The organism is Salinirubellus litoreus, assembly GCF_037335815.1.
GTDB classification, from domain to species: domain Archaea; phylum Halobacteriota; class Halobacteria; order Halobacteriales; family Haloarculaceae; genus Salinirubellus; species Salinirubellus litoreus.
On record NZ_CP147841.1, the window covers coordinates 3244694 to 3301460 of the forward strand.

At 69.1% G+C, this 56767-nt stretch carries 51 protein-coding genes and 1 pseudogene (2 of these 52 cut by a window edge); 32 read left to right on the forward strand and 20 right to left on the reverse strand.

Translation table 11 applies throughout. The features are described from left to right. On the forward strand, positions 1–96 hold the 3' portion of the coding sequence (locus WDJ58_RS16185) for a Gfo/Idh/MocA family protein (RefSeq protein WP_338914316.1). Its footprint begins 1014 nt before the window's first position; only the last 96 of its 1110 coding nucleotides appear in the window; its start codon lies off the left edge, out of view; its stop codon occupies positions 94–96. A gap of 9 nt (positions 97–105) precedes the next feature. Here WDJ58_RS16185 and WDJ58_RS16190 read toward each other — a convergent pair whose 3' ends face one another. After that, the gene (locus tag WDJ58_RS16190) at positions 106–1698 is read right to left on the reverse strand and encodes a TCP-1/cpn60 chaperonin family protein (RefSeq protein WP_338914317.1); all 1593 of its coding nucleotides are present in this window, start codon (positions 1696–1698) and stop codon (positions 106–108) included. A gap of 110 nt (positions 1699–1808) precedes the next feature. Between WDJ58_RS16190 and WDJ58_RS16195 the strand changes: the two genes are divergently transcribed. Beyond that, positions 1809–2996 (forward strand): mandelate racemase/muconate lactonizing enzyme family protein, encoded by a 1188-nt coding sequence (locus WDJ58_RS16195; protein ID WP_338914318.1) that lies wholly within the window; start codon positions 1809–1811, stop codon positions 2994–2996. Between the two features lie 205 nt (positions 2997–3201). Here WDJ58_RS16195 and WDJ58_RS16200 read toward each other — a convergent pair whose 3' ends face one another. After that, positions 3202–4377, reverse strand: a complete 1176-nt coding sequence (locus tag WDJ58_RS16200) for an MFS transporter (RefSeq protein ID WP_338914319.1) — start codon at positions 4375–4377, stop codon at positions 3202–3204. Between the two features lie 176 nt (positions 4378–4553). Here WDJ58_RS16200 and WDJ58_RS16205 point away from each other — a divergent pair, with 176 nt between their 5' ends. Next, the gene (locus tag WDJ58_RS16205; RefSeq protein WP_338914320.1) at positions 4554–4928 is read left to right on the forward strand and encodes a cupin domain-containing protein; all 375 of its coding nucleotides are present in this window, start codon (positions 4554–4556) and stop codon (positions 4926–4928) included. 16 nt (positions 4929–4944) lie between these two features. Here WDJ58_RS16205 and ilvC read toward each other — a convergent pair whose 3' ends face one another. After that, positions 4945–5979, reverse strand: coding sequence for a ketol-acid reductoisomerase (ilvC, locus tag WDJ58_RS16210; protein WP_338914321.1), 1035 nt, complete (start codon positions 5977–5979; stop codon positions 4945–4947). A 317-nt stretch (positions 5980–6296) separates the two neighbouring features. Between ilvC and WDJ58_RS16215 the strand changes: the two are divergent. Further along, positions 6297–6785: pseudogene (locus WDJ58_RS16215) on the forward strand (RNA-guided endonuclease TnpB family protein); the annotation flags it as partial. Between the two features lie 257 nt (positions 6786–7042). Here WDJ58_RS16215 and WDJ58_RS16220 read toward each other — a convergent pair. Next, on the reverse strand, positions 7043–8137 hold the full coding sequence (locus WDJ58_RS16220) for a mandelate racemase/muconate lactonizing enzyme family protein (RefSeq protein WP_338914323.1): 1095 nt from the start codon (positions 8135–8137) through the stop codon (positions 7043–7045). Positions 8138–8328: 191 nt separating this feature from the next. Between WDJ58_RS16220 and WDJ58_RS16225 the strand changes: the two genes are divergently transcribed. Together WDJ58_RS16225 and WDJ58_RS16230 are read left to right on the forward strand one after the other, a co-directional pair. Then, positions 8329–8838 carry a hypothetical protein gene (locus WDJ58_RS16225; protein WP_338914324.1) on the forward strand — a complete coding sequence of 170 codons (510 nt, stop codon included), beginning with the start codon at positions 8329–8331 and terminating at the stop codon, positions 8836–8838. A gap of 206 nt (positions 8839–9044) precedes the next feature. After that, on the forward strand, positions 9045–9818 hold the full coding sequence (locus WDJ58_RS16230; RefSeq protein WP_338914325.1) for an SDR family NAD(P)-dependent oxidoreductase: 774 nt from the start codon (positions 9045–9047) through the stop codon (positions 9816–9818). Between the two features lie 15 nt (positions 9819–9833). On the opposite strand, the gene WDJ58_RS16235 is transcribed toward WDJ58_RS16230, so the two are convergent. The 3 genes from WDJ58_RS16235 to WDJ58_RS16245 form a co-directional block, all read right to left on the reverse strand. Continuing rightward, the gene (locus WDJ58_RS16235; RefSeq protein ID WP_338914326.1) at positions 9834–11003 is read right to left on the reverse strand and encodes a mandelate racemase/muconate lactonizing enzyme family protein; all 1170 of its coding nucleotides are present in this window, start codon (positions 11001–11003) and stop codon (positions 9834–9836) included. A 45-nt stretch (positions 11004–11048) separates the two neighbouring features. Further along, positions 11049–11708 (reverse strand): RraA family protein, encoded by a 660-nt coding sequence (locus WDJ58_RS16240; RefSeq protein ID WP_338914327.1) that lies wholly within the window; start codon positions 11706–11708, stop codon positions 11049–11051. A gap of 75 nt (positions 11709–11783) precedes the next feature. Further along, a complete protein-coding gene (locus WDJ58_RS16245) occupies positions 11784–12128 on the reverse strand; it encodes a cupin domain-containing protein (protein ID WP_338914328.1) in 345 nt (114 codons plus the stop codon). Positions 12129–12238: 110 nt separating this feature from the next. On the opposite strand from WDJ58_RS16245, the gene WDJ58_RS16250 reads away from it, so the two are divergent. Beyond that, the gene (locus WDJ58_RS16250; RefSeq protein WP_380661630.1) at positions 12239–13006 is read left to right on the forward strand and encodes an SDR family NAD(P)-dependent oxidoreductase; all 768 of its coding nucleotides are present in this window, start codon (positions 12239–12241) and stop codon (positions 13004–13006) included. A gap of 39 nt (positions 13007–13045) precedes the next feature. Here WDJ58_RS16250 and WDJ58_RS16255 read toward each other — a convergent pair whose 3' ends face one another. Further along, positions 13046–14338, reverse strand: coding sequence for an aspartate aminotransferase family protein (locus tag WDJ58_RS16255; RefSeq protein ID WP_338914330.1), 1293 nt, complete (start codon positions 14336–14338; stop codon positions 13046–13048). Between the two features lie 203 nt (positions 14339–14541). Here WDJ58_RS16255 and WDJ58_RS16260 point away from each other — a divergent pair, with 203 nt between their 5' ends. The 9 genes from WDJ58_RS16260 to WDJ58_RS16300 all read left to right on the forward strand — a co-directional run bounded on the left by WDJ58_RS16260 (position 14542) and on the right by WDJ58_RS16300 (position 25135). Next, on the forward strand, positions 14542–15681 hold the full coding sequence (locus WDJ58_RS16260; RefSeq protein WP_338914332.1) for a mandelate racemase/muconate lactonizing enzyme family protein: 1140 nt from the start codon (positions 14542–14544) through the stop codon (positions 15679–15681). 73 nt (positions 15682–15754) lie between these two features. Next, positions 15755–16828, forward strand: a complete 1074-nt coding sequence (locus tag WDJ58_RS16265) for a mandelate racemase/muconate lactonizing enzyme family protein (protein WP_338914333.1) — start codon at positions 15755–15757, stop codon at positions 16826–16828. A 384-nt stretch (positions 16829–17212) separates the two neighbouring features. Further along, the gene (locus WDJ58_RS16270) at positions 17213–18826 is read left to right on the forward strand and encodes an ABC transporter substrate-binding protein (RefSeq protein WP_338914334.1); all 1614 of its coding nucleotides are present in this window, start codon (positions 17213–17215) and stop codon (positions 18824–18826) included. Between the two features lie 30 nt (positions 18827–18856). Beyond that, positions 18857–19801 carry a carbohydrate ABC transporter permease gene (locus WDJ58_RS16275; protein ID WP_338914335.1) on the forward strand — a complete coding sequence of 315 codons (945 nt, stop codon included), beginning with the start codon at positions 18857–18859 and terminating at the stop codon, positions 19799–19801. A gap of 43 nt (positions 19802–19844) precedes the next feature. Further along, positions 19845–20729 carry a carbohydrate ABC transporter permease gene (locus WDJ58_RS16280; protein ID WP_338914336.1) on the forward strand — a complete coding sequence of 295 codons (885 nt, stop codon included), beginning with the start codon at positions 19845–19847 and terminating at the stop codon, positions 20727–20729. 89 nt (positions 20730–20818) lie between these two features. After that, positions 20819–22051 (forward strand): ABC transporter ATP-binding protein, encoded by a 1233-nt coding sequence (locus WDJ58_RS16285; protein ID WP_380661055.1) that lies wholly within the window; start codon positions 20819–20821, stop codon positions 22049–22051. 256 nt (positions 22052–22307) lie between these two features. Next, positions 22308–23711, forward strand: a complete 1404-nt coding sequence (locus WDJ58_RS16290) for a dihydrolipoyl dehydrogenase family protein (protein WP_338914337.1) — start codon at positions 22308–22310, stop codon at positions 23709–23711. Positions 23712–23970: 259 nt separating this feature from the next. Beyond that, the gene (locus tag WDJ58_RS16295) at positions 23971–24162 is read left to right on the forward strand and encodes a hypothetical protein (protein WP_338914338.1); all 192 of its coding nucleotides are present in this window, start codon (positions 23971–23973) and stop codon (positions 24160–24162) included. Between the two features lie 115 nt (positions 24163–24277). Beyond that, positions 24278–25135: a fumarylacetoacetate hydrolase family protein gene (locus WDJ58_RS16300; RefSeq protein ID WP_338914339.1), complete on the forward strand. Its 858-nt coding sequence runs from the start codon at positions 24278–24280 to the stop codon at positions 25133–25135. A gap of 13 nt (positions 25136–25148) precedes the next feature. On the opposite strand, the gene WDJ58_RS16305 is transcribed toward WDJ58_RS16300, so the two are convergent. Then, entirely contained in the window at positions 25149–26600 is a 1452-nt protein-coding gene (locus WDJ58_RS16305) for an aldehyde dehydrogenase family protein (RefSeq protein ID WP_338914340.1), read from the reverse strand. A gap of 161 nt (positions 26601–26761) precedes the next feature. On the opposite strand from WDJ58_RS16305, the gene WDJ58_RS16310 reads away from it, so the two are divergent. Then, entirely contained in the window at positions 26762–28315 is a 1554-nt protein-coding gene (locus tag WDJ58_RS16310) for a sulfatase-like hydrolase/transferase (RefSeq protein ID WP_338914342.1), read from the forward strand. A gap of 31 nt (positions 28316–28346) precedes the next feature. Here the strand turns inward: WDJ58_RS16310 and WDJ58_RS16315 are convergent, their stop codons facing one another. The 3 genes from WDJ58_RS16315 to WDJ58_RS16325 are packed head-to-tail and all read right to left on the reverse strand — an operon-like array spanning position 28347 to position 30987. After that, on the reverse strand, positions 28347–29483 hold the full coding sequence (locus tag WDJ58_RS16315; RefSeq protein WP_338914343.1) for a UxaA family hydrolase: 1137 nt from the start codon (positions 29481–29483) through the stop codon (positions 28347–28349). After that, positions 29480–29794, reverse strand: coding sequence for a UxaA family hydrolase (locus tag WDJ58_RS16320; RefSeq protein ID WP_338914344.1), 315 nt, complete (start codon positions 29792–29794; stop codon positions 29480–29482). Before WDJ58_RS16320 ends, WDJ58_RS16315 begins: the two co-directional genes overlap by 4 nt. Beyond that, positions 29791–30987: a UxaA family hydrolase gene (locus WDJ58_RS16325; RefSeq protein ID WP_338914345.1), complete on the reverse strand. Its 1197-nt coding sequence runs from the start codon at positions 30985–30987 to the stop codon at positions 29791–29793. Before WDJ58_RS16325 ends, WDJ58_RS16320 begins: the two co-directional genes overlap by 4 nt. 143 nt (positions 30988–31130) lie before the next feature. On the opposite strand from WDJ58_RS16325, the gene WDJ58_RS16330 reads away from it, so the two are divergent. From WDJ58_RS16330 to WDJ58_RS16350, 5 genes are all read left to right on the forward strand, one after another. Further along, positions 31131–32426 (forward strand): four-carbon acid sugar kinase family protein, encoded by a 1296-nt coding sequence (locus WDJ58_RS16330; RefSeq protein ID WP_338914346.1) that lies wholly within the window; start codon positions 31131–31133, stop codon positions 32424–32426. Next, positions 32416–33414, forward strand: a complete 999-nt coding sequence (gene pdxA, locus WDJ58_RS16335; protein ID WP_338914347.1) for a 4-hydroxythreonine-4-phosphate dehydrogenase PdxA — start codon at positions 32416–32418, stop codon at positions 33412–33414. The genes WDJ58_RS16330 and pdxA overlap by 11 nt, the downstream gene beginning before the upstream one ends. 206 nt (positions 33415–33620) lie before the next feature. Continuing rightward, positions 33621–34385 (forward strand): IclR family transcriptional regulator, encoded by a 765-nt coding sequence (locus tag WDJ58_RS16340; protein WP_338914348.1) that lies wholly within the window; start codon positions 33621–33623, stop codon positions 34383–34385. Between the two features lie 152 nt (positions 34386–34537). Further along, positions 34538–35158, forward strand: a complete 621-nt coding sequence (rdfA, locus tag WDJ58_RS16345; protein WP_338914350.1) for a rod-determining factor RdfA — start codon at positions 34538–34540, stop codon at positions 35156–35158. A 210-nt stretch (positions 35159–35368) separates the two neighbouring features. Next, positions 35369–37303, forward strand: a complete 1935-nt coding sequence (locus WDJ58_RS16350; RefSeq protein WP_338914351.1) for an archaea-specific SMC-related protein — start codon at positions 35369–35371, stop codon at positions 37301–37303. A gap of 119 nt (positions 37304–37422) precedes the next feature. Here WDJ58_RS16350 and WDJ58_RS16355 read toward each other — a convergent pair whose 3' ends face one another. Beyond that, entirely contained in the window at positions 37423–38616 is a 1194-nt protein-coding gene (locus WDJ58_RS16355; protein ID WP_338914352.1) for a M20 family metallopeptidase, read from the reverse strand. Positions 38617–39550: 934 nt separating this feature from the next. Here WDJ58_RS16355 and WDJ58_RS16360 point away from each other — a divergent pair. Next, positions 39551–40165 (forward strand): winged helix-turn-helix transcriptional regulator, encoded by a 615-nt coding sequence (locus tag WDJ58_RS16360; protein ID WP_338914353.1) that lies wholly within the window; start codon positions 39551–39553, stop codon positions 40163–40165. A 69-nt stretch (positions 40166–40234) separates the two neighbouring features. Further along, complete coding sequence (locus WDJ58_RS16365) at positions 40235–41344, forward strand: CapA family protein (protein WP_338914354.1); 1110 nt, start codon at positions 40235–40237, stop codon at positions 41342–41344. Between the two features lie 65 nt (positions 41345–41409). On the opposite strand, the gene WDJ58_RS16370 is transcribed toward WDJ58_RS16365, so the two are convergent. Next, a complete protein-coding gene (locus tag WDJ58_RS16370; protein WP_338914356.1) occupies positions 41410–42237 on the reverse strand; it encodes a ZIP family metal transporter in 828 nt (275 codons plus the stop codon). A gap of 184 nt (positions 42238–42421) precedes the next feature. Next, on the reverse strand, positions 42422–43612 hold the full coding sequence (locus WDJ58_RS16375; protein ID WP_338914357.1) for a pyridoxal-phosphate dependent enzyme: 1191 nt from the start codon (positions 43610–43612) through the stop codon (positions 42422–42424). Positions 43613–43747: 135 nt separating this feature from the next. Between WDJ58_RS16375 and WDJ58_RS16380 the strand changes: the two genes are divergently transcribed. Continuing rightward, positions 43748–44923, forward strand: coding sequence for a pyridoxal phosphate-dependent aminotransferase (locus tag WDJ58_RS16380; protein WP_338914358.1), 1176 nt, complete (start codon positions 43748–43750; stop codon positions 44921–44923). A 37-nt stretch (positions 44924–44960) separates the two neighbouring features. On the opposite strand, the gene WDJ58_RS16385 is transcribed toward WDJ58_RS16380, so the two are convergent. Together WDJ58_RS16385 and WDJ58_RS16390 are read right to left on the reverse strand one after the other, a co-directional pair. After that, a complete protein-coding gene (locus WDJ58_RS16385) occupies positions 44961–45944 on the reverse strand; it encodes a helix-turn-helix domain-containing protein (RefSeq protein WP_338914359.1) in 984 nt (327 codons plus the stop codon). 135 nt (positions 45945–46079) lie between these two features. Then, complete coding sequence (locus WDJ58_RS16390) at positions 46080–46808, reverse strand: SDR family NAD(P)-dependent oxidoreductase (protein WP_338914360.1); 729 nt, start codon at positions 46806–46808, stop codon at positions 46080–46082. A 154-nt stretch (positions 46809–46962) separates the two neighbouring features. On the opposite strand from WDJ58_RS16390, the gene WDJ58_RS16395 reads away from it, so the two are divergent. Both WDJ58_RS16395 and WDJ58_RS16400 read left to right on the forward strand, forming a co-directional pair. Beyond that, positions 46963–48087, forward strand: coding sequence for an NAD(P)/FAD-dependent oxidoreductase (locus tag WDJ58_RS16395; RefSeq protein WP_338914361.1), 1125 nt, complete (start codon positions 46963–46965; stop codon positions 48085–48087). A gap of 123 nt (positions 48088–48210) precedes the next feature. Continuing rightward, the gene (locus tag WDJ58_RS16400; RefSeq protein WP_338914362.1) at positions 48211–49812 is read left to right on the forward strand and encodes a Na+/H+ antiporter NhaC family protein; all 1602 of its coding nucleotides are present in this window, start codon (positions 48211–48213) and stop codon (positions 49810–49812) included. A gap of 448 nt (positions 49813–50260) precedes the next feature. Here WDJ58_RS16400 and WDJ58_RS16405 read toward each other — a convergent pair whose 3' ends face one another. Then, a complete protein-coding gene (locus WDJ58_RS16405; RefSeq protein WP_338914363.1) occupies positions 50261–50437 on the reverse strand; it encodes a hypothetical protein in 177 nt (58 codons plus the stop codon). Between the two features lie 747 nt (positions 50438–51184). On the opposite strand from WDJ58_RS16405, the gene WDJ58_RS16410 reads away from it, so the two are divergent. From WDJ58_RS16410 to WDJ58_RS16430, 5 genes are all read left to right on the forward strand, one after another. Then, positions 51185–51454 (forward strand): hypothetical protein, encoded by a 270-nt coding sequence (locus tag WDJ58_RS16410; protein ID WP_338914364.1) that lies wholly within the window; start codon positions 51185–51187, stop codon positions 51452–51454. Positions 51455–51672: 218 nt separating this feature from the next. Continuing rightward, positions 51673–52560, forward strand: a complete 888-nt coding sequence (locus WDJ58_RS16415) for a bifunctional 5,10-methylenetetrahydrofolate dehydrogenase/5,10-methenyltetrahydrofolate cyclohydrolase (RefSeq protein WP_338914365.1) — start codon at positions 51673–51675, stop codon at positions 52558–52560. A gap of 322 nt (positions 52561–52882) precedes the next feature. Continuing rightward, the gene (locus WDJ58_RS16420) at positions 52883–53878 is read left to right on the forward strand and encodes a hypothetical protein (protein WP_338914366.1); all 996 of its coding nucleotides are present in this window, start codon (positions 52883–52885) and stop codon (positions 53876–53878) included. Between the two features lie 142 nt (positions 53879–54020). Further along, entirely contained in the window at positions 54021–54707 is a 687-nt protein-coding gene (locus WDJ58_RS16425) for a helix-turn-helix domain-containing protein (protein ID WP_338914368.1), read from the forward strand. Positions 54708–54970: 263 nt separating this feature from the next. Further along, positions 54971–55624, forward strand: a complete 654-nt coding sequence (locus WDJ58_RS16430) for a helix-turn-helix domain-containing protein (protein WP_338914369.1) — start codon at positions 54971–54973, stop codon at positions 55622–55624. A gap of 54 nt (positions 55625–55678) precedes the next feature. On the opposite strand, the gene WDJ58_RS16435 is transcribed toward WDJ58_RS16430, so the two are convergent. Beyond that, positions 55679–56539 (reverse strand): methylenetetrahydrofolate reductase, encoded by an 861-nt coding sequence (locus tag WDJ58_RS16435; RefSeq protein WP_338914370.1) that lies wholly within the window; start codon positions 56537–56539, stop codon positions 55679–55681. A 125-nt stretch (positions 56540–56664) separates the two neighbouring features. Next, on the reverse strand, positions 56665–56767 hold the end of the coding sequence (locus WDJ58_RS16440; protein ID WP_338914371.1) for an aminomethyl transferase family protein. The gene runs 1286 nt beyond the window's last position; only the last 103 of its 1389 coding nucleotides appear in the window; its start codon lies off the right edge, out of view; its stop codon occupies positions 56665–56667.

Sequence of the window (56767 nt, forward strand, 5' to 3'; positions counted from 1 at the left end):
GACGACCACCCGCTGGTGTCGCTCATCGAGGCCGGCGAGATCGAGCCCACGGAACCGGACGACCGGCCGCCCCACCCCTCCGAAGCCGACGAGTGAGGACGGGATTTACTGCCACTCGGGGGGCTCGCGCTCGGCGCGGGCCTCCGCGACGTCGGGGTCCTGGCGTTCGAGGTCGTCCGCGGCGAGCTGCTCGTCGATGCGGAGCAGGTAGCAGGCGAGCTCGGTCGCCGCGGTCCACACCTCCCGCTTGAGGTCGACGGGGTCGACGATCCCCTCCTCGACGACGTCGACGAGTTCGCCCGAGAGGCAGTCGACGCCGGTGGCGTCCCGTCCCTCGTGGTGGGCGACGCGCAGCCTGACGAGCGAGAGCCCGCCGTCGAGCCCCGCGTTCCGCGCCAGCGTCCGGGGGACGGCGGTGAGCGCGTCGCCGAACGCCTCGACGGCCAGCGCCTCGCGGCCCGACACGGACCGGGCGTGCTCGCGGACGTCGCCGGCAGCGGCCGTCTCGATCGCCCCCCCACCGGGGACGACCGTGTCGGTCCGGCGCGCGCTCGTGACCGCCGCGAGGGCGTGCTCGACCGAGCGCTCGAACGACTCGACCGCCCGCTCGTCGGGCGCTCGACAGAACAGGGTGTAGACGGGTGCGTCGCCCTCGGCCTCGACGACGGTCATGTCCCGGCCGGCGCGCCGGACCACGCGTGCGGTGCCGTGTCCCAGCGTTCCCTCGTTCACCTGCCCCAGCCCGGGGACGACCGTCGCGCCGGTGGCGCGTGCGAGCCGCGCGACGTCCTCCTCGTCGACCTGGTGGATCGCGAGCACGCCGTGGTTCGCGAGGGTCCGCTGTACCCGTTCGTTGATCCCCATCTCCGAGAGCAGTACCCGGAGTCCGGCGTCGTGGGCGTCCTGGAGCTGTTCCTGGAAGCGCTCGCGCTCCTGATCGCCGATCGCGGCGCGGTCCTCGAACGATTCGGGGGAGAAGCGGAAGGTGAGCGACCGGTCGTTCGTCGGCCCGCCGATCGAGGGCACGTCGACCGTCTCGGAGACGACCGCAATGCCGACGTCCCGGAGGGTCCGGGGCATCGCCTCCGCGACCGGATCGCGGCCCAGCACGACCCCGTGGACGAGTTCGGTCTCGCCCTCCGCGCCCCCGAGTCGCGCGACGACCTTCACCATGTCCGGGTCGAACTCACCGGTCTCCGCGGTGATCGCCTCGACCGCCTCGGCCAGGTACGATCCGAGCCGTTCGCGGACGTGCGGGTTTCGCGTCCCCGTCAGGGCGCTTCGGGCGACGGCCGCGGGGCCGAGACCGGGCTCGCCCAGCGGTCGCGCCCGGCGGTCGAGCGATCCGACGGCGCTCGACAGCCCCTCCCGGTAGCCGCGTTCGATGGCCGTCGGATGGAGCCCCATCCCGGCGAGCCGGTCGGCCTCGTCGAGGAGGCCGCCGACGAGCGTGACGAGCGTCGTCGCCCCGTCGCCGTAGCTGCGCTCGAACACCGTCGCCGCCCGCCGGAACGTCTTCACGGCGGGGTTGTCCACGTCGAGTTCTTCGAGCACGATGGACCCGGAATCGGTCGCGGTCACGTTGCCGTGCTCGTCGACGACGAGCTTCGTCGCCCCGAACGGCCCGAGCGTGGAGCGAACGATACCGCACACGGTGCTCGCGTCGCCGACGAGGGCGGGCAGGGCGTCGTCTGTCATGACTCCCCGGAGTGGATGGTGGCTATTATCGGTGTTGGAATCGGGGAGCGGCGGGCCGTCGTCGCGGATGTCCGTAGAGTTAAGCCCTATCTGGGAGAAGGCCCGAATCTATGAGCGAATCGGATCTGCGGATAACCGACGTAGAGACCTACGTCGTGGCGAACCCGTGGAAACCCTGGGTCTTCGTTCGCGTTGACACCAACCGGGGCTACCACGGCATCGCCGAGGCGACGACGCACAGCAAACCGCTGACGGTCGCGGCCGCGATCGAGGAGATGTCGCGGTACTTCGTCGGGGAGGACCCGTTCGACACCGAGCGACTCTGGCTCGAGATGTACCGCGACGAGTGGTACTCCCGGAACGTGATCAACACGACCGTCGTCAGCGCCATCGACACCGCCTGCTGGGACATCAAGGGGAAGGTGCTCGACCGGCCGCTGTACGAACTGCTCGGCGGGGCGGTCAACGGCACGAACCTGCGGGCGTACGCGAACGGGTGGTACACCGACGCCGGGGGCGAGCCGGAGGGGTTCGCCCGGGCCGCCGAGCGCGTGGTCGACGACGGCTACGACGCGATGAAGTTCGACCCGTTCGGGGCCGCCTGGCAGCGGATGGACCGGGGCGAACTCAACCACGCCGTCGACATCGTCGGCGCGGTACGGGAGGCGGTCGGCCCGGACGTCGACCTGCTCATCGAGGGCCACGGCCGGTTCACGCCGGGGATGGCCGTCGAGGTGTCCGACAAGCTGGCGCAGTTCAGCCCCACCTGGTTCGAGGAGCCCTGCCCGCCGGACAACGTCGACGGGCTGCGGAAGGTCGCCGAGAAGTCCCGCGTCCCGATCGCCACCGGCGAGCGCGGCGTCACGAAGCACGCCTTCCGCGACCTCGTGACCGACACCGACGTCGACATCATCCAGCCGGATCTGGCGAACGCGGGCGGGGTGACGGAGGCGAAGAAGATCGCCGCAATCGCCGAGGCCGAGCACGTCAGCTTCGCCCCGCACAACCCGCAGGGACCGGTCGCGACAGCCATCTCCGCACACGTCGACGCGAGCGTCCCGAACTTCATGATCCAGGAGGTGTTCGAGGACTACGACGTCGACTGGAAGGGCGACCTGCTGGACGAGCCCATTCGGATCGAGAACGGCCGACTGCACGTCCCCGAGGGGCCGGGGCTCGGCGTCGACCTGAACATGGACGCCGTCGAGGAGTACGAGTACGAGGGCGAGATGGACACCCACATCAACCTGTTCGAGAAGGGCTGGGAGGGTCGGGCACTTCCCAGTCGCGACGACTGATACGGATTGTTGTAGACTTTTTCCGGTGATCACGGACCTCGTTCGAGTGATCGCCGGTAAATCGTTACAACAATCCGTATGAGGGGATCGGAGCCCGCAAGATCGGTTCCCTCCGCGTTTCTCCCCTCCTCTTCGCCGCTCCTCTCCGTCTCACGGTCGCGAGTCACCCGGCAGTCACTTCCCGGCGTGACCGATCCCGTCCCGGTTACGACGCGACCTGCGAGACGGCTCGCCGGCCGAGGATCGAGAGGAGGCCGGCGACGAGCAGCGCCACGACGAACCCGTACGCGACCTGCCAGCCGGACGTGTCGGCGAGCGTGCCGACGACGACGCTCCCGAGCGAGCCGAACAGCATGTAGACGGTGCGGACGAGGCCGAACCCGCTCGCCCGGTCGTCGGCCGGGAGGTTGTCCATGAACAGCGAGTGGAGCACCCCGCCCCAGCCGAACCCGACCCCCGCGAGGCAGACGCCGGCGACGATCGGCCCGAGTCCGCCGTCGAGGAGGAACAGCGTGATCCCGGTCCCGCCGACCGCCAGCGCGCCGGCCAGCGTCAGGTCCCGCGGGAGGCGGTCCGAGAGCCGGCCGAGCAGGGGGAGGCTCACGACGGAGATGATCATCACCGCGCCGAAGACGACGCTTGCACGCCCGGTCGAGAACGACTGGTACTCCACGAGGAACGTCGGGAAGAACGACGTGAACGCCTGCCAGGTGAACGAGGCGACCACCCCCAGGAACGTGGTGTGGAGGAGCACCGGGTCCGAGAGCGGGCCGAGCGCCCGTCGGGGGTCGAGCCGTTCCCGGAGTTCCGTCTCCGGGCGCATCGGATCGGTCCGTCGGACGTAGAGCGCGAACAGCACGAACGCCGGGAGGAGCATCACCAGGCCCAGCAGTATCGCCGGCCGCCAGCCGAACCGGACGGAGACGGCGGCGGCCGCGACGGGCGCGAGGAGGCCGGCGAACGCACCGCCGGCCGTGTGGAACCCGAGCGCCTGACCGGTCCGCTCGTGGAGCCGGGTCAGCAACGAGGAGGACGCCGGGTAGTAGAGCCCGGAACCCGCCCCCAGCAGGACGACGAACGCCCCGAACATGAGGAACGACGGCGAGGCCGCGAGCAGCACCGTCGCGACGGCCGCGGCACCGAGCGAGACGAGGACGACGCGGCGCTCGCCGAAGCGATCCCCGAGGATCCCGCTCGGGTACTGGAACAGCGCGTAGGCGGCCCACATGCCCGTGAGCGCCAGCCCGACCAGGCTCTTCGAGACGTCGAACGCGACCAGCACGACCGGGACGATCGGGCTGATGAGCAGCCGCGCCCAGAGCTGACTGAAGTTCGCGAACACCGCGAGGGACAACACCCGCTCCTGGTACCGCCACTGCACGGGACGGCGGACTCCGGGCACCTATTTCTACCCACCGGTCCCGACGGTTCCTGACGCGAGGGCGAGACGGGGGACACGAGGGTGGGACCGGGGGCGCGGATCCGTGCGCGTGAAATCAGCCCGAGAGCCGCCCCCGACCCCGCTATTTATCCCTCGTGGTGTGGACTACCGGACGTATGTCAGAAGGGTACAGCAGCGTACGCGTACACGACGTCGAGCAGCAGGAGTCCGCGAAGTCGGGTACCAGACACATCGACCTGGTCTCGGAACTCGGGTGTACCGAGATGCGCCCGAAGGTCTGGTACCTCTCGCCGGGCGACGCGATGAGCTACCACCGACAGACCGAACAGGAGGAGTTCTACTACGTCCTGGAGGGGCCGGGACGGATGAAGATCGACGACGAGCTGATGGACGTCCCCGAGGGAACCGCCGTTCGGATCCCCCCCGAGACGCCCCGGCAGGTGCTCAACGACACGGAGGGCGAGCATGTCTGGCTGATCGTCGGCGCGCCGCCAGCCGAGGACGACGGCCGATCGGCGACCGACGAGTAGAGCGGCAGAGCCGGGGCTACTCCGCTTCGGACTCCGGCTCCGCCGCGGCGCTGAGGTTCAGCCGCTCCATCGTCCGCCGTTCGGCCTCGAAGAACTCGCTGTCCTCGTATTTCCCGTAGAGCCGCTTCAGCCCCGGTCGGTCGAGGGACTGCTCGGCCGACCACTCGCGGGCGAACCCGCCGGTGTCGACGTGCCGTAACTGCTCCTCGAACCACTCGACGAGGGGGGTCTCGTCGAACCGGTCCATCCGGCTGAGCTGGCCGTACTGGCTCGTCGGCGAGTGGAAGGGGAGCTGACCCAGATAGCCGTGGCGGGCCATCTCCTCGAAGATCTCGGCGAATTCGTGTGAGAGGTAGAGCTCGCTCATCACGATCTCGGGCGGGATGCCGTAGGCGACCTCGACCCGGAACTTCGCGAGCATCGCGTTCGCGATGACGGGAAAGAGCGCCTGCTCGGTCAGCAGGTCGGTGATGGTCTCCATGTCGGCGGTCCCCTCGACGACGCCCGCTCCCGTCGAACCGATCGCCTTCGCCATCGCCAGAACCGTCTCCAGTGCGTCCCCGGTGTGATCCTGCTCGACCGCGAGGATCGAGGGGAACCCCTGTCCGGACTCGTAGAGCGTTCTGACTGCCGGGCCGCCCATCCGCGGGGCGACCATCACCACGTCCACCCACTCGGGGTGGCCGAGGAGGTCGTAGGTGAGGTTGTAGCCGTGCGAGACGTACAGCGTGTCCCCCTCTTCGAGGTTCGGCTCCACGTGTGATTCGAACACCTCGGGGGCCACCTCGTCGGGGACGAGCAGGCAGATCACGTCTCCCTGCGCTGTGGCCTCCGCGATCGAGAGTGGTTCGAACCCGTCCTCGCGAATCCGCTCGCGGTAGCCGTCCTCGCGGTTCCCCACGACGACGTCGACGCCCGAGTCGCGGGCGTTCAGCGCCTGCGAGCGGCCCTGGTTCCCGTAGCCGACGAACGCGACCGTCCGGTCCTCGAGCGCGGAGAGGTCGGCGTCCTCGTCGTAGTAGATGGTCGTCTCCGACTCTGTCTCTGCCATCGAGTATGGGTCCGACGGGGGGTATTATGGGTGTACCGGCACCGCGGGCTACGCGAGATTCGGCGTACACCGGCTGATCGGACGGAGTTCCAGAGAGCCGGAACGGCAAGGACGTGATAAAGTGCGCCCGATCCCGCTGCTGCGACCCCCATGTCGACCTTCGCTTTTCAGCTAATGCAAGGTGGAGCCTCCGGCTTCAAGAAGCGAACGCAGTGAGCGAGTAGGCCGGAGAGGAAACCGACATGACCCGCCACTACCCATGCCCGATAGCCGTCTGATCCTCGAATATTTAAGTACCCCCCAATACTGTCTGAAGTATGGTAGTTCGCCGCACGGCTGTCGTGAAACTCGATGTTTCCGACGACCAGCGGGACGCACTCCATCGGACTGCCGAGCAGTACCTGCACTGCGCGAACCAAACCGTCGCGTTCTGCTGGAACGACGACTCGTTTACCAAGTGTAAGACCAACAAGCGGCAGGTCCGAGACGCCCTGTACGCCGATCTCCGCGAGGAGACTGAGCTACAGGCACAGCTCGTCCAGGCCGCGATCAAACGTGCCGTCGAAGCCGTCAAGGCGTGTGTCGAACGCTGGAAGAAGGGACAGCGTGTGTCCCGACCGACGTTCACCTCTGAGACGATGGACTACGACGCTCGGAGCGCCACGTTCTTTCGGCGGCAGGTCTCGCTGGCAACGGTCGATGGCCGGGTCGAACCGGCGTTCGTGTTACCATCGGACAGCCCGACGCCGTACGAGCGGTACGTGCTCTCCGAGGACTACGAATTCTGTGAGAGCACCCTCCGGTACGCTCGGCAGCGACGACATAGACTCCGTTCCTCGCCCACGTCGGGGAGCGGAGACGCACCAGTAGACGTGCGTGTGAATGGTGGGATGTTGAACGGCGACGGGTTCCAGCGAATTGCTGGAGCGTGATCGCCGGGAGTCCACATCAAAGCCACCGAAAGGCAGAGCCTTTCGAGGCCTCGGCGGAGCAAAGCTCCGCCGGTGGCCCAACCCTCAAGGACCGAGGCGCGTCAGCGTCGAGGGAGTAGGGTGGGGGTAGTTTACTCGAACGTCACCAGGTGCTCGGCCTTCACGTCGGGGTCGATACGGTAGCCGTGGCCCGGTTCGTCCGGCAGGTGGACGCGGCCGTCCTCGACGACCGGGGTCGGATCGAGCAGCGGGCCGACGTCGTACTCGGGGATGTACTCGACGATCCACCCGGTCGGCGCGGCGCTGACGACGTGCGCGCTCACGACGTAGTAGAAGTGCGTCGCCAGCGGCACCCCGTGCGTCGCGGCGAGCCGAGCGACCGCGGTCTGTCCGGTGACCCCGCCCGCCCGGATGAGGTCCGGCTGGGCGACCTCCATCCCGCCGCGCTCGAGCAACCAGTCGAACTGCTCGGGCCGGTTGACCATCTCGCCGGTCGCGAGCGGCGGCTCGATGGCCGACGCCACGCGCTCGTGACCCGCGTGATCGAACTCGGAGATGGGCTCCTCGACCCACCCGATCCCGTGGGGTTCGAGCTCTCTCACAGTGCGGATGGCCTCCTTGACCGTCCAGGCCTGGTTGGCGTCGACGAATATCTCCGCGTCGTCACCGACGGCCTCGCGTATCTCGGCGACCCGGTCGGCCTCCTCGACCGCGGGTTTGTCTCCCACCTTCGTCTTGAACGCCGTGAACCCCTCCTCGGCGAACCCGCCGTGGAGGTCGGCGAGTTCGTCGAGATCGTGGTGGGAGTCCATGCTCGACGCGTAGGCCTGCACGGAGTCGTCCTCGCCGCCGAGGAGTTTGTAGAGCGGCTGACCCGCCGCCTGAGCCTTGATGTCCCAGAGCGCCACGTCGATGGCGCTCCGGGGCCACGCGCTCATGCCGAGTTCCCCGTAGTAGATGGTCTGCGTGCGGAGCCGCTCGCGGATCGCCTCGGTCGCGAACGGGTCTTCCCCGACGAGGAGGTCGGCGAACTGCGAGTCGACGAACCGTTCGAGGAGGTCGGGGGCGAACCCGAGCGAGTTCATCCAGCCCGTCCCGGTGTACCCCTCGTCGGTCCCGACCTCGACGACGACGCAGTAGAGGTCGTCGATGGCGAGCCGGGAGTCGCCGACCGTCCGGTCGATGGGGAGGTGGAGGGTGTAGGTCTCGACGTCGGTTATCTCCATACCTCTTGGGTCGTGCGACGGACGGATATAAAGCTACGCGGCCCCCGGCCTCGCCGACCGGACGTCCGTGTCGGTTGACGTGGACGACGGCACGGCGGTACCCGGTGTCGCCCGGGCGAATATTTGATATATCCATAACTCCCCGAGCTTCCTTATATACACACGAAGCTATGGAGTGTGAGTGATAAAACGTGAGTACTGAAACCCAGGAGTCGACTGCAATGTCGTGGACCCCTACCCGGCTGTGGGGTAGCGCGATCGCGGGCGGGCTCGTCGCCGGCGTCGGTATGGGCCTGATCATGCACTTCGTGATGGGGGCGATGCCCCTGATCGGGGCGCTCGTCGGACAGCCGACGGTCCTGGCCGGCTGGATCCTCCACATGCTGATCAGCGTGGTCTTTGCCCTGACCTTCGCCGCGATCGTCGCGAGGACGTCGTTCCGCGAGTACGGCCTCGTCGGGATGATCGGCCTCGGTGCCGCCTACGGTATCGTCCTCGAGATCGTCGCGGCGGGTTTCGTCCTGCCGCTCTGGGCGAACGCCGTGGGCGCGGGGCCGCTCCCGGTCCCGTTCCTGGTCCCGATGGGGTTCCTCACCCACATCGTGTTCGGCGTGCTCCTCGGAGCCGTCTTCGGGTACGCGGTGACCCGCGATCGGACGGCGTCGATGGCCGAGAAACGGACCGAACGGCCCGCCGCGTAACGGCGACCGTTCGTTCCTCGAGACGTCGGCGGTCGTCCGCTCGCCGTGATCGAGAACGTCGCTTTTCGTACTCGGACTGGACCGAGACCCATCCCCCGGTGAGCGGATCGATAGGCCCGTTCCGTCGACCCAGTTCTGGTGATCGGTAAACCAGGTCCCTCCAGCCGCGCGAAAAGAGCTATCACGTCCCTGCATGAGTCCCTGTCATGGTGAATTACGAGCACACGCCGGTCTCGGTCGAGGGGAAACGGGCGGTCGTGATCGGCGGGACGAGCGGCATCGGTCGGGCCATCGCGATGGGGTTCGCGGCGGACGGTGCCGAGGCGGTCGTGGCGACGAGCCGGACACCCGAACGCGTCGAGGAGGCCGCCGAGGGAGTCCGCGAGCGCGGCGCGGAGTCGCTGGAACTGACGTGTGACGTATCCGACCGCGAGTCGCTCGCGGAACTCGCCGACGGGACCCTCGAGGAGTTCGGCGGCGTCGACGTGCTCGTCAACTCGCCGAGCTCCATCGCCCGGAAGTCCGTCACCGACGTGAGCGAGGAGGAATGGCGGGACGTCCTCGACGTCCAGCTCGACGGGGTGTATCGCGCGATACAGGTGTTCGCCGAACGGATGGATGGGGGGAGCGTCGTCAACATCGCGTCGCTGGCCTCGGTGCTCGCACTGCCGGAGCTGAGCGCGTACTCGGCCGCGAAGGGGGGTGTCGACGCGCTCACCCGCGCCGCCGCGAAGGACCTCGCGCCCGAGGTCAGGGTGAACGCCATCCGCCCGGGCTTCTTCATCACCGAACAGACGGAGGAGGCCTACGCGGAGGGGACCGAACGCTACCGCGAGGTCACCGGCCGGTCGATGCTCCCGCGGTTCGGCGACCCCGCCGAACTCGCGGGCGCGGCCATCTACCTCGCCAGCGACGCCGCCAGCTACACCACCGGCGAGGTCCTCACCGTCGACGGCGGGTTCCGGACGAGCACGTTCTGAGTCGCGGTACCGGGATCAGGCCTCGGTCACCCTGCGCTCCGCGCCCTCGGCTTCCAGCACCGTCTCGGAGAGTTCGGTCCCGAGTCCCGGCCCGTCGGGCAGGAGGAGCCGGCCGTCCTCGGCCTCCGCCGGGGTAGTGACCAGATCACGGTGCCAGCCGTTGTATCTCCCTCGCACCGACTCCATCACCATCAGGTTCGGGACCGCCGCGCCGAGGTGGAGGTTGGCGAAGTGCAGCACCGGCCCGCCGCAGTTGTGCGGTGCGATCGGGACCTGACTGGCTTCGGCCATCGTCGCGACCTTCCGGGCCTCGGTCAGCCCGCCCACCCACTCGATGTCGAGCATCACGACATCCACGGGGACCGTCGAGAGCAGGTCCTCGTAGTCGTACTTGGTCATCAGCCGCTCGCTCACGTTCACCGGAAGCGAGGTCGAGCGCGCGACCTCGGCGTACGCTTCGAGGCTCCCGATCTCCAGTAGTTCCTCGAGCCACATCGGGTCGTACCGTTCGAGGTACCGCGCGATCCGCTTGGCGCACTGGGCGTTCCAGAGCCCGTGGAACTCCATCGCCACGTCCATCTCGGGGTGGGTCTCCTTGATCGCCTCGAGGGGCTCCGCCCCCGCTTCGAGGTCGCCGGGCGAGACGTACTGGCCGCCGTTCTCGTAGGCTATGTCGTCGTACGGCCAGATCTTCATCGCCTCGATCCCCTCCTCCAGGAGACTCTCGGCGAGTTCGACGGGTTCGTCCATGAAGCTGAACTCCCCCTCGTAGCAGGTGTTGTACGTCCGGAGCGTCTCTCGAACGGGGCCGCCGAACAGCTCGTAGACGGGGAGGCCGGCGCGTTTACCCGCGAGATCCCAGAGCGCGACGTCGACCGCCGAGAGCGCGCGCATCTCGCTCCCGCCGAACCCGCCCCAGTAGTTCGCGTGCCGGTAGACGTCCCGCCAGACCCCCTCTATCTCGCGGGCGTCCCGACCCAGTATCTCGGGCGCGACGTGCTCGTGGACCGTCTCGGCGTCGACCGCAGGACGGGGGTAGGTCTCGCCCAGGCCCACGTGTCCCTCGTCGGTGTGGAGGCGGACGAACAGCAACCGGCGGTAGTCGTCGGCGATCTCGCCGACCCAGCCGGTCTCCTCGAAGTCCATGTCCGAGAGCGCGATGGTCTCGACGGCCGTGATTCGCATACCCCCGATTCCCGAGGGGGCCGCATATAGGTTGATGGCCGGGAGCTAGAACTTCCCGTAGCGCTCGAAGGCTTCGAGTGGATCGACGCCGTCCTTCACGAGTTCGCGTATCTCGTCCTCGGTCTCGGCGGTCTCCTCCGCGAGTTCGAGCACCTCCTCGGCCACGGCGCGGGGAACACAGACCACGCCGTCGACGTCGCCGACCACGACGTCACCGGGGCGGACCTCGACCCCGCCGACGCGCGCGGGGACGCCCCACTCGTCGAGCCGCCAGCGTGGCGGGGCGTCCGCGGGCGTCCGGTAGCGCGCGAAGACCGGGAACCCCTGTTCGAGGATGAACCGAACGTCCCGGATACCTCCGTCGATGACCGCGCCGCGACAGCCGCCCGCCGCGAGCGCCGTGGTCGAGAGTTCGCCCAGGTGGGCGGCCCCCTCGTCGTTCGTCTCGTAGACGACGACGCTGTGCTCGGGTGCGTCGCCGAGCATCCGGAGGAACCGTCTGATGTTCTCGTCGTAGTCGGACTCCTCGACCGGGTGGCCGCGGACGGGGTAGGCGATTCCGGCCACGCGCGTCTCGTGGGTCAGCCCGTCGATGGCGCTCGGGAGCGTCCGCCGCTCGTACCCCAGGTCGTCCAGACTGTCGGCGACTGCACCCGGGTAGAGCGCCTCGTACCGATCACACAGTTCCGCGTCGGAGAGTGCCATGCCCCCCGCTGGCCGGCGGGTGCGAAAAGCCTTGGGTGGTCAGCGTGCTTCGGCCCGGATGGGAGTTCGGGGTGGCTACTCCTCGGCGGCCCACGGCGGGTTCGGTCTCGGCGGGCTGAACAGTTCGACGCCGACCGCCGGCTCGTCGCCGTTCGAGGTCGCCGAGTGGACCGCCTCACCCGGGATGACGTACGAGTCGCCGGCCTCGACCTGGTACTCCTCGCCGTCGACGACGAACAGGATCGCCCCCTCGAACAGGAAGCCCGCCTGCTCGTGCTCGTGGCTGTGATCGTCGACGCCCGCTCCCGGCTCGATGTCGAAGTGCTGGACGCTCATCCGATCCCCGGCGGCCAGCTGTGCGAGACGCACACCGTCCAGTACCTCCGAACTACCCTCGTCGTCGAGTCCTGCGACGTCCATACCCTCCGCATGCGGGACCGTCACGTAAAGATTCTCCCGGAGCCGCGACCGGTCACCGGTCCCGGGGAGTTATCACGGGCGGGGGGGATGGACCAGTCGTCATGGGCGACATGGACGGTCAGACGGCCATCGTCACTGGATCGAGCAGCGGGATCGGGAAGGCCATCGCCGAGCGGTTCGCCGAGGAGGGCGCGAACGTCGTGACCAACTCCCGGTCGGCGGAGCGCGCCGAGGCGGCCGCCGAGGAGATACGTGAGGCCGGCGGGTCGGCGGTCGGCGCGGCCGCGGACGTCAGCGACTACGACGCCGTCGAGGGGCTCGTCGAGGCCGCCGTCGAGGAGTTCGGCGGGCTGGACGTCCTCGTGAACAACGCGGGCCACACCATCACCGGGCCGAGCGAGGAGCTCGCCATCGAGGACTGGCAGTCGGTCGTCGACGTCGACCTCTCTGGGGTGTACTACTGCTCGCGGGCGGCCGGACAACGGTTCATCGACCAGGGCGAGGGCGGGGCGATCGTCAACGTCTCCAGCATGATGGGCCACCAGGGGCTCCACAAGCGGGCGGCCTACTGCGCCGCGAAGGCGGGCGTCGACAACCTCACCCGGACGCTGGCGGTCGAGTGGGCCGAACACGACATCTACGTCAACTCGCTCGCGCCGGGGTACATCCGGACGCCCATCACCGACCAGACGATGGAGACGGCGGGCTACGACACCGAGGACATCCAGAACCGCACGCCGCTGGGGCGGTTCGGTACCCTCGAAGAGATGGCCGAGTGCGCGCTGTTCCTCGCCTCGCGAAACAACTTCGTGACGGGCGAGGTGCTCACGGCTGACGGCGGCTGGACGGCGTTCGCGTGGGGGAGCAAGGGGGAGTAACGGAAGCGCGGACGAAGGCGGAGGCGGCCGGTATCAGAGTCAGTCGGCGGCGATCTCCGGGGAGAGGTCCCCGAGCGCCTCCTCGAAGGTCCCGACCAGTCGGTCGAGTTCGGCCTCGCCCATCGGAGTCGTGACGTTCCCCATCCCCCGCGGGGCGAGGAACACCCCCCGGTTGCGCATCTCGAGGAACAGCCGCTCGGTGGCCGGATCGCCCGCCGCCGAGGAGGCGTGGTCGGTCACCGGCGAGTCGGTGAGGTGGACGTTGAAGAATGAGCCGTCGCCGGTCACCTGCACGGGGACGCCGACGGACTCGGCCGCGTCGGCGAGCCGTTCCCTCGCTACTGCGCCCAGGTCGTTCAGACGCGCGATGGCGTCGGCGTCGAGCGCGTCGAGGGTCGCCGCCCCGCCGGCCATCGTCGCCGGGTTGCCGTTGAACGTCCCCGAGTGGATCGCCCCGTCCTCCGCGGAGGGGTCGAACACGCTCATCACGTCGGCGCGGCCGCCGAACGCGCCGGCGGGGAGGCCGCCGCCGATGAACTTCCCGAGCGCGGTGAGGTCGGGCGTCACGCCGTAGCGCTCCTGTGCGCCGCCGACCCCGAGCCGGTAGGTCATCACCTCGTCGAACACGAGGAGGGTATCGGTGTCCTCGGTCAGGTCGCGGGCGGCCTCCAGGTACTCGGTCGTCGCGGGGACCATCCCCGCGTGACCCATCACCGGTTCGACGACGAAGCACGCGAGGTCCGGGTGGCGCTCGAACGCCGCCGCGAGCGCGTCCGGGTCGTTGAACGGCGTCGTGTGGACGCGCTCTCCGACCTCCCGGGGGACGCCCGCCTCGGGCCCGTCCCCGTCGACGCCGACCATGACCGTGTCGTGGGTCCCGTGGTAGCCACCGTGGACCTTCAGCACGTCGTCGTTGCCGGTGTGGACCATCGCGGCCCGGATGGCGTTCATCGTCGCTTCGGTGCCGGAGTTGGCGAACCGCACGTGGTCGATCGAGGGGGTCCGCTCGACGATGCGACGGGCGAGTTCGGTCGCCTCGCGCGTGGGTGCGGCGAACCCGCTCCCGCGCGCGAACCGCTCCGTGACCGCCTCCACCACGGCCTCGGGAGCGTGGCCGAGCACCGCCGCCGTGTAGTTGTTGAGGAAGTCGAGCAGCTCCTCGCCGTCGGCCGTCGTGAGCGTGGTACCCGAGGCCTCCTCGACGAACGTCGGGTACGGCGCGTGGAAGGTGACCTCGCGGGTGTCGCCGCCGGGCAGGTAGTCCCGGGCCTCCTCGAACAGTTCGCGCGACTGGGGGGTCGACCGCTCGTATCGATCGGTAGGGTCTGTCATGACACAGGGTTCGCGGAGCGGGATTAAAAGCTTGCGTGCGGCAGGGACCGGAATCGGGGACCGCCGGCGGGGCTCCCGTCGCCCGGGGGAGCTGTAGTAGCGTTTGGAAGTCTTTACTCACGGGCGGGCGGGACGAGCCCGTCCGGAGTGTGTCATCGGTTCCAAACGCTACTATATTAGTCGGGGGCTGTCGTGGCCCGGGCATGAGCGATCCGACGGTCGAGCGCGTCGAGGCGATCGGCATGGAGGCACCGCTGGAGGAACCGTTCGGCTACGCGCAGGCGTGGGTCGAGACGCGGACCGCGACGCTCGTCCGCGTCGAGACGAGCGACGGCACGGTCGGGTGGGGCGAGTGCTGGGGCCCCGTCGAGGGGACCCGCCAGGTGGTCGAATCGGTCCTCGCACCCCACGTCGTCGGCGAGGACCCCCGCGAGGTCGAACGGCTCTACGACCGGCTGTACGACGTCGGCCGGGCGACCTACCAGACGGTCGTTCCCCTGCCGGCGATCTCGGGTATCGACCTCGCCCTGTGGGACCTCGCGGGGAAGCTCCGGGGGGAGTCCACGTCGACGCTCCTCGGCGGCGCTCGTCGGGAGGCCGTCAGGCCCTACGCCACGGGCCACTACTTCCCGAAGGTCGAGGACGTCGAAGCGGTGTACGAGAAGGTGGTCGGCGAAGCTCGCGAGAACGCGGAGGCGCTCGGGGCGGTGAAGCTCAAGACCGGCCTCGCGCTGCTCGGCTACGGCCCCGAGGAGGACGTCGAACTCGTCCGCCGAGTGCGGGAGGCGGTCGGCCCCGCCGTGACGGTGATGGTCGACGCGAACTACGCCTACGATCGGACGGACGCGCGGCGGGTCGGACGGGCGCTCGAAGACGAGGGTGTCCACTGGTTCGAGGAGCCCGTCGCCCCCGAGGACCTCGACGGGTACGCCCGGCTCTCGGAGACGCTCGACGTACCGATCGCGGGCGGGGAGTGTCACACGCCGTCGGAGTTCGACCGGCTGTTCGAAACCGGTGGACTGGACGTCGCCCAGCCCGACGTCTGTATCGTGGGCGGGCTCACCCCCGCGAGACGGATCGCCCGTCGCGCACACGATAACGGCGTCCCGCTCGTCCCGCACGTCTGGGGGACGCCCGTGGCCCTCGCCGCGAGCCTCCAGCTCATCGCTACCCTGCCCGGGGACCCGTGGCTTGAGTTCGACCGCTCGCTAAACCCGCTGCGCGAGGAGCTCTGTGCGAGGCCCTTCGCGCCCGACGGGGACGGGCTGGTCGCCGTTCCGGGGGGTCCGGGGCTCGGCATCGAACTCGACGAGGCGGCTATCGAGCGGTATCGAGCGGAGTAGGCCCGGGGATCGGCCGGGACGGGCGTCGCCCGGCGCGTGGATTCATAACCCACCTCCACGTCCATCCGTCGAGATGCCACGGGTCACGGACCTCCGGACGGGGCTGTACGGCGTACCGAACGAGGAGTCGCTGGACGACGCGACGCAGTCGTTCGACGAACTCGAACTGGTCGTCGTCGAACTGGAGTGCGACGACGGCACCGGGGGAACGGGGTTCACCTACACCATCGGGGAGGGCGGGCGTTCGATACTGGAGTTCGTCCGGGCGACGCTGGAGCCGCTGGTCGTGGGCGAGTCGGCCGCGCCGCGGGCGGCGACCGAGCGGATGCGCGCCGGGACGACGTTCGTCGGGCGGGCGGGCGTCTCCGAAATCGCCATCAGCGCGGTCGACATCGCCCTGTGGGACGCGCTCGGTCGCCGGACGGACGAGCCGCTCTATGCCCTGCTCGGCGGCGAACGCCGCGAGGTGCCAGCCTACGAGACCAACGGCGGCTGGCTCCAGTTCGACGAGGCGCGGCTCGTCGAGAACGCCGAGCGCGCGGCCGAGGAAGGGTTCGTCGGGATGAAGATGAAGGTGGGCCGCGGCCACGCCGAGGACGCCCGCCGGATACGCGCGGTCCGCGAGGCGCTCCCCGAGTCGATGCGCCTGATGGTCGACGCGAACTGCTCGTACACGGTGGCGGAAGCGCGCCGATTCCTCGCGCACGTCGACGTCCCGCTCAACTGGCTGGAGGAGCCACTCCTGAAGGACGATTTCGCGGGCCACGCCGACCTTCGATCGAAGGTCGACACGCCCATCGCGACAGGCGAGAACGCCTACAGCGAGCGCGAGTTCGCCCAGTTGATCCGGCTGGACGCGGCGGACGTCCTCCAGCCGGACGTCTGTCGCGTCGGCGGTGTCACCGCCTGGGCCGGCGTGGCCGAACTCGCACGCGCCGCCGGCCTCCCCGTCGTCCCTCACTACGTCGAACCGATACACGTCCACCTGGCCGCGGCCTTCGAGAACGTCCCGTCGATCGAGCACCACTCGACGGTGCTCGACGGGGTGATCGAGTCGCCGCTCGCCCTCGACGACGGCAGCTTCACGCCCCCGAATGATCCCGGACACGGGATCACCTTCGCCGGTCTCGATCAGTACGGGAAGTGAGGCGATTCCGCCCTCGTCGCCGGCCCTGGGCCGGTGGCTACAGCCGTGATTCGCCCGCCGGAACGGCCGGTGCCGGGCACTCTTCCCGCGTCGGGAGACGGCCCCACCCGGAGCCGTCGAACCCGGCACCGGCAGAACCTCAAGGAACTATGCTGTACTTTTCACGCCGGACACCTCCGGGAGGTATTTCCGTATACCAACTTCTCGGCGGATTCTATCCAATATACGCCATTCTACGGCGATCTTCGTCCCTCTTTCCGATTCCTCGCAGGCATATTCGGTAAAAGATAGTTAGAAATAAACAAAAAACCTTAAGTTTGGGTCTACCGGGGATGGAAAGGGATGCCTGACAAAGATAGTCAATGGTTGGACCGACGACAGTTGATGGGCCTGTTCGGCGCGGGTGCGACCGCAGGTCTCGCAGGATGTCTGGGCGGTGGCGGTGACGGCGGTGGCGGCGACGGCGGCGACGGCGGCGACGGCGGTGGCGGCGATGGCGGCGATGGCGGCGATGGCGGCGGCGGCGATGGCGGTGACGGCGGCGACGGCGGCGCGTCCGATCTGATGTCCGCGGCAGAGCAGATCGGCTTCGGCGAGAACTGGCAGCAGCGCCGGTTCGCCTCGCTCAGCGAGGACGGCGACTGGCCCGCCTGGCCCGAGGAGCAACGGAACGCGTGGCCCGAAGGGGATGCCGACAACCAGAAATCGGCCTGGGCGGAGTCCGAGACGGTCCAGAGCGCGAACTGGGAGCCCCCGTCGGGCTGGGAGGACACGCCGGCGGGCGACATCGACAGTTTCGAGCTGCTCAACCACGGCTCGCTGGACTTCGACCCGGCGACGCTGGCCACCTACGCCCTGTTCGAGAACCGGACGGGCATCACGATCAACCCCCTGGAGATCGTCGTCGACCAGGCGATCCCCAAGAAGGCGGCGTTCTTCTCGGCGTCCGAACCGACGCCCCACGCGACCGACGTCGTCGTCCAGAGCTCGCTCTCCTCGTTCGCCACGGCCGGGCACCTCGCAGAGACACGGGCCCAGCCCAACGAGGAGATGTGGGAGCCCTACATCCCGCTGACGCGAGACTCGTTCAGCTACAACGGGACCCAGTACATGGGGCCGAACATCAACCAGGGCGGCCTCGTCCACTGCCGACCCCAGATGATTCTCGACCAGGGCGTCGACCAGTCGGTCGTGGACTCCATCGTCAACGGCGAGTGGAGCTGGAACGAGCTCGAGACGGTGATGCAGGCGTTCGAGGGCAGCGACAAGTCCGCCTGGGCGTACCGCGGGTCCTCGCTGGTCTACACGTTCCGCGACTGGCAGAAGATGCTCTACGAGGCCGGCGGCCGCATCGTTCAGGACGACGGGACGGTCGTGGTCAACGACGAGGCCCACCTCGTGGCCGTCCAGAAGATGCGCGAGTGGCTCGAGAACGGCTGGGTGCCCGACGCGGTCACCTCCTACACCCAGGGTGACCTCGCCGACGGCTTCCTGTCGGGTGAACTCGCCATGGTGCCGGTGTTCGGCGACCTCATCCCGCGGGCCATCGACCAGTTCGGCGACGACCCTGAGGTGTACCGGCCCGTACTGCCCCCCGCGGGCGCCGATCCGGCGCCCGATCCGTCGCGAGCGACGATCGCCTCGCCCAACGGCGTGGCCATCAACGCCTACTCCGACGTGGGCCACCAGCTCGCGGTCATGCTCTACCACGACTGCCGGTACACGACCGCCAGCCAGTGGTGGGAGTTCGCCAACGAGGGGAACAACCAGTACCTCAACCACGTGTTCGACCAGGCCGCCGAACTCGGGACCGTCCCGTACGCCGAAACTCGGGGCACCTCGATGGAGACCGCGGTCGTCGAGGTCTGGCAGCAGCAGCGGGCGACGAGCCAGCGGATCAGCGAACAGCTCCAGCAGATCATCGCCGGCAACGTCGACCCGCAGGAAGGTCTGGACTCGGCCCAGCAGTTCGTCGACACGGTCCTGGGCCAGAACTAAGAGGGTCGATCCTCCACGTTTATTCACAACATGGCAACAGAGACAGATTTACCCGGCTTCCAGGGCGACGAGAACAGCGCTCGCCAGGCGATCTCGAGGTTGGTCAACGACCACATCGTCTTCGCGCTCCTGGCCCCCGCGATGCTGGCGATCCTCGCGATCTTCGTCTACCCGGTCTTCCGGCTCTTCTTCGTGTCGTTCCACATCTCCATCCCCGGCGCGGGGCTCCAGTTCGTCGGGATAGAGAACTACACCCGACTGTTCACGTCGGACCTCTTCCCCAACTACTTCAAGACGACACTGTTCTACTCGTTCGGCTCGCTGGCCCTCTCGCTGACCAGCGGGCTGCTGGTCGCGCTGGCGATCAATCACATCGAGAACAAGCGCGCGCGGACGACCTACGCGACCGTCATCCTGTTCGCGTGGGCGGTCCCGCTCGCCGTCATCGCGATCATCTTCAAGTTCATCCTGCAGGGCGGCCAGTTCGGCCTGCTCAACAAGCTGCTGATCGACCTGGGCGTCCTCCAGAGCGCCCACGCGTGGCTCTCCGACCAGAGCATCATCATGTTTCTGGTGACGGCGACCGACGCGTGGGCACGGATGCCCTTCGCGATGATCGTCTTCCTGGCGGGGTTACAGGCGATCCCCCAGCACATGTACGACGCGGCGAAGGTCGACGGGGCCACGACGTTCCAGTCGTTCCGGAGCATCACGATCCCGTACCTCCGGCCGTACTTCGCCATCGTCGCGCTGATCAACTGGATGTTCGCGTTCCGGGCCTTCTCCGTCATCTACCCGCTCACGCAGGGCGGCCCGGGGACGCGGACCACGACGCTGGCGATCTGGATCCACCAGGTCTCGATGGTCTCCATCCGACCCGGCTACGGGGCCGCCATCTCGGCGTTCCTCGTCCTGATCACCCTGGTCGTCGCGGCGTTCTACGTCCTGGTCGTCATGGAGGACGTCGAAGAATGATTCCCACGGAACCAACCCCAGTCACTGCACACGGAGGACACCAATGAGCCAGGCATCATCGGACGAGACGTACGAACGCATCAGCTACCAGACCCGCCAGCGGTTCGGCGACATCGTCGAGAGCCCCTACGCCGTCCACCTCGTGGCGATTATCGCGGCGCTGACGGTGCTCATCCCGCTGCTGTGGGCGCTGTCGAACTCGTTCAAGGCGAACGAGGCGATCTACAACCTCAACTACCTCCCGGCCGAACCCACGCTCGATACGTACCGTAGCGTGCTGTTCGGCGAGCAGTACTGGAAGGCCGTGCTCAACACCTTCATCATCTCGACGACCACGACCATCGCCGTCGTGGTGCTCGCGGTGCCGGCGGGCTACGCGTTCAGCCGGTTCCGCTTCCCCTTCGACGACTACATCTTCATCGGCATCCTGTTCTCGCGGCTCTTCCCGCCGATCGGGCTGATCGTCCCGTACTTCCAGGTCCTCTCGACGGCGAACCTGCTGAACACGAAGACGGGGATCATTATCGCCAACATCTACCTGTGGCTACCGCTGATGATCTACCTCATGCGGAACTTCTTCATCTCCATCCCGAAGGCGCTCGACGAATCGGCGCTGGTCGACGGCTGTACGCGGTTCCAGGCGTTCCTGAAGGTGGGAATCCCCCTGGCGCGGCCGGGGATCGCGGCGGTGGCCATCCTCACCTTCCTCTACTCCTGGCGGGAGTTCCTCTTCGCGCTCATCGTGAGCAGCGACCTGACCTCCCAGCCGCTGTCGGTGGCCGTCTTCTCGTTCGTCGGCGACGTCTCCATCTACTGGGCGTCGCTGTCGGCGGCCTCCATCATCGCCATCCTGCCGACGGTACTGATCGTGATCTTCTTCCAGCAGTACATCGTCTCCGGGCTGACCTCGGGGGCGATGAAAGGATAGAAACCCATGGCACGACACCACACTTCCGACGGCGGATGCAAGCCGAAGCGTACTGACGATCGACTGATCAGCGAACACGGAGTCCAACAATGAGTGACAGCACGAAGCAGGTGACCGACACCGGGACCGACACCGAACGAACCTCCCCGCAGGAGGGTGCGGACGTCTCCGAGGACACCAACGTCGTCATCGACGGGATGACGAAGATCTTCCGCGAGGATGACGGGAGCGAGGTCGTCGCCGTCGACGACATCACCATCGAGGTGCGCGAGGGCGAGTTCCTCGTCCTGGTCGGCCCCTCCGGTTGCGGGAAGACGACGACGCTCCGGAGCGTCGCCGGCCTGGAGACCCCGACCGACGGCCGCATCGTCATCGAGGACCAGGACGTCACGGGCTTCAACCCGCGGGAACGGAACATCTCGATGGTGTTCCAGAACTACGCGCTCTACCCCCACAAGACGGTCCGGGGTAACATGGCGTTCCCGCTGGAGGTCCGCAACTACCCGCAGAGCGAGATCGACGAGCGCGTCGAGGAGGCGGCCGACCTGCTCAGTATTCCCGAACTGCTCGATCGGAAGCCGAACGCGCTGTCGGGCGGCCAGCAGCAGCGCGTCGCACTCGGTCGGGCCATCGTTCGGGAGCCCGCGGTGTTCCTGATGGACGAGCCGCTCTCGAACCTCGACGCGAAGCTGCGTGTCCAGATGCGGACCGAGCTGAACGACCTGCACAAGCGGGTCGGCAAGACGACGATCTACGTCACGCACGACCAGGCCGAGGCGATGACGCTCGGCGACCGCGTCGCGGTGATGAACAACGGGAAGCTCCAGCAGATCGCCCCGCCGCAGTACGTCTACGACAACCCGGCCAACCGGTTCGTGGCCGGGTTCATCGGCGAACCGCCGATGAACTTCTTCGACGTGGAGGTCCGCCAGGAGGGCGGCGACTACATCGCCGAGTGCGAGACCTTCGAGGTCAAGCTCTCGGAGAAGCTCGCGTCGGATCTCGAGTCGTTCGACGGTGATATGGACGACCTGACGCTCGGGATCCGCCCCGAGGACATCCAGGACGCGAGCGTGGCCGAGGACCTCGTCGGCGATCGGAACACGCTCGAGGCCTACGTCCGTCTCGTCGAGCCGATGGGCTCGGACAAGTTCCTGACGCTGACCCCGCCGGACGAACCCGACAACCTCAGCCGGGAGTTCTCCGCCCGCGTCTCGCCCGACAGCAGTATCGAGGAGGACGAGATCGTCACGCTCGTCGCGAACATCGAGAAGATGCACCTGTTCGACAACCGGACCGGCGAGAACGTCTCCCCCATCTGAGCTCGGGGGCGCCTCCCCCGGTGGACGGCACCCGACCACATCACCATCGCCGCTCCCGTTCGGGCCGCGCTTCCTCCCCGTGCGTGCTCGCGCGCGCGTAGGACGAACGTTCGAGTATCGTCCCCGCCCAGCACCATCGGGTGGACTCGCCGAGTCGTCGCATCCGGACGGCGCACCGGCCCCGCGGCGGCGTGTGTACGGGAATCCACGGGCCGAGAGGTCTGGATTTATTACGTCGGGAGCGGCTCCCTCACGCATGGAGGAGTACGACGTTCTCGTCCTCGGGTCGGGTGCCGGCCTGGAGTTCGCGAGTATCGCCGGGGAGAACAATCGGACCGTCGGAATCGTCGAGAAGGAGTCCTTCGGCGGCGCGCAGCTCGACGCGGGGGCCCGCTCCAAGCGCCTGCTCTACCACGCGGAGGTGCTGGAGACGATAGAGCGCGCCGACGAGTTCCACATCGACGCGAGCGTCGACGGTTTCGCGTTCGAGGAGATGGTGCGGGACGTCGACGAGGAGCTGCGAGGCAACGCCGAGAGCCTCCGGGAGGGCGTCGAGGCGTCCCCGTTCCACTACCTCTACGAGGGTGAGGCCCGCTTCGTCGACGAGAGGACCGTCGAGGTGGTCGGCGGCGCGGACGACGGGACACGTATCCGGGCCGACACGGTGATCCTCGCCACGGGCTCGCGACCGGCGACGCCGGACGTGGAGGGGATCGAGTCGGTCGACTACCTCACGAGCGAGGAGGCCCTGCGGGTCGAGACGCCCCCCGACCGCCTGGTGATCCTCGGGAGCGGGTACATCTCCGTCGAACTCGGGCACCTCTTCGGGACGTTCGGAAGCGACGTGACGTTCGTCTGCCGGGAGGAGACCCTCCTCCCCGAGGTCGACGAGGAGGTCGCGGAGACGTTCACCGAACGCTACGGGGAGCGGTTCACCGTCCACACGGCCACCCACCCGACCGGCGTCTCCGAAACCGACGGCACCGTGACGCTGGAGGCGACCTCGGGGCGGCTGGACGGCCCGGAGGTGAGCGCGAGCGGTGACGTGCTGCTCGTCGCGGACGGCCGGATCCCGAACACGGCGGCGCTAGATCTCGATGCCGCAGGTATCGAGACCGACGAACACGGCTACGTCGAGACCGACGAGTACCTCCGGACGACCGCGGACGGGGTGTGGGCCGTCGGGGACGTCACCGGGAACTACCTGTTGAAACACAGCGCGTCCCACGAGGTCGCCGCCGTCGCGCGGAACATCTACGAGGACGAGCGCCGCCCGGTCGACTACAGCGCGATGCCGCTCGCGGTGTTCGCGTCCCCCGAAGTCGCGAGCGTGGGGGCCCAGGAGCAGTACCTCGAAGCCGGCGAGTACGCCACCTACACCGAACAGTACGAGTCCGTCCCACGCGGGCGTGCGATGGGGGCGGAGGGGTTCGTGAAGGCGATAATCGACACGGATCGGCAGGTCATCGGGTGTCACATCCTGGGGCCCCGGGCGTCCGAACTGATCCAGGAGGTCGTCACGGCCATGCACGCCGGCGAGGGGACGGTACGGAACGTCCGCCGGCCAGTCCACGTCCACCCTGCCCTGTCCGAGGTCGTCCAGCAGGCGTTCTCCGGACAGTTCCGACGGACGGTGACCGACTTCTCGCGCGACGACTGATACGGATTGTTGTAGTCTTTTACCGGCGATCACGGACCCCGCTCGAGTGATCGCCGGTAGATCGTTACAACAATTCGTATGAGGGCGACAGGATTCCGACGGCCGCCACTCCCCGGAGAGGGCGTCCTCCCGGCCGTGGATGACTGGGGGTCCCGACCGAGCGACCGGGCCCGCGAACACGCCTCCGTGCCGCGCTCGCGCCGTCGGCGCACCCGCGGTCGCCGGGATTTAATACGGTCTCGCGTGTGGTCCGGCACGAATGGACGCCGAGTCGCTGGTGATCCGGCTGGTCCTCGGTATGATCGTCGGGCTTGGGTTCGTCGCGTCGAGCGTCTGGGGGATCCTCCAGTACGTCGGCATGAGCCGCTCGCCCGCGATGTTCATCGGGGTCGTCGTGGGGTTCGCGGTGCTGGTACTGGTCGTCCTCAAGACCGAACGCGTCAGGGACTAGCCCCTATCGCCGTCTGGAACGTCGTGTCCGGGCCCTCGCGCCCCGGGATCGAACGACCGGTCCCGGTGGGTGAAGCGGAATCTACTTACCGCCGTGCCCGTCGTGTGATAACGGGATGCACTACTACCGACACGGGGCACACGACGACCCCCGGCTGGTCGCCGCCGACGGCGACACCCGGTACGATCTGACGGCCGTCAAGCCCGATCTCGCGTCGTTCGGTGACCTGGCGCGGGCGGCCGAGGTCACCGACCGCGGGGTCGACGAGGTGGCGGAGCCGCTCGTCGACGCGGCTCCGGCGTACGAGGGGACGGACGAGCCGGCCGCGCCCGTCGCGGACGAGGTCTGGGCCGCAGGCGTCACCTACGAGATCAGCGAACAGGCACGCGAGTCCGAGAGCGGCATGCCGGAGATGTATCTCGACGTCTACGAGGCCGACCGCCCGGAGGTGTTCTTCAAGGCCACGCCCGGGCGGACGGTCGGGCCGGGCGAGGCCATCGGCGTCCGGGGCGACGCGGAGTGGAACGTCCCGGAGCCGGAACTGGGGGTCGTCCTCCACCGCGGCGAGATCGTCGGCTACACCGTCGGCAACGACGTGAGCAGCCGCGACATCGAGGGGGCGAACCCGCTGTACCTCCCCCAGGCGAAGGTGTACGACCGGTGCTGTGCGCTCGGGCCCTGCGTCGCCTCGCCGGAGACGGTCGGCGACCCGCACGATCTCGCGATGTCGATGACCATCACCCGCGACGGCGAGCAGGTCTTCGAGGGCAGCACCTCGACGGGGGAGATGGTCCGGACCTGCGAGGAACTGGTCGACTACTACACGCGACACAACGCCGTCCCCGAGCGCTCCGTCCTGCTGACGGGGACGTCGATCGTGCCCGACGACGAGTTCACGCTCCGGGAGGGCGACTCGGTGCGCATCGAGATCGAGGGGATCGGGGTCCTCGAGACCCCCGTCGTCACGGTCTGATCGGAACCCGCCCTCAGTAGTTCATGTAGACGGTCTTCGAGATGGTGTAGAAGTCGAGCCCGGCGTCGCCCTGCTCGCGCCAGGTCTCGCTGGAGGAGCGCTTGAACCCGCCGAACGGCGTGTGGAGTTCGACGCCGGTCGTCTTCTCGTTGACCTTCGCCATGCCGGCCTCGACCTCGTCGACGAACCGGTTGGCCTCGCCGAGGTCGCGGGTGACGACGCTCGCCGAGAGGCCGTACTGCACGCCGTTGGCGACCTCGACGCCCTCCTCGAAGTCGTCGACGCGGATGACGCTCAGGACGGGCCCGAAGACCTCCTCCTGGGCGATCCGCATGTCGTGCTCGACCTCGGTGAACACGGTCGGCTCGACGAAGTAGCCGTCACCGAGCGATCCGTCGGCGGCGCGCTCGCCGCCGGCGGCCAGGGTCGCACCCTCGTCCTCGGCCACCTCGATGTAGTCGAGGGTGGTCTCGAGTTCGTCCTCACTGACCTGCGGACCCATGTCGCCGCCCTCCAGCCCGGGGCCAACCTCGATCCCCTCGGCGTACTCGACGATGCCCTCGACGAACTCGTCGTAGACGCTCTCGTGGACGATGGCGCGCGAGCAGGCCGTACAGGCCTGGCCGGTGACGCCGAACGCGCCCCCGCCGACGATTTCCACCGCTTCATCGACGTCGGCGTTCGCGGTGACCACGGTGGGGTTCTTCCCGCCCATCTCCGTCTGGGCGCGCTTGCCCGCGGCGGTGGCGTCCTCGTAGACCTGCTCGCCGACGTGTGCGCTTCCGGTGAACGACACCGCGTCGACGGCGTCGTGGGTGGTGAGCGGGTCGCCCACGTCGCTCCCCGACCCGGTGACGAAGTTGACGACGCCGTCGGGGACGCCGGCCTCGTCGAGCGCCTCGACGAGCGCCCGAGCGGGGCCGGGCGCGAGCGACGCCGGCTTCAGGACGGCGGTGTTGCCGGTCGCGAGCGCGGGGGCGAGCTTCCACGCCGGGATGGCGATGGGGTAGTTCCAGGGCGTGACCAGCGAAACCACGCCGACGGGCTCGTCGACGGTGTACAGCGTCGTGTCCTGGCTGCTGGACGCCTTGACGTCGCCGCCGCGGTCGCGCGCCTTCGCGGCGTAGTAGCGGAAGATGTCGATCGCGCGGCCGACCTCGCCCGCGGCCTCGCCCCGTGCCTTCCCCTCCTCGCGGATCAGCAGTTCGGTGAACTCCTCCTTCCTGGCTTCCAGTTCCTCGGCGGTCCGAGTCAGTACCCGGCCCCGCTCCGGCCCGGGCGTGTCGGCCCACTCGCTCTGTGCCTCCGCGGCCGCCTCGATGGCTCGTTCCGCGTCCTCCGGGCCCGAGCCCTGGTAGTGGGCGACGACCTCGTTCGTGTCCGCGGGGTTGCGGACCTCGAACGTCTCGCCCGTGTCGGCCTCGATCCACTCGCCGTCGACGTAGTTCGAGTGCGTATCTGCCATGCACGCAGGGGTTCACGGTCCAGGCTTACCCTTGTTACGGTGTCGGGAAGGTTCGCCCGCCATCGGGTCGGGGAGTCCGGGCGATCGACGACGATCGGGGGCTCGGACCCGGCTGATGGGCGAAACGAGCGTTTATTTCCTCCCGAGTGGACCTGGGGTCGATGAACGTCCTGTTGCTATCCATCGACAGCCTCCGGTGGGACGTCCTCGGAGCCTACCGCGAGGAGCCGGCGGGGTTCGGGTACGCCGTCGACACGCCGAACCTGGACCGGTTCGCGGACCGGGCGACCGTCTTCGAGACGCACTACGCCGGGAGTCTCCCCTGCATGCCCGCTCGCCGCGAGTGGCTCACCGGGACCCAGGAGTTCCTCTGGCGCTCGTGGGGCCCCATCGAGCCGTTCGACCACCCGCTCCCGCGGGTCGCCCGACGCGCGGGTGTCCTCACCGGGTTCGTCAGCGACCACTACCACTACTTCCAGCACGGGAGCAACGGCTACTACCAGGACTTCAACGGGTGGGAGCTGGTTCGCGGACACGAGTGGGACGCCTTCCGGACGACGCCGCGCGCACCCGAAAACGAGGGCTTCAGGCGACAGCTCAACGCGGGCGAACCCGACGACCTCGGCCTGCTGAACCGCATCGTCTACGCGCGAAACACGGTCGGTCTGGAGGACGAGGCGGACTACTTCGCCCCACGGGTCTTCAGCCGGACCGCGGAGTGGCTCTCGCGCAATCGGGAGTGGGATCGGTGGTTCTGCTACGTCGATAGCTTCGACGTCCACGAGCCGTTCGACGTGCCCGAGCCGTACGCCTCGATGTACACCGACGAGGATCCCACGGATCCCGAACTACCAGTGTGGCCGTTCTACGGCCGCGTGGACTCGGCGGGGGACACCGGTCAGAGCGCACTCGGGGGCGACGCCTCGCTCACGGACCGCCAGCTCGACTTCGTCCGCGCGCAGTTCGCCGGCAAGACGACCATGGTCGACGCCTGGTTCGGGCGGGTTCTCGATACGCTCGACGCGGAGGGGCTGTGGAGCGACACGGCGGTGGTCGTCACCTCCGACCACGGCCACTTCCTCGGCGATCACGGCTGGATGGGCAAGCCCTACGCGCCGATGTACGACGTGCTGGCGCGGACGCCCCTGCTGGTCTGGCATCCCGAGAGTTCACGGACTGGTGAGTCGGTCTCCGCGCTCACCTCCGCGGTCGACGTCTACGCGACCGTCCTCGATCTCCTGGGCGTCGAGGCGCCCGAGGGCGCGGGGCCGCACAGCCGATCGCTCGTCCCCCTCCTCGCGGGCGAGACGGAGGTCCACCGGGACTGGGCGCTCTACGGCTACTGGGGCTCCTCGGTGAACGTCACCGACGGGACCCACACCTACCTCCACCCCTGCGACGCCAGTATCCCAGGAGTGACCTACTCGACGACGATGATGAACCCGTACCCGCGCCAGTTCCGCGACCCGGAGCCGAAGCCCGATGCGGAACCCGCTACCGTCCCGTACGCCGACGCGCCGGTCTGGCGCTTCGAGACGCCGGCCCACTCACGGCAGGACGACCCCATGCTGTTCGACGTCTCCGTCGATCCCGACCAGAGGAACGACCTCGCCGGTGAATCACCGGCGGAAGATCGGATGCGGGGCCTGCTGGTCGAGGGGCTCGACGCGCTCGAAGCGCCCGAGGAGCAGTACAGACGGCTCGGGCTGGCGTAGAAACGAGCGACGGGAGAGGGGTTCGGCCGACCTACATCGACGGGCCGACGCGCGTGATGGCGAACTCGGTCAGGCCGTGGACCTCGGCACACGAGGAGTCGCCGTCGGCGACCGCGAGCACCCGCTCGAGGAGTTCGTCGGCGTCGGTGGCCGTCGCGTCCACGTCGATGTCGTCGGGGAGCGCGGCGACCGTCTCGGCGTCGCCCGAGATCTTGACCACCGGCACGAGCGGGTGGCCCGAGGGGACCCCTTCGCCGGTGACGTGGACGACGAGGCTCGCACCCGCGGCGGCGAGGCCGGTCGCGGCCTCCTCGAACCTGGCCGGGGCGTCGACCAGGCCCACGCCCCGATCCAGCGTCGCACGAGCGCCGTAGCGGACGACCTCCTCGATGGGGCGTCCGTCCCACTGGGCCGAGAGCTCCTCGAACTCGAAGTCGAGGGCGTCGGCCCTGGTCCGGGTCGCCCGCGCGGGCTGGTCGCGGTAGGCGTCGAGCAGGTCCGACATCACCTCCCCCGCGTCCGCGCCGGCGGCCTCCCGGGCGGCCTCGGGGTGGGCGGTGAACCGCTCGGTCCCGGCGACGAGGACGCGCCCGCCGGCCTCGACGACCGAGGAGACGAGGTCGCCGACGAGCGGGTCCGCGGTCTCGACGGTCGAGCCCTGGAGGTCGCTCGCCACCACCCCGAGCGTCAGGTCGCCGAGGCCCGCACGGGTCCGCTCGCTCGCGCGGGCGTCCGCGACGAGTTCCTCGACGAGATCGACCCCCTGTTCGAGACACTCGTCGGTCCCGCCGGCCCCCTGGATGGAGAGCTCGCGGACGGGCACGCCGAGGTCGGCCATCTCGGCGGCCACCTCGTCGCTCTGGAGCACCTCACACCCCAGCCCGACGACGACCGTTCCCGCGACGTTGGGGCTCGTCCCCAGGCCCATGAACGCCCGCCGGGTCTGCTCGCTGTCGGCCCCGATCTGGGCGCAGCCGTGGTCGTGGGGCGCGCTCACCGCTTCCGGGACCCGGTCTGCGATGCGGTCGGCGACGACGTGCGAGCAGATGACCGACGGGAGCACCAGGACCCGGTTTCGGGTCCCCGTCCCGCGCTCGCCGCGGTCGTAGCCCGTGAACGCCCGCTCCTCGCTCGCTTCGGACGTGCTCGCGGGCCGGTGCTGACTCACGCGGGCTCACCTCCCTGCTCGCGGAGGTCGCCACGACCGCGCGTGCTCTCGACGTTGTGGACGTGGGCCCACTCACCGGAACGGATAGGCTGACTCGCCCGCCCGATCACGTAGCCGTACTTCGTTATCTCCTCGCCCGCGTCGACGGCCTCGAGGGCGAACTTGTGGCCGAACTGGACCTCGTCGACCAGTTCGATCGTCCGGTCCCCCACCGTCAGACGGTGGCCGGCGTCGAGATCCTCGATCGCCGTCGCCACGTTGTCGTCGGGGGTCATCCGGAGCGCCACCCCGTCGAGCACCTCGCCCTTCATCCGCGGACCTCCAATTCCGCGAGTTCGTTCGGCATGATCTCGTTGACGGCGAACTCCTCGAGTCGGCGGCGCTCGGCCTCCGTCGGCTGGCCGTCGGCGACGGCGAGCAGCGTCTCGTACACCCGTTCGCCGACCGTTCCCAGGGACTCGCCCTTGATGACCGTGCTCGCGTTGACGTCCATGTTGTTCGACATCCGCGACCAGGTCTTCGGGTTCCCCGTCACCTTGATCACCGGCGCGATGGGGTTGCCGGTGGTCGAGCCCCGACCGGTGGTGAAGGCGACGACCTGCGCGCCGCCGGCGACCTTCCCGACGACGCTCTCGACGTCGTAGCCCGGCGTGTCCATCAGCACGAGACCGCCCCCTACGGGGAGGTCCTCGGCATAGTCGACGATGCCGCGGACCGGCGAGGAGCCACCCTTCGAGATGGCCCCGAGGCTCTTCTCCTCGATAGTCGTCAGGCCGCCCTCCTGGTTTCCGGGCGATGGCTGTGCGCCACGGATGTCCGTTCCCATGAGGTCGGCCAGCTTCTCCCGGCGGTCGACGCGGTCGAGCAGCCGCTCCCGGACCTCGCTGTCGACGCACCGCTCGGCGAGGATGTGCTCGGCACCGATGAATTCGGGCGTCTCGGAGAAGCAGGCGGTCCCGCCGTGCTCGACGAGTCGGTCACACGCCTCGCCCACCGCGGGGTTCGCGGCGATGCCGCTGGTGGCGTCGCTCCCGCCGCACTCGACGCCGAAGACGAGTTCGGAGGCGTCGGCCTCTTCCCGTCGTGCGCGTTCGGCCTCGGCGTTCAGGTCCTCGAGGATCGTCGCGCCGCGGTCGAGCGCGCCGCTCGTCCCCCCGACCTCGCGGATCGAGAGCGTCTCGGTCGCCTTGCCCGTCTCGGCGATGCGGTCGGCCAGCGCCCCGGCGTCGATCTCCTCGGTCCCGAGCTCGACGACCAGTACGGCACCGACGTTCGGGTTGCGGCCGACGCCGGCAAGCACGCGCTCGGTCTGTCGTCTCGTCGCGTCGGGCTGGCTGGTCCCCATCTGGTGAGGGGTCGCCCGCGCCCAGGCCCCGGCGTCGCCCGCCAGTCGCGAGGCGACGCTGCTCGCCGCGACCGACGTCGGGATCACCGCGACGTGGTTGCGCACCCCGACCCGTCCGTTCTCGCGTCTGTATCCACTGAACGTCGGAACTGTGTCCATTCCCCCGATCGTTCGACGTTCGCCCACATAGTTCTTCGTCCGCCGCGGAGCGATCCGGGGCGGAAACCGTCGGCGGTACCCCCCGTTCGACGATCCCGGGGTCGCACGAGCGCTTATGCCTCGACCGGGCGAACCCCATCCGTATGCTCAGCGCACTCGTCGTCGCCGACGACCTCACGGGGGCGATGGACACGGGCCACGAGTTCGCCGCCCGGGGCCATCCCACGACCGTCGCGGTCGGGGCGGACGGCGCTCGGCCCGAGGAGGGGGTGCTCGTGGTGAACACCGACTCGCGGTACCTCCCGTCCGAGGAGGCCCGGGAGGCCGTCGAACGAGTAGTCCGGGACGCCCCCGCTCGGACGGTCTACAAGAAGGTCGACTCCACCCTGCGCGGGAACCTGGTCGCGGAGATCGAGGGAGCGCTCGACGCCAGCGGGGCCGACACCGCCCTCGTGGCACCCGCGTTCCCCGCGGGAGGCCGACTGACCGCCTGCGGGTACCACCTGGTCGAGGGCGCGCTCGTGACCGACACCGCCGCCGGGCAGGACCCCGAAAAGCCCGTGACCTCGGCGCACCTCCCGACGCTACTGGAAGGGGGAGCGCACGCGGTCGGTCACGTCGGAGTGGAGACGGTCGCGAGCGGAACCGAGGCCGTCGCCGACGTCGTCCGGGAGACTGATGAGACGATACTCGCCTGCGACGCGGTACACGACGATCACCTCGCGGCGCTCGGTCGCGGCGCACGGCTCGCCGAACGGGAGGTCGTCTACGTGGGGAGCGCCGGGCTGGCGAGCGCGCTCGAACTGGCTGACGAACCGGACTCCGGAACGGCAGGCGACGGTGGAGGGGGACTCGCGGCCGCCGAGCCCGAATCGACTGGGGACGGGACGCGCGTCCTCGGCATCGCCGGGAGCGCGAGCCCGACGACGCTCGACCAGCTACGGGCGGTCGGGGACGATCGGATCGTCGGGCTGGACGGGATACGAGCGGCCGTCGACCCGGCGACGGCCGCGGACGATGCCGTCGAGCGTGCGTTCGAGGTGCTCGACGAGGAGGGGACGGTCGTCGTCGCGTCCGTACTGGAGGAGGAGGACGTCGACCGGGCGCTGCGGGCGGGACGGGACGCCGGGGTCGACCCCGCGACGGTGCGCGAGCGAGTAGCCGATAGCCTCGCCCTGGTCGCGACGCGGTCGTGGGAGCGCGACCCCCCGGACGGGCTGTTCGTCACGGGCGGGGCGGTCGCCGGTCGGGTCTTCGACGCGCTCGGGGCGACCGGCGTCCGGCTGACCGGCGAGGCGGTCGAAGCCGGCGTCCCGGTCGGGCGCGTCCTCGACGGCACCGCCGCCGGCACCCGGGTCGTCACGAAGGCCGGGGCGTTCGGGGGGGGACGAACAATAGCTAAGTGTCTGACTCGACTCGGAGGTAGCGATGACCGATAGACCAGTCGTCGCGATCACGATGGGCGATCCGGCGGGCGTCGGGAGCGAGGTAGTGGTGAAGGCGTTCGAGGAGGCCCGCGAGCACGCCAGACCGATCGTCGTCGGGGACGCGTCGGTGATGACCGACGCCGTGGAGGTCTGCGGGAGCGACCTCCGGGTGAGGGCGGTCGACTCGATCGAGGCGGGACTCGAGGTGGAGGACGGCATCCCGGTCCTCGACCTCGACAACGTCTCGGACCTGGAGTACGGGGTCGTCCGCGAGGAGTACGGCGAGGCGAGCCTCGCGTACGTCGAAACCGCGATCGACCTCGCCATCGAGGGGACCGTCGACGCCATCGCGACCGCGCCGATCAACAAGCAGGCGACGCGCCTCGCGGGTGCCGAACACGCCGGCCACACCGGGCTGCTCGCGGCCCGGACCGGGACGGACGACTACTCGATGATGCTCATCGAGGAACCGCTCCGCGTGACACACGTGAGCACGCACGTCCCGCTGCGCGAGGCGTGTGACCTCGTGACGACCGAGGCGGTCGAGTCCGTCATCGAAGTCACCCACGGCGCACTCCGCGACCTGGGCATCGACGACCCGAGCATCGCCGTGGCGGGGCTGAACCCGCACGCGAGCGACGGCGGCCTCATGGGGACCGAGGACGACGAGGAGATCCGACCGGCGGTGGAGTCCGCGCGCGAGCGGGACCTCGACGTCGACGGCCCGGAGTCGCCCGACACGATCTACGTCCGCGCGGCCCGTGGCGAGTTCGACTGCGTCGTCTCGATGTACCACGACCAGGGCCACATCCCCATCAAGATGCTCGGATTCGGCTCGGACGGCGCGGTGAGCGGCGTCAACGTCACCGTCGGCCTGCCCATCGTCCGGACCAGTGTCGACCACGGGACGGCCTTCGACATCGCCGGACAGGGTATCGCTTCGGAGACGAGCATGGTCGACGCCGTCCGCATCGCGGCCCGTCTCGCCGCGGCACGCTGACGCCCTCCCCCGTTCACCCGAATATAGTATGTTATCATCTAACTCGAATCACGATTAGACGATTCTTTCGCAACTATTGCCGACCAGGGAGATCTAAGGACGACTTTCTATGAAATATCTGGACATACATCCATATATTAGTTTCATCAGAACGTTCACCGATACCGAACAGATGTTTTTTGTCGGTCGGCGGTTTCGGGGCGGACATGACGAACAAGGGCGCGACGACGGTCGGGGCGACCGAGACGACGCTCCGCATCCTCGAGACGCTGAAACGGCTCGATGGGGCGGGCGTCACGGAGGTCGCGAACCGTCTCGATATCCCCAAGAGCACCGTTCACAACCACGTCTCGACCCTCCTCGGGAACGAGTATCTCGTGAAGGAGGGGAACACCTACCGGGTCGGCCTGCGGTTCCTCGAGTTCGGCGAGCACATCCGGAACCGGATGCCGATACACGACGTCGCGCGGGGGGAGGTCGAGCGGCTGGCCGAGGAGAGCGGGGAGCTGGCGAACCTCCTGGTGGAGGAACACGGCAAGGGCGTCTACCTCTGCCGTGCGAAGGGGGACCAGGCGGTCCGGCTCGACACCTACGCCGGGATGCGGGTCCACCTCCACTGTACCGCGCTCGGGAAGGCCATCCTCGCGTACCTCCCCGAGGAGCGCGTTCGCGAGATCGTCGACACCCACGGACTCCCCGAACGAACGGACGCGACGATAACCGACGAGGAGGAGCTGTTCGACGAGCTCGAAGGGATACGCGATCGGGGATACGCCCGCGACATGGAGGAGCGGGTGGCCGGTCTTCTCTGTGTGGCGGCCCCGATCCGGAACCTCGACGGGGACCCGCTCGGGGCCATCTCCGTCTCGGGGCCGACCAGTCGGATGAAGGGCGAGCGGTTCGACGAGGAGGTCCCCGAGGAACTCACCAGCACCGCCAACGTCATCGAACTCAACCTGAACTACTCCTGAGCCGCTCGGCGACGGCGGCCCTCCCGCTCGAACGAACCCGGTGACGGCCGAGAAACGGCCGATTCTCGTTCACCATGGCTGAACGAAATATCCCCATTCGGGCGTGGTGCGAACGGTTTAACACGCTCGGCGAGGTCTCTCGGATCGAGACGATGACGAACCCCCACGGGGAGACGGGACCGTGCTGTAAGGTCGGGGCCGTCGCCGAGGCGTTCGAACTGGAGGGTCTGGACGCGACGCTCCGCGAGCGGTGGATCGCCGACGAGGACCGCTCCGGCGTCCGCGAACTGGCCGACCACGTTAACGTCAGGCTCCTCGAATCCGCGCTCCGGACGGATCCCGAGGGGGCCCTGGAGGGTGAGGCGGAGAACTACTACCGGTTGCTGACGGACGACGACGTGAGCCGGGGGATGCGGACCGAGGCCCGGAACCGACTCCGCGACCGCGGCATCGACGTCGGGGGCATAGAGGAACGCTTCATCTCCCACCAGACGGTCTATCGACACCTGACCGGGTGTCTCGGCGTGTCCCGGGACTCCTCGCCGGCCGACGCCGAGACCGCCGTTCGGGACGGGCTCGCGACCGTCCGTGCGCTCCAGCGACGGACCGAAGTGGTCGCGACCTCCGCGTTCGAACGGCTCGATCGCGACGGCCACCTCCAGGTCGGCGACCTGGACGTCCTGGTCGACGTGATCGTCTCCTGTCGCGCCTGTGGCGAGCAGTTCCCCCTCTCGGAGTCCCTCGTCGGGCGGTCGTGTCGGTGCGAGCGGTAGGCACGTCCGGGCCATCGGCCGCCCCGATACGGCGTTACCTCCGTAACATCGCTCTCACGGCTCGGCGTCCGGGGACGGAACGGGGTCCGTTACACGACTAGTCGCGTAACAGAAGTTGCGATACGCACGACGGGACGGACGCCCGCCTCGCGAGCGCGGACTTGCACAAACGAAAACTTTGATGCGCCGCTCGCTCGAACCCCCGACAACATGAAACAGCGGAACAGGGAGACCAGTCGCCTCTCGGTGGAGGGAGTCGGCGGCATCGACTCGACCCGCGTGACCCTCACCGAGGGCGTCACGGTACTCCCCGGCCGGAACGCGACGAACCGGACGTCGTTCCTCCGCGCCATCATGGCCGCGATGGGGAGCGACGACGCCTCGCTCAGGGGCGACCTGGACGAGGGGACCGTCGAACTCGAGGTAGGTGGCGAGCGCTACTCGCGGTCGCTCACCCGCCGTGGCGACGGGACGGTCCTCGGGGGCGATCCGTACCTCGAGGACCCCGTCGCCGCGGAGCTGTTCGCCTTCCTCACCGAGGACAACGAGGCACGCCAGGCGGTCGCACGGGGCGGGGATCTCCGGAAGATGATCATGCGGCCGGTCGACACGGAGGCGATACGGGCGGAGATCGACCGGCTCGAGTCCGAGCGGCGCGAGATCGACGACGAGTTCGAGCGGCTCGCCGATCTGGCCGAGGACCGTTCGGACCTGGAGTCCGAGCGGGCCGACCTGCGGGCGGAGCTGGAGGAGATCGAGGAGCGGCTCGAGGCGAAGCGGGCGGCCCTCGACGAGGCCGACGCGACGGTCGCGGAGTCCCGCGAGCAGCGAACCGAGCTCGACGACGCCCTCGACGAACTCCGCGACGCCCGGGAGGAACTCGACGCCACACAGCGCGAGCTCGAGACCCAGCGCGAGAGCCGGGAGGCGCTCCAGCGCGATCACGAGGAGGCTACCGAGGAGCTCGAGAGCCTCCCGGAACCGGTTCCCGAGGAGGTCGACAGTATCGAGCGGGAGATCGAACGGCTCCGGGACCACCGTCGGACCGTCGAGTCGGCGGTCTCCAGCCTCCAGCGGATCGTCCAGTTCAACGAGGAGATGCTCGACGGCTCCGGCCCGGAGCTCGAGAGCACGCTCTCGACGGCCGAGGGCGACGACCTCACCGACGAGCTACTGGGCGATCAGGTGGTCTGCTGGACCTGCGGGAGCGACGTCGAGCGCGACGCCATCGAGGGGACGTTAGAGGAGCTCCGGGAGACGCGACGCGAGCACGCGGAGAAGCGGACGGAGATCGAGGCGGAGATCAAGGAGCTCAAGAGCCGACGCGACGAGATTCGGAGTCGGAGAGAACGGCGGAGCGACCTGGAGGAACGCATCGAACGCGTCGAGCGGGAAATCGAGGAGCGCGAGCGGACCATCGCGGAACTCGAATCACGTCGTGAGGAGCTCCGGGAGGAGGTCGACCGGCTCGAGACGCGGGCGAACGAACTCGACGCCGACCGACAGGACTCCCTGGTCGAACTCCACCGGGAGGTGAACCGCCTCGAATTCAGAGCCGAGCGGCTCCGCGACGACGTCGAGGAGCGGGGATCGGAGATCGAGCGGGTCGAGCGGGAGCTCTCCGCCCACGACCGCCTCGAGGCGCGCCGTGCCGAGGTGACGGACCAGCTCGCCGAGTGCCGGACCCGGATCGAGCGGCTCGAATCGCAGGCCGTCGAGGCGTTCAACGATCACATGGACCGCATCCTCGACGTGCTCGCCTACGAGAACGTCGAGCGTATCTGGATCGAGCGGCTCGAACGCGAGGTCAGGGAGGGTCGGCGGACGGTCGAGCGGAGCGAGTTCGAGATGCACGTCGTCCGGAACACGGAGTCGGGGACGGCCTACGAGGACACCGTCGACCACCTCAGCGAGAGCGAACGGGAGGTGACGGGACTGGTCTTCGCCCTCGCGGGCTACCTCGTCCACGACGTCCACGAGACGGTCCCGTTCATGCTACTCGACTCGCTCGAAGCGCTCGACGCCGACCGGATCGCCGCGCTCGTCGACTACTTCGCCGAGTACCCGGACTACCTCGTGGTCGCGCTCCTCCCCGAGGACGCGGCCGCGCTCGACGACGACCACTCGCGCGTGACGGACATCTAGCGCTCGGAGGTGAGGAGACCGACCATCGACGGCACCGGTCCGATCCGGAACGTGCCCGACTAGCGGTCCTCGACCGTTCGAGCCAGTCGTCTCCGAGCCGCCGGTTCCGGCCGCACGGCCTACGGGGACGAGAGGAGGTCGGTCGCGGCCCGCCCAAGCGCCTCCATCCCGGCCTCCGCGGCGTCGAGGTCGACGTACTCGTCGACGGTGTGTGCCTGTTCGAGGCTCCCCGGCCCCCACGTGATCGCCGGGATACCGGCGTCCTCGACGAAGTTCCGGACGTCGGTCGACGCCTCGATACCCCACGGGTCGGTCGGCGCGCCCGCCACGTCCGCGGCGTGTTCGCGGAACGTCTCCGCGAGCGGGTGGTCGGTCGGGATGGACGCCGAGGCGTACGTCTCCGTGCGCTCCCAGGAGACGGGAACGCCGAACTCGTGTTGCAGGTCGTCGACCAGCGCCGCCACCTCGTCGTCGACCGCCGAGACGGTCTCCCCGGGGAGTATCCGCCGGTCGAGGACGAGTCCCGCCCGGTCGGGGAAGACGGCCCGGTTCGTCCCCTCGCCCGCGACCACGCGGGTGACGGTCGCGTACGCCTGCCCGCAGAGCGGGTCGGTCCGCTCGCGGAGTCGTTCGTCGTACTCCTCGATCGCCGCGAGGACTGCCGGGAGGTCGTCGATCGCGTTGTGACCCTGGTCGGGTCGGCTCGCGTGGGAGGGCTCGCCCGGCCAGGTGAGGTCGTACCACGCGAGCCCCTTCGCGCTGGTCGCGACCCGACACTCCGTCGGTTCGAGGACGACCCCGAAGTCCCCGTCGAACCCCGCTTCGAGGAGCGTCCTGGTGCCGGGTGCGGCCGTCTCCTCGCCCATCGCGGCGTGGACGACCAGCGAGCCGTCGAGCTCGCCGGACTCGATGGGGTCGGCGAGGTCGAGCGCGGTGAGCATGGCGATCGCGATACCGGTCTTCATGTCGACGCTCCCCCGCCCGTAGAGACGTCCGTCCTCGATCCTCCCTCCGTAGGGTGGGTGGGACCACTCCCCGGGGTCACCCGCGGGGACGACGTCGGTGTGGCCGTTGAGCACGAGCGTCGGGTCGCCGTCCCCCACCCGAACCCCCACCTGTGGGCGGTCGGGATCCGGTTCGGAGACGAGCGTCGCGTCGAGACCGTGGTGGGTGAACCAGTCGTGGACGTACTCGGCCGCCGGCCGCTCGTTCCCCGGGGGGTTCTCGGTTTCGATACGGACCAGCGTGGCGGCCAGCGTCGCCAGGTCGGTCGGGTACTCCACGTCGTCGGTGTCCGCTCGCTCGTGTGTCATCGTCGAGGTGGTCCCGGTCGGTCCCCCCGGGGCTTCACTGTACCGGACGGACCCCACCCCCACCGGCTCGAGTCACCGGACCCCCGACCGATCGGCCTCGGTAGCTGGACGGGGACCCCGGAGCGCCGACCCCCCGACACTGGATATCGAATAATAACATAGAAGAGGTAGATTCCAATAATAGTAACTTATCATGTATTTTGCTCGCACGATCGATCCCCACGGCGCGGGTCGTGTGACCGTCCGGTATCGAGGATCGAGATCACACGAGGGAGGCGGAAGGCGGAGGAATCGATCGATCCGCCGTCCCGGAGAGCGGAGTATCCGAGCCCCGACCGGCGAGACGGCGAGCGGATCGATAACGACGACCCATTCGGGCCGTAACAGCCCGTAGAACCTCATTCTCCAGATATTGGGGTAGATAGTCGGTCGGGATCGACGGCAGTCGGTCGGGATCCCGACGTCGAGCTGCCGTCGGACTCTGAGGATGAAAGATAAATTTATTATACATAGTTGTAATCTGAATTGTAGGCCGTTCTGAGTATCGCGCCCCTGTGTGCTATCGCCGCCGCCCCGTCACCGGAGGTACGCAGTCGGCGTCGCGAGCACCGATCCCGCGGCGGTCGGAGGCGCGGGGGAACGGTCGATCGGCACTGCACGGATGACTGGCCCTCGTCGGCGGATCCGTGGCGACCGTCCCGGCGGCCGAGGGCACTGCCTTTTATCCACCTCGGCGACACGCACGCGGAGGCGTAGGGGAACCGGTCTCCGACGGGGTGAGACGGACGCGCTTCGGGGGGATGGTACTCCAGCCCTCGGAGCGGACTCGATTCGACACTGCCTTTTCGAATCAACAGTTGGAACTCGAATGTAGATTCGAATTCGTGGAGTTTCATACGGTTGGCTTTTATTCCTTCGGGGGAACTGTACCACTATGCGAGACCTCGACGAGACGGATCTCGAGATCCTCAGGCTCCTGCTCTCGGACGCCCGTCGGCCGTACAGCGACATCGCCGAGGCCGTCGACCTCTCGCCGCCGGCCGTCTCGGATCGGGTCGCCCGACTCGAGGAGGCGGGCGTGATCCGTCGGTTCACGCTCGACCTCGACCGCTCGCAGCTCCGCGAGGGAATACCCCTGCTCGTCCGTCTCCACCTCGGCCCGGGCGGCGGAACCGTCGGGTCGGTCCGGGAGACGCTGCTCGACGCCGGCACCGTCGAGCACGTGTTCACCACCGCGGAGGCGGATCTCGTCTGCTACGCCCGGGCCCCGGACACCGACGTCGGGGGGTGGCTCGCCGACACCCTCGGGCCCGACGCGCTCGAGGACGGGACCGTCGAGGGATTCGAGGTCACCCTTCTCTCCGGCGTCGAGTGGTCGCCCGACCTCGGGGGAGCGGCGTTCGCCCTGAGCTGTGCGGAGTGTGGCAACACCGTCGACAGCGAGGGGGTCGCCGCCCGTATCGACGGCGACCTCTACCAGTTCTGCTGTCCGTCGTGCGAGTCACGGTTCGAGGAGGCGTACACCGAACTCAAGCAGGGAGCCGACTGAGGTCGGATCCCGGCGGTCGTCGCGTCGGGTTCAAGGGGTCAGCGCGCGACCGACGAGTCGACCGTACGGATGAAGCGTACACGACGGGCCGTCCTGGGTGCGACCGCCCTCTCCACCGCGGGCTGTCTCGGCGTCGTCGGCCGGTCGACCCCGGCCGAATGCCCGGTATCGGTCGGCCGACCGGTCGACGCCCGGATCGGCCTCGTCGGCGACGTCATGCTCGGTCGCGGGGTGGACGAGCGGTGGGAGGACGGGCCCCCGGAGGGGATCTGGGGGACGACGCTGGATCGCCTTCGGTCCCTCGATGGGCTGTTCTGCAACCTCGAGTGCTGTCTCTCCGACCGCGGGAGCCCCCGCCCCGGTCGAACCTATCACTTCCGCGCCGATCCCGACTGGGCAGTCCGGGCACTCCGTGCGGGCGGCGTGAGCTGGGCCAGCCTCGCGAACAATCACGTTCTCGACTTCGGGAGGGGCGCGTTCTCGGACACCCTCGCCAAGCTCGATGCCGGCGGTATCCCCCACGCGGGGGCGGGACCGGATCTGAACGCGGCGGTCGAGCCGAGCGTCGTCGAGGTCGGCGGGCTCAGGGTCGCGGTGCTCGCGTTCACCGACCGATCACCCTCGTACGGTGCCGGCCCCGACAGTGCGGGGACCGCGTTCGTCCGGATGGAACCGGGAAACCCGATTACGCGACGGCTGGTCGACGCGGCGCTGGAACGCGCGAGAGAGCGCGATCCGGATCTGGTGGTCGCGTCGCTGCACTGGGGACCCAACTGGAGGACTCGACCGTCGAGCGCCCGGCGGCGGTTCGCACGGGGGCTCGTCGACCGCGGCGTCGACCTCGTCCACGGCCACAGCGCGCACGTCGTCCAGGGGGTCGAGGTTTACCGTGGTCGGCCGATCGTCTACGACACCGGCGACTTCGTCGACGACTACCTCGTCAAGCCCGACCTCCGGAACGATCGGAGCTTCCTGTTCGAACTCGCAGTCGAGGACGGCACCTTCGAGGGCCTCCGGCTCGTCCCGATCGAGATCGAGGCGGAGTCGGCGAACCGGGCGGGCGCGGACGCCGCGAGGTGGCTCCGTGACCGGATGCGGGACCGCTCGGCGGGGTTCGGGACGACCTTCCGCCGCGAGGGGGACGGCCTGCGGGTCCCGCTCGACCGCTGTGAGGGGTAGTCCGATGGTGGATCGGCGGCCGAGATCCGGCGATCCGGGTCCGATCCTCGACCGACGTCGAGCGATCACCCGAGCGAGATATCGAGGTAGAGCATCACGATGGCACCGAAGATGACCCCGAGAGTGGCCAGACGCTCGTTGCCCCGGGTGTGTGTCTCGGGGACGATCTCGTCGCTGATGACGAACAGCATCGCGCCGGCGGCGAACCCCATCGCGTAGGGGAGCAGCACCGACACCGTCTGGACGGCGTACGCGCCGAAGACCGCGAGCGGGATCTCGACGACCCCCGACCGGATGCCGGCGAACGCCGCGTACATCCGCCGATCGAGACCGGCGTTGATGGCCGCGACGGAGACGGCCAGCCCCTCGGGGATGTTCTGGATGCCGATGGCGAGCATCAGGGGGATCGCGGTGTCGATATCACCGCTTCCGAACCCCACCCCGACGGCGAGGCCCTCGGGCACGTTGTGGAGCGTGATGGCGAGGATGAACAGCACGACCCCGGTGACGCGTTCGTCCGCGACCGGGAGGTCATCGTCCGGGTTCGCCGCGTCGGAGCGGCGTCGACCCGAGAGCAGGTAGTGTGCGTGGGGGACGAGCACGTCCGAGCGGTCGAGGAAGAGCGCACCGAGCGTCACGCCGAGGAGCACCGGGAGCGGGTTCCCGTTCGAGTAGCTCTCGATCCCCGGGATGATGAGGCTCGTGAACGCGGCGGCGAGCATTACCCCTGCGGCGAACCCGAGCGCACCGTCGAGCGCCCGTTCCGACGGATCGCGCCAGACGAACACCAGCGACGCCCCGAGCAGGTTCATCGAGGCGATGACGACGCCACCGGCGAGGCCCTGGACGACCGGATCGGAGCCGACCAGCTCCACGAACTGTTCGGCTACCATCCGACCCACCACTCGCCCTCGAATACCATCCGTCTCGGGCGGGAGATGAGGGCCAGCCGTCTTTAACCTTGGACATCCGATCGCCCACGCTCTATCCGTGCGTCCCCGACGAGCAGCGTCGAGGGACGGGCCCGAATTCCACCACGAACCCGGGAGCCGACCTGCCGCTCGTGGGCGAGGTGGGTCAGTCGAACAGTCCGGCCACCGCCCCGTCGAGGTCGGGTACCGAGACCACCCGAGCGTCGACCTCCACCTCGTCGACGCCGCGTTCCGTGTATCCAGTACCTGTTGCGACGAGCACGACCTCCTCGTCGGATCCGAGCTCCCCCCGGTCGGACAGGACTCTCGCGCCGGCGAGCGAGGTCGCACAGGCGGATTCGACGAAGAGGCCCGCCCGCTCCGCGAGCGCCCGTCGGGCGTCGAGGATGGCCTCGTCGTCGACGGCGAGGACGCCGCCGTCGGTCGCACGCGCGGCCGCGAGGACCCGGTTCCCGCTCGGCGGGTCGGCGTTCGAGATGGAGTAGGCGACGGTCTCGCCACCCTCGACCGGCGTCACCGTCTCGTCACCCCGTGCCCACGCCTCGGCGATGGGCGCACAGGCCGCCGCCTGGACGAAGTACAGTTCGGGCACCCTGTCGACGAGGCCGGCCGCGTCGAGTTCGCGGAACGCCTTCCAGACCCCGCTCGCGTGTCCCCCGCTCGAGACCGGCATCACCACCGCGTCCGGCACGTCGGGCGCGAACGATCCGGCGATCTCGAGCGCGGTCGTCTTCTGTCCGGCCACCCGGAGGGGGGTGTCGGAGTTGACGAACGCGACCTCGCGCTCCCGACCGAGCCGTATCGAGTCCTCGTAGAGCCGGCCGTACTCGCCCTCCACGCGGATGATCGTGGGGTCGTGCCGCGCGATGAGCCCCAGTCGCGACGGCGGAATGTCGGCCGGGACGAGCACGACGCAGTCGAGCCCCGCGCTCGCGGCGTGGGCGGCCATCGACCGCGCCATGTTCCCATGTGAGACCGTGCCGACGAGGTCGTACCCGCTCGCGGCCGCGACCGCCACGCCGACCGCGCTCCCGCGGTCCTTGAACGTCCCCGTCGGGTTCGCCCCCTCGTACTTGACGTGGACGCGCGCGTCGACGTCGCCGTCCAGTCGGGGCGCGCGGACCAGCGGCGTGTCCCCCGCGCTGGCGGCGAGGCCGGTCGGCTCCGTGTCCGGGAGGAGCCCCTCGAACCGCCACAGCGAGCGATCGTCGCTCTCGGGCCAGTCGAACCCCGCGGGGTCGGTGTCGACCCACCGTGGTTCGCTGCAGTCACAGCGCGGTCCGTCGGCGAGCGTCGCGTCCTCGCCGCAGGCGTAGCAGGTGAGCGCGATGTCCATTCGGCCGTCCCGACGGACGTGGGGTAGATAACCGTGGGGTCTCCGCGGACGGGGCCGCTCGCACGGTTCACGATTCGCGATCCGCGACTCGCCGGGACCACACCCGTTTTTCCACCCGCCGTCGGAGTGGACTCCATGCACACCCCCGCCGACCGCGTGCGGCGCGCGTCGAAGTCGCGCATCCGGATCATGTACGAACTCGCCGAGGCCCAGCCGCCGGAGGCCGACCTGGTCCGGCTGGAGGTCGGCGAGCCCGACTTCGACACGCCGGAACACGTGATCGACGCGGCCGCCGAGGCGGCGCGGGCGGGCGGGACCCACTACACCCCGAACGCGGGGACGACCGCCTGTCGGGCGGCCGTCGGCCAGCACATGACCGAAGCGTTCGGCGTCGAGTACCCCACCGAGGAGATCGTTATCACGGTCGGCGGGGTCGAGGCGCTCCAGCTCACCGCGCTCTCGGTCGTCGACGCCGGCGAGGAACTCCTCTACCCGGGACCGGCGTGGCCGAACTACGAGACGCAGGCCTACCTCGCCGACGGGGTGCCCGTGGAGGTCCCGCTCCGGGCCGAGGAGGGGTACGACCTAGACGCCGACCGGATGATCGAGCGCATGGGCCCGGAGACGGCGCTCGTGATACTCGGCTCGCCCTCGAACCCCACAGGTAGAGTGTTCGAGCCCGAGGCCGTCCGGGCGGTGATCGAGGCCGCCGGCGACCACGGCGCGTACGTCATCGCCGACGAGGTGTACGCCGCGCTGACCTACGACCGCGAACCCGAGGGGATGGCCGCCTACACCGACTACCCCGAGCACGTCCTCACGGTCGGATCGTGTTCGAAGACCCACGCGATGACGGGCTGGCGGATCGGCTGGCTCGCCGGCACGAACGAGGTGACCGACGAGGTGGTGAAGATCCGCGAGGCGACCACCTCCTGTCCCTCCGAGCCCGGACAGCACGCCGCGATCGAGGCGCTCACGGGACCCCAGGAGCCGTTCGAGGCGATGTACGAGGCGTTCGCCGAGCGCCGGGACTACGTGGTCGAACGAATCGAGGGTATCGAGGGACTCTCGGCTCCGAAACCGCAGGGCGCGTTCTACGTCTTCCTCGAACCCGACGTCGACGCCGACGACTTGGCGTTCGCGAAGTACCTCCTCCGCGAGCACGGCGTCGTGCTCGCGCCCGGGAGCGCGTTCGGCGAGGCCGGCGTGGGACGGCTCCGGCTCTCCTTCGCCAACTCCCTCGAACGGCTCGAAGCGGGCTTCGATCGTATCGAGACGGGGCTTCGAGCGTTCCGGGGTGACAGGGGATAGAGGTCGACCATCGTCGTTCGCCGGCGCTCGAGCGGTCTCAGTCGATCTCGGATGCCGGCCGTCTCGTCGCGTCGACCACCGAGAGGTCGTCGTCGACCGTCAGCGTCAGGCTCTCGCCGTCCAGGGTGAACGTGAACCGGGCGTCGAACGGGTCGACCGACCGGACCTCCTCGTCGTAGTTCATGTGCATCCGGTCGACCCGGTGGATGGCCTCCCCGGAGGGGGCGATCGGATTGAGCCCGTGGTCGGTCAGGAACGCCAGCAGGTCCGTGTCGGCCACGAGGCGGAAGACGAACGGCCCCCTGAGGTCGTTGATACAGTTCGTACACGCCGCGTAGAACTCGACCGCGTGCCGGTTCCCACACCGCTCGCAGAGCCCCTCGCCCTCGTCGTGAGCCTCACAGACGCTCACGGACTCCTCCAGCGGTGCCGAGCACCGCGAGCAGATCCCGCTGGCCTCCGAGAGGAGCTCGATGTTCGTCCACGTCCAGGCGGCCCGGAACACCTCCGGGACCGTCCGACCCTCGACGCCCGCCGACGGGAGCGGCAGGGCCCCGAGGTAGCCGTTCTCGGCCGGGACGAACTCCCCGCTGTCGTCGGTTGGCCGCTCGCTCTTCCCGGAGCACTCGGTGCAGTAGTTGACCACCCGATCGCTGTGGAAGCTCACCTCGATCGGCGAGCCACAGTAGTGACACGGCTGGTCGATACGCGTCGGCTCGATGACCGGTGCCTCGGTGACGGCCCCCGAGAGGACGGCCTCGACGATCCGTCGCCCGGCCTGGCGGAGCGCGTACCCCTCCTCCCCTTTCCGGACGAAGTGTCCGACCACGCGTTCGAGGTGGTAGTTGAACTGCCCCGAATCGCGCATCCCGACCCGGCCCCGGAGTTCGGAGAACGAGAGCGGGCCGTCGGCCTCCCCGAGGGTCCGGAGGATATCCATCCGCGTCCCGTTGCCGAGCACGGCGAACGCGTCGTCCGGTGACAGCGTGGTCGTCTCCCCGTCGTCGCCGTCTACCGACATGAGCTAGCTCAGGTGGACCCGGCACGTAAATGGTGCGTCTCGACCGATCCGTCGCTCGCTCTCTCGGCGTGATGGACGGGCGCTCGTGAGGATCGGAAGCCGGGAGATCGGAGTCCGAGTTTCACGCTTCGGGCCCTACCGCATCTCCTCGCCGCCGTTGACGTTCAGCGTCTCGCCCGTGACGAAGCCGGCATCGCGCAGGTAGGCGACCGCGTCGGCGATGTCCCCGGGTCGTCCGAATCGCTCGACGGGGATGGCGGCCATCTCCTCGCGCATCTCCTCGGGCGTGCGGTCTGCGGTCATGTCGGTCTCGACGTGGCCCGGGGCGACGCAGTTCACCCGGATCCCGGGCGCGAAGTCCCGGGCGTGACTCCGGGTGAGCGAGACGAGCGCCCCCTTCGAGGAGGCGTAGTGGCACTCGATGGGTGCGCCGGTGTGTGCGAGGATCGAGGAGACGTTCGTCACCGAGGGGTCGTCTTCCGAGTCGCGGAGGTGGGCGAGTGCGGCCTTCGTCGTGCTGAACGCCGAGTTGACGTTGACGTCCATCACCCGGTCGAAGTCGGCGGGGTCGAGCTCCTCGGTGTAGACGTGCTGGTCGATACCCGCGTTGTTGACGAGGTGGTCGATCCCGCCGAAGGCGTCAGCGGCCGTTTCGACCAGATCCGTCGCCTCCGCGGGTTCGGAGACGTCGGCCCCGACGACGACGGCCTCGCGGCCCCGTTCCCGCACCTCGCTCGCGACCCGCTCGGCCGCCTCCTCGCTCGTGTGGTAGTTGACCGCGACGTCGTACCCGTCCTCGGCGAACCGGAGCGCGATGGCCCGGCCGATCCCCCGTGAGGAGCCCGTGACGACTGCTGCTGGCATACCCGGGGCTCGGAGGGGGACGTCTTGTAGCTGTTCGAACGCCGTCGGCACCGGGGGATCCCTCGAAAGCGGACGTCCGAACCGGCGCCCCGGCTCGAAACTACCCGTCGCGCCGACCCACAGACGTAAATCCGCCCCGGCCGCTCCCGGAGGCATGGAAGCCATCGTCGTCGGCGGTGGGATCGTCGGGAGCGCCACCGCCTACCACCTCGCGTGGGCGGGCGTCGACGTCACGCTGTTCGATCGGGCGGACGAGGGGCGGGCCACCGACGCCGGCGCGGGCATCCTCTCGCCCGCGACGAGTTCGAACGCGGACTCCGAGCCGTGGTTCCGGTTCGCCGTCGACGCCGTGGACTACTACGACGAACTGAACGCGGCCCTGCTCGACGCGGGCGTCGAGGAGACGGGCTACGCCGTCCCCGGGCTCCTCCGGATCGCCGTGGACGAAGCGGAGGCCCGGATCTTCGACGAGGCCCTCTCCCGCATCCGCGACAGACAGGAACGGCTCGGCGCACCGGCGAGGATCGACGAACTCGCCCCGGCGGAAGCCCGGGAGCGGAGCCCGATCGTCGGCGAGGTGACGCGGGCGCTCTGGAACCCGAACGGCGGCCGCGTCGACGGGCGGACGTTCAACGCCGCCCTGCGGGAGGCGGCCGAGCGGGCCGGACTGACGGTCCGGGAGGCCGACGTCACGGGTATCCGCGTCGAATCGGGTACCGTGGAGGGGGTCGTCGCCGACGGCGAGCGATTCGACGCCGACGCGGTCGTCGTGGCCGGCGGGGCTTGGTCACCGGAGTTCGCCGGGGACCTCGACTACGAGGTGCCGGTCGAGCCGATGCGCGGGCAGATACTCCACCTCGAAACCGACCACGGGACGGACGGGTGGCCCATCGTCACCGGGACCCGCTCGCTCTACACGGTCCCCTGGGAGGCGGGGCGGATCGCGGTGGGCGCGACCTACGAGGAGGGGTCGGGGTACGTCCCCCACTCGACCGTCGAAGGGGTTCACGAGGTGCTTTCGGACACGCTCGACGTACTCCCGGGGCTGGCCGACGCCGCCATCGAGGAGATACGCGTCGGACTGCGGCCGGGCAGCGCCGACGGCCTCCCCGTCTGTGGTCCCGTCCCGGGCGTCGAGGGCGCGTACCTCGCGACGGGTCACGGCCCGACGGGGCTCCAGATGGGCCCGTACTCGGGGAAGCAGGTCGCACGGCTCGTCCGCGGCGAACCGCTCGAAACGAGCATGGATGCGTTCTCACCGGCGCGGTTCGAGGACTGACTCGAAGACCCCTCGAAACGGGCTTGCCTCCGCCAGTACCTCGGAGACTCCCGCGAGGCGTGATCCCGGCCGACGGTGTGCAAGGGAAAGCTACTTGCGTCTCTGCGAGGCAACCGCCCACGAATGGCAACCGAATTCGGCGCTTTGTCGCTGGTACCGCCGCTGCTGGCCATCGTCCTGGCGATAGTCACCCGGAGGGCGATGCTGTCACTGTTCCTCGGCGTCTGGTCGGGGGGCCTCATATTCGCAGGGAACATCGGTATCGCGCAGGTCTTCACCTGGATCGTCGAATCGATCGGGAACAGCACGTTCAACGCGAAGATCATCGTGTTCACGATGCTGATCGGGGCGGGGATCGCGCTCATCTGGCGGCTGGGTGGCGCGATCGCGCTCACCGAGTGGGCGACGAAGAAGGTCGACTCACACCGCAAGGTCGGCGTGACGACCTGGTTACTGGGGCTGGTCTGGAACTTCGACGACTACGCGAACAACGCCATCGTCGGGAGTTCGATGCGGAGTCTCACCGACGAACTGAACATGTCCCGGGAGAAGCTGGCGTACCTCCTCGACTCGACGGCGGCCCCGGTCGCGACGATCGGTCTCTCCTCGTGGGTGGCGTTCGAGATCGGGCTCATCGCCAACCAGTACGAGCAGCTCGGCATCGCCGACCAGGTGCCGTCGGCGGCCGCGACGTTCATCCAGTCGATCCCGTTCAACATGTACTCGCTGCTGGCGATCGCGATGGTCGGCATCATCGCGTACACCCAGCGCGACTTCGGCGAGATGCTCACCGCCGAGAACCGCGCGGCGCGGACGGGCAACGTCATCCGCGAGGACGCGCGCCCGCTCCAGAGCATCAACGACGAACTCGGCGAGCCGCTGACCGACGACGCGCCGCTCCGGATGTTCTTCGCGCCCGTCGCCGTCCTCGTCGCCACCGTCGTCGGCAGCGCGATCTGGATGGGGTACGCCCCGGACCGGACGTTCGTCGAGATGGTCAACAACACGGGCGTCATCGACGCCCTCATGTGGGGGTCGTTCGCGATGGTCCTGACGGCGATCGCGCTCGGGATGCTCGACGACATCATCACCATCGACGAGGCGATGGACACCGTCCTCGACGGCTTCGGTACGATGCTGCCGGCGATCAGCATCCTCGTGCTGGCGTGGTCGATCGGTGCCGTCGCGACCGCGCTCGGGACGGGACAGTACGTGACGCAGATCGCGGAGGGCGTCGTCTCGCCGATGATGGTCCCGGTGGTCATCTTCGTCACGAGCGCGTTCATCTCGTTCGCCATCGGGACCTCCTGGGGGACGATGTCGATTATGACCCCCATCGTTATCCCGCTGGCGTGGTCGATCGGCGCGGGCGGGTCGCTGCTCCCCGTGGCGGTCGGGGCGATGTTCAGCGGTGCCATCTTCGGCGACAACTGCTCGCCCATCTCGGACACGACCGTCCTCGCATCGACGTTCGCGGGGTCGGACCACATCGATCACGTGCGCACGCAGATGTACTACGCGTTCACCGTCCTCATCGCGACGGCGGTGCTGTACCTCGTCTACGGCGTCACGAACATCACGCCGCTCGTCCTGCTCCCGGTCGGCGTGCTGGTGCTGATCGGGCTCGTGTACGGGTTCTCCGAACTCGACGCCCGGCGGAAGGACATCGACCCCAAGCCCTCGTCGAGCATCCGGGTGTCTGCCGGGTCGACGAGCGACGACTGAGCCGACGAGAGCGGAGCGCCCGATCGGACGCTCCGTCCCTCCCGTACGACTACCGGCCCGCGCGCAATCACGCGCCGCCTCCCGCTCGGATCGGGACGGAACTGCACGTCGGATCCTGCGAACCCCGAGCAGTCGGACCGGAACGCTCCCGGGCCGTCTCCGTAACGCGCGAGACGGTCGCTTCGACCGGGACCGGACGCTCGGGGGGGACCGGCAACGCCCTCGTCGGCCACCTATCCGATCGGACCCCGGGCTCCGGCGTCCGTGAGCCATCCTCCTGTTTCGAATATCGTCGGTCGACACGGCCACCGTGACGGAGGCCGTCGTCCGTGGAGTAAGCGTTCGTTCCCGCCCCGGTCCAGTCGGCGCTCGTCAGCCAACCACCGTCGGCTCGGAGCGTACTTCCGGGCGTCAGGACGGGGTCACGGGGGCTGCTCGGCGAGGTCCGTCAGCGGAGTTCTTCGAGCGAACGGACGGTGTCGGACATCAGCCACGCGGTCTCCCGACTCGGGTCCTCGATACAGAGCGCGAAGAACGAGTCACGTCCCTCGTCGACGGTGATCCGGTACGCGGAGCTGGTGATAGACGTTCCCTCATCCCCCTCTGTCGGTTCGCAGGCTGTCACGGCTCGCAGTACGTTCGCGCGACTGAAGTAGGAGTCGATTCCGGTTCGGTTGACCGGTAAGCGCCGAGCACCGTCGCGCGGATAGGGTCCGGTCCGGACGTCGTGTGTCCACGACCCTCGCGGCCGTTCCTAGCCGCACGTCCGTGCGGCGTCGGGTTCCCGAACGCCACGACACTGCATTCGTTCGCGTCGTCCGGTAGTTGGCCCTTCTGCCGGCCCCAGGAGGCCGGGCGTACGGGTGAACCGCACACGTACTCCATCACGTCGAAGACCGAGAGCCTCGTGAACCGAGGGGAACTCGATCGGGATCCGCGTGGATCCGAGGACGTATCGTTCGGAGCCGACGTGCGGCCGTTACGGTTCGGGTCCGGTGGGGTGGTGATCCTCGACGGCGGGTTAGCACCGTCTCGGCTGACACCCCTGGCACGGCCGGGGGGCCGCCGTACCGCCCCTCGGCGGTGGACGATCCGGTCGACGTTCGACCGATGTGACCACCGCGGTGGGACGGCCGTGTCGGCCATCGGACCGTGTCGGTCCTGACCCCGGCCGCGCCGCCGGTCTGCCCCCGCGGGACTCGTATCGGCGACCCTACCAGGGTTCGAGAGGTGATAACGCTGCCGGCGACCGAGCGGCCGCGGGTGTCCTCGAACGGGTATCGGCCACCCAGGCGCGGAGGGTCCGTCGGGCGGGCTCACGGGCGGTACGGAGTGATACCGTTATGCTCGGGCGGCCCCTCGATCCGGACGAATGAGCGATCTGAAGGTCACGCCGGGCCCGGGCGCACAGAGCGCGTTCAGGCTGGGTATGGGAGCGGCCGCCGTCGCCGGCCTCGCGGCGGTCGGTCTCCTCTACTGGACCGCCGTCCTTACGCCCCTGCTCGTCGGGTTCGTCCTGCTGCTGGTCTTCCCGATCTACCTCGTGTTCGCCGCGTCCGCCCTCAGCGTCTGGCTGGGGTTCGGCAAGGACGCCACCGACCTGCGGCCGGTCTACCGGGAGAAACGGGAGAAGACACCGTAGCCGAGCGGCGCGACGACGGGGATCGAATCCCCCGACGTCGAGTCACCGACCGCGTCCACTTCTACGTCGATGACGGCACGTCGGGCTGTGAGACGCAGGCCGACCGGATCGACCTCGAATCGGCGGTCTACGAGGACGCCGGCGTCACGGCCTACGGCGAGTTTCGGGGGCAGGGGTCAGGCGGGAGAGTTACAAGTACACCGCCCCGAGCGCCCGGCGTGTCGACCGAACGGCTGCTCGGCGAGCCCGTGGCCGCCGGGATCCGCGAGGAGGTCCGCGAACGGGTCGAGACGCTCGGCTCGCGCGATGTCGTCCCGACGCTTGGAACCGTGCTGATGAGCGCCGATCCGGCCGATCGGCGGTTCGTCGAGCTGAAGCACGACGCCTGCGAGCGGGTCGGCATCGAGGCACGGGACGTCCGCCTCGACCCCGGCGAGCCCGCATCGCGGCTCTACGGCGCGGTCGAGCGGCTCTCGGCCGACCCCGACGTCGACGCGGTGTTCGTGCAGGTCCCGCTCCCGGGAGGGGTCGAGGTCTCGGAGGTTCGAGAGCGGATCGACCCCCGAAAGGACGTCGACTGTCTCGCGTACGAGGACCTCGGCCGGCTCGTCGCGGGCGACCCCCGGTTCGTCCCCGCGACGACCGCCGCCGTCGTTCGACTGCTCGACGCCTACGACGTCGCCGTCGAGGGGTGCGACCTCGTGGTCGTCGGGCGCTCGCCCGTCATCGGACGGCCGCTGGCGAACCGCCTGCTCCGGAAGGAGCTACCGGGCGACGCGACGGTCACCGTCTGTCACTCCCGAACCGCCGATCTCGGGTCGGTGACCCGACGCGCGGACGTGCTCGTGACCGCCTGCGGCGTCCCCGAACTCGTCGACGCGTCGATGCTCCGGCCGGGCGTCACGGTGATCGACGTGAGCGCCAACCGACGACCGGCCGACACCGATCGTGGGTACGAGGTGATCGGCGACGTGGACTTCGAGAGCGCGCGAGCGGTCGCCTCGGCCATCACGCCGGTCCCGGGCGGGGTCGGGCCGGTGACGCTCGCCACGCTCCTCGGGAACGTCGTTCTGGCTGCCGAGCGGCGGACGGACGGTGGCGGGTGAGACGATCGAAAGGGACCGCCTACCTGCTTCTCGCTTCCCGTTCGTCGTCTGTGCGGGTGAGCTCGATCGGCGAGTCGCGAGGATCCTCGCGGATTCGCCGGTTCCGTCGGCATCCCGCCGACGAGCCACCGGCTACCGCTGGGGTTGAGTGAGATCACGGTTAAAGGGTTTCGTGCCACCCGGAACCGTCGTGTCGGGCGGCTGTACGGGATACGGGATCGGTCCCCGCGGCCCCGCCGCCCGGCCGCAGTATATAAACACGGCCACTATTCATCACGTAGGTTGATGATGGGATTCCACGACACGCCTGTCGAGGGCTACCATGTGTATCGGAGACGCGCTCCGGGAACTCGCCGCATTCCTCGACGAGTGTGAGGACGAGGGCCGCGTGACGGGGGTCGGACTGGTCGAGGGGCACGGTCGGGGAGCTTCGAGCGAGGTGAGCGCGGAGGTCGAGGTGACGCTCTCGGTGGCGGCCGCGGACGGTGACGGCGACCTCTCGCTCGACGGGTCGTCGGTCGACGAGGCGGGGCGGCTGGGCCTGTCGTTCGAGTCCCCCGAGTCGGTCGTCCCGACGCCGAACGGGCGCGTCGACGTCGAGCCCACCGGGGTGACGTTCGGGTCGGACGCCACGTTGACGGTCACGCTCACGGCGACGGTTCCGACCGACGATGGAGTCGGGATCGACGGCGAGGGTGCGACTGGGAACGAACCCACGACTGACGGTGGACCGGCAGCGGAGGACCGCGGTCGGCCCGGCGAACCGGACGAGGGGTCGGATGAGCCGGAGCCTCCGGCGGAGCCGGACCGCGACAGGGGGGTCCCCCCGTTCAGGGATCCCGAACTGCTGGCGGAGGTGTACGAGTCCTGTGACACGTTCGCCGAGATGACCGACGCGATCGGGATGGACGTCACGGCCGAGACGGTCCGTCGGTACATGATCGACTACGGGATCCACCAGCCGAACACCTACGACACGGGCGGTGACGAAGGGGAGGAGGATCGGGACGTCGAGGACGGCGGTGCTCACGCGGCCGAGACGGCCGAGGACGGCTCGCCCGTGGTGCTCGCGGACGGCATCGGTCTCCCGGAGGACGTCACGGTCGAGACGCTCATCGAGACCGTCGAGCGGTCGAACACGCTCTACGAGGTCGAGCGCGACGTCGGCGTCGACCGGGAGGACGCCCTGGAGATGCTGCGCGAACTCGACCTGCTCGACCTCGTCGTCGGTCGGCTCTCGACGCAGGACAGGCGTGACATCACCCGCGAGGACGTCGTCCAGCGGCTCCGCGAGGCGTCGGCCACTGGCGGTGGCTGAGCACACCGTTCGAACCCGACCACGGCGCGAGAGCGGAGCTTCTACCGGCCCGCCCGATCCCCTCCGCTCCCCGAGACGACGGAGAGACTAAGGGGGTCCGATCCCTCCTCCAAACGAGCCGTCCGCTCGCGAACTCTCTACCATGGCGATCGTCACCGAGGTCCGGTTCGCCCACGGGGACGGAGCCCTGGCCGACACGCTCGCGGCGCTCCCCGACGTCGACGTCACCGTCATCCGCGAGGCCAGCACCGATCCGGGCGGGAGCGTCTACCTGTTGCGGTTCGACGGCGATATCGGAGGGTACGAGGAGCTGGAGGAGGTCCTCGATGCGGATCACACGGTCCGGGCGGCGGAGCCGATGTCGGGGTTCGAGGACCAGCACCTCTGGGGGGTCGAGTTCTCCGCGGAGGCGAAGCTCCTCGCACCGAAGGTCACGAACGAGGAGGGGTTCGTCCTCGACGCCCGGAGCTCCGACCTCGATGGCGGCCGGCGCGGGTGGCACGAACGGTGGCTGGTCCCCGACCGGGAGGCGCTCCACGAGATCTGGGAGGGTGCCCGCGAGGAGGGGTTCGAGTTCGAGATCATCGAGTTCCGATCCCAGGGTCGAACCGACCCGGAGTACCCCGGCGGCGGCGCGCCAACCGACGAACAGCGCGAGGCGCTCCTGGCCGCGTACGAGCACGGCTACTTCGCGGAACCCCGAGAGACGTCCCTGGAGGAGCTCGCCGAGGTCCTCGGCCTCTCCCCGACGGCGGTCGGCGGACGGCTCAGGCGGGGGATGCGCTCGCTCGTCGGGATGACGCTCGTGGTCGAGCGCCCCGAGGAGTGATACCGACGGTTGTAACGGTTTACCGGTGATCGCCGCCCCGTCCAGGCGGCCACCGGGTAAAACACTACAACCGTCGGTATGAGCCCCGATCCGAACCGGACGGGGTGTCACGAACGCGAGACCCCCAGCCCCCGGTTCGCCGGGCCGTACGCCCCGAAAGCGTTAGGTGCGTTCCGTGGCTCACGTGTACATCTACGCTTCGATGACGGGAGTCCCGCGCCTTGCGAGCGAACGGCCGTGCCCCCCGAGGAGTCGAGCCTGACGTGATCTCCGCACGTGTCTACGCGGAACACCCCGATCTCGCGCTCACCCACACCATCCGCTCGCTCCCGGACGTCGACATCGGCGTCGTCTCGGACGCGGGGACCGACCCCCAGCACGACGTCTACTTCTTCTGGTTCGAGGCGTCGGACTTCGAGGCGGTCGAGGCGACCCTGGAGGAGGACCACACCGTCGCGGACCACTCGGTCATCGTCGAGCGCGAGGGCCGGCGGACCTACCGCATCGAGTACAGCGACCGGGCGAAGCTCCTCACCCCCGCGATGACCGAGATCGGGGGGGTCACGCTCGAGTCCAGGAGCCACTCGAACGGCTGGGTCCTCCGGATGCACCTCACCGACCACGACGGGCTGTACGCGCTCAGCGAGTACGCCGAGGAGGAGGGGATACGCCTCGAGATACTCTCGCTGAAGCAGACCGAGGAGACCTACGACCGGTTCGACTTCGGGCTGACCGACGAGCAGCGCGAGGCGCTCGTCGCCGCGTTCGTCCACGGCTACTACGACGAGCCCCGCCGGACGTCCCTGGAGGAGCTGGCGTCGCTGCTCGGGATCTCCCCGACGGCGGTCAGCGGACGGCTCAGGCGCGCCTCCGCCCGGCTCGTCGAGGAGGTGCTCCTCGACGAGGGGCGCGCCTGAGCGGGGGAACGGAACGGCGAGCGAAGAACGAACCGAGCGCCCGGACCGTGGGCACTACCGCTCCAGAGCGCCGAGCCGCCAGTCCTCGGTGTCCGGCACCTGGTTGAACGTGTAGATGTGGAGCCCCCGGATGTCGTACTCGGGGTCGGCGGCGTAGGGGGCGAGCCCGTCGATGAGTTTGTCGGGGGTGTACTTCCCCCGCGAGCCGACGAGCTGGCGGACGAACCCCACGATACCGCTCGTCTTCCGGAGGAAGTCGATCGAGTCGCCCACGCCGACCTTCTGCGAGATGCCGAGCAGCCGCTGGTACTTCATCACGCCCGGGATGCCGACCTCGACCGGGAGCTCGACGCCCCGCGCTCGTATCTCCTCGATCCACTCGACGACCGCCTCGGGGTCGTAACAGAGCTGCGTGACGATATACGTCGAGTGGGGCTCCTTCTTCGCCATCGCTTCGGCGAGCGTCTCGTCGTCGAGGAAGGCGTGTCCCTCGGGGTAGCCGGTGATGCCGACCTCCTCGAACTCGTAGCCGAGACCGTCGAGTGCGACGAGCAGGTCGTGGGCGGACTCGAACTCCCCCGCGGGCTCCTCGCGGTCGCCGCCGGGGACGAAGATGTCGGTGACGCCAGCGTCGGCGACGCGCCCGGCGATCTCGTCCAGGTGCTCCTCGTCGCGGACGTAGCGGGCCGCGATGTGGGGGACGATCTCGTAGCCCGCCTCGGCCGCTCGCTCGGTCCACTCGACCGTCGCGTCGATACCGAGCGACGGCGAGGTGGTGATGGCGATACTCGCACCGTCCGGCAGGTGACCCATCTGTTCCCCGAAGCTGTCGAACGGCATCAGTTCGAACCGCGGCTCCGAGAGCAGTCGCTGTGCACCGTCCGCCGTCGACGTCGAGCGTGTTTCGAGTGCCATTGTCTGGTGTCAGCGGTCGGATCGGGGCCGCCCACTTCTCGTAGCCTCGGGAGCCGGCCCGTAAGGGCCTGTCGCCGCCGGCAGGGCGTCCGGCCGGGCTGGTCCGGTCCGCGGGCGACGGCCCATCACTCGTCCGCGTCCTCCCGGGCGTGGAGCTTCGCCTGCTCGCGGGCGCTCGGGTTCACCGACTCCTTGAACGGGACCTCCGCGACCGTCGCGTACACCGGC

Bases quoted from the DNA above. Each gene is read 5' to 3' on its own strand.
- WDJ58_RS16235 (WP_338914326.1), bottom strand. From the start codon at position 11,003: ATGCGAATCACGGCCGTCGAGACCATCGCGCTCTCGGACATGGACTTC.
- WDJ58_RS16435 (WP_338914370.1), bottom strand. From the start codon at position 56,539: ATGGCACTCGAAACACGCTCGACGTCGACGGCGGACGGTGCACAGCGA.
- WDJ58_RS16285 (WP_380661055.1), top strand. From the start codon at position 20,819: ATGAGTGACAGCACGAAGCAGGTGACCGACACCGGGACCGACACCGAA.
- WDJ58_RS16320 (WP_338914344.1), bottom strand. From the start codon at position 29,794: ATGAAGGGCGAGGTGCTCGACGGGGTGGCGCTCCGGATGACCCCCGAC.
- WDJ58_RS16355 (WP_338914352.1), bottom strand. From the start codon at position 38,616: ATGACACACGAGCGAGCGGACACCGACGACGTGGAGTACCCGACCGAC.
- ilvC (WP_338914321.1), bottom strand. From the start codon at position 5,979: ATGGCAGAGACAGAGTCGGAGACGACCATCTACTACGACGAGGACGCC.
- WDJ58_RS16290 (WP_338914337.1), top strand. From the start codon at position 22,308: ATGGAGGAGTACGACGTTCTCGTCCTCGGGTCGGGTGCCGGCCTGGAG.
- WDJ58_RS16410 (WP_338914364.1), top strand. From the start codon at position 51,185: ATGAGCGATCTGAAGGTCACGCCGGGCCCGGGCGCACAGAGCGCGTTC.
- WDJ58_RS16255 (WP_338914330.1), bottom strand. From the start codon at position 14,338: ATGACAGACCCTACCGATCGATACGAGCGGTCGACCCCCCAGTCGCGC.
- WDJ58_RS16370 (WP_338914356.1), bottom strand. From the start codon at position 42,237: ATGGTAGCCGAACAGTTCGTGGAGCTGGTCGGCTCCGATCCGGTCGTC.
- WDJ58_RS16395 (WP_338914361.1), top strand. From the start codon at position 46,963: ATGGAAGCCATCGTCGTCGGCGGTGGGATCGTCGGGAGCGCCACCGCC.
- WDJ58_RS16350 (WP_338914351.1), top strand. From the start codon at position 35,369: ATGAAACAGCGGAACAGGGAGACCAGTCGCCTCTCGGTGGAGGGAGTC.
- WDJ58_RS16270 (WP_338914334.1), top strand. From the start codon at position 17,213: ATGGGCCTGTTCGGCGCGGGTGCGACCGCAGGTCTCGCAGGATGTCTG.
- WDJ58_RS16195 (WP_338914318.1), top strand. From the start codon at position 1,809: ATGAGCGAATCGGATCTGCGGATAACCGACGTAGAGACCTACGTCGTG.
- WDJ58_RS16325 (WP_338914345.1), bottom strand. From the start codon at position 30,987: ATGGACACAGTTCCGACGTTCAGTGGATACAGACGCGAGAACGGACGG.
- WDJ58_RS16260 (WP_338914332.1), top strand. From the start codon at position 14,542: ATGAGCGATCCGACGGTCGAGCGCGTCGAGGCGATCGGCATGGAGGCA.
- WDJ58_RS16365 (WP_338914354.1), top strand. From the start codon at position 40,235: ATGAAGCGTACACGACGGGCCGTCCTGGGTGCGACCGCCCTCTCCACC.
- rdfA (WP_338914350.1), top strand. From the start codon at position 34,538: ATGACGAACCCCCACGGGGAGACGGGACCGTGCTGTAAGGTCGGGGCC.
- WDJ58_RS16220 (WP_338914323.1), bottom strand. From the start codon at position 8,137: ATGGAGATAACCGACGTCGAGACCTACACCCTCCACCTCCCCATCGAC.
- WDJ58_RS16310 (WP_338914342.1), top strand. From the start codon at position 26,762: ATGAACGTCCTGTTGCTATCCATCGACAGCCTCCGGTGGGACGTCCTC.
- WDJ58_RS16205 (WP_338914320.1), top strand. From the start codon at position 4,554: ATGTCAGAAGGGTACAGCAGCGTACGCGTACACGACGTCGAGCAGCAG.
- WDJ58_RS16250 (WP_380661630.1), top strand. From the start codon at position 12,239: ATGGACGGTCAGACGGCCATCGTCACTGGATCGAGCAGCGGGATCGGG.
- WDJ58_RS16400 (WP_338914362.1), top strand. From the start codon at position 48,211: ATGGCAACCGAATTCGGCGCTTTGTCGCTGGTACCGCCGCTGCTGGCC.
- WDJ58_RS16230 (WP_338914325.1), top strand. From the start codon at position 9,045: ATGGTGAATTACGAGCACACGCCGGTCTCGGTCGAGGGGAAACGGGCG.
- WDJ58_RS16240 (WP_338914327.1), bottom strand. From the start codon at position 11,708: ATGGCACTCTCCGACGCGGAACTGTGTGATCGGTACGAGGCGCTCTAC.
- WDJ58_RS16360 (WP_338914353.1), top strand. From the start codon at position 39,551: ATGCGAGACCTCGACGAGACGGATCTCGAGATCCTCAGGCTCCTGCTC.
- WDJ58_RS16280 (WP_338914336.1), top strand. From the start codon at position 19,845: ATGAGCCAGGCATCATCGGACGAGACGTACGAACGCATCAGCTACCAG.
- WDJ58_RS16420 (WP_338914366.1), top strand. From the start codon at position 52,883: ATGTGTATCGGAGACGCGCTCCGGGAACTCGCCGCATTCCTCGACGAG.
- WDJ58_RS16190 (WP_338914317.1), bottom strand. From the start codon at position 1,698: ATGACAGACGACGCCCTGCCCGCCCTCGTCGGCGACGCGAGCACCGTG.
- WDJ58_RS16245 (WP_338914328.1), bottom strand. From the start codon at position 12,128: ATGGACGTCGCAGGACTCGACGACGAGGGTAGTTCGGAGGTACTGGAC.
- WDJ58_RS16300 (WP_338914339.1), top strand. From the start codon at position 24,278: ATGCACTACTACCGACACGGGGCACACGACGACCCCCGGCTGGTCGCC.
- WDJ58_RS16275 (WP_338914335.1), top strand. From the start codon at position 18,857: ATGGCAACAGAGACAGATTTACCCGGCTTCCAGGGCGACGAGAACAGC.
- WDJ58_RS16390 (WP_338914360.1), bottom strand. From the start codon at position 46,808: ATGCCAGCAGCAGTCGTCACGGGCTCCTCACGGGGGATCGGCCGGGCC.
- WDJ58_RS16265 (WP_338914333.1), top strand. From the start codon at position 15,755: ATGCCACGGGTCACGGACCTCCGGACGGGGCTGTACGGCGTACCGAAC.
- WDJ58_RS16380 (WP_338914358.1), top strand. From the start codon at position 43,748: ATGCACACCCCCGCCGACCGCGTGCGGCGCGCGTCGAAGTCGCGCATC.
- WDJ58_RS16375 (WP_338914357.1), bottom strand. From the start codon at position 43,612: ATGGACATCGCGCTCACCTGCTACGCCTGCGGCGAGGACGCGACGCTC.
- WDJ58_RS16305 (WP_338914340.1), bottom strand. From the start codon at position 26,600: ATGGCAGATACGCACTCGAACTACGTCGACGGCGAGTGGATCGAGGCC.
- WDJ58_RS16330 (WP_338914346.1), top strand. From the start codon at position 31,131: ATGCTCAGCGCACTCGTCGTCGCCGACGACCTCACGGGGGCGATGGAC.
- WDJ58_RS16385 (WP_338914359.1), bottom strand. From the start codon at position 45,944: ATGTCGGTAGACGGCGACGACGGGGAGACGACCACGCTGTCACCGGAC.
- WDJ58_RS16340 (WP_338914348.1), top strand. From the start codon at position 33,621: ATGACGAACAAGGGCGCGACGACGGTCGGGGCGACCGAGACGACGCTC.
- WDJ58_RS16425 (WP_338914368.1), top strand. From the start codon at position 54,021: ATGGCGATCGTCACCGAGGTCCGGTTCGCCCACGGGGACGGAGCCCTG.
- WDJ58_RS16295 (WP_338914338.1), top strand. From the start codon at position 23,971: ATGGACGCCGAGTCGCTGGTGATCCGGCTGGTCCTCGGTATGATCGTC.
- pdxA (WP_338914347.1), top strand. From the start codon at position 32,416: ATGACCGATAGACCAGTCGTCGCGATCACGATGGGCGATCCGGCGGGC.